Origin of the sequence: Rhizobium sp. ZK1, from assembly GCF_047782645.1 — a bacterium.
GTDB lineage: Bacteria > Pseudomonadota > Alphaproteobacteria > Rhizobiales > Rhizobiaceae > Rhizobium.
On record NZ_CP180586.1, the window covers coordinates 501,211 to 557,501 of the forward strand.

Consider the following 56,291-nt stretch of genomic DNA (forward strand, 5'->3'; position numbering starts at 1 on the left):
GGCTCTGCTGCCCAGTCTGATGTCGCAGCTGCCGTTGCAGCAGCCAAGAAGGAGGCTTGATCGATGGAATTTGCTTTTGATGCAACTTTCTTCGCCTTTGTTGGCCTTGTTCTCTTCCTGGCGCTGATCGTTTACCTGAAGGTTCCGGGCATGATGGCGAAGTCGCTTGACGACCGTGCCGACCAGATCCGCAACGAGCTGGCAGAAGCCAAGCGTCTGCGTGAAGAAGCCCAGCATCTGCTCGCTGAATACCAGCGCAAGCGCAAGGAGGCTGAAGCTGAAGCAGCGCATATCGTTGCGGCTGCAGAGCGCGAAGCCGAAATGCTGACCGCTGAAGCGAAGAAGAAGACGGAAGAGTTCGTCGCCAACCGCACGGCTCTTTCCGAGCAGAAGATCAAGCAGGCCGAAGCCGACGCAATGAAGGCTGTTCGCTCCGCCGCAGTCGATCTCGCCATTGCAGCCGCTGAAGCCGTGATCGGTAAGCAGGCTGATGGCAAGGTTCAGTCCGAGCTCTTCGGTCAGGCCGTCGGCGAAGTGAAGACCCGTCTGAACTGAGCTGCAGCGCTGCAGGATTGGAAAAGCCCCGCTTCGGTGGGGCTTTTTGTTTTTGGCAGATGCCGTGTGATTGGCGTGATGTGTGAGCTTTTGATGGCTGCGCGACGCACCTAAGAGCGGGCCCGTTGGAAACCCGGCTCAGAAGCGCGCTGTATGAGGCAAATGGCCTGCCTCCGGCGCTTCCCGCCCCCCGAGGCTCGCAAGGAAACGAGGCGGTGGCGCTGGAGTCTACTCCTCCAGCATCTCTCCATTCACCTCTCCCACGACGCCGTCCTGGCGCAGTGGCCGGAAGCTCATCCGGTGCAGCGGGCACGGCCCGTGCTTCTCTATGCCGGAGCGATGCTGCGCCGTGCCATATCCGACATGAGCGGCAAACCCATATTCGGGAAACACCAGATGCGCCCGCGCCATCATCCGGTCGCGCGTCACCTTGGCGACGATGGAAGCGGCGGCGATCGAGACGGACCGTGCGTCACCCTTCACCACGGCCTGCCCAGGGCAGTCGAGCCCTACAGGCACGTCCAGCCCATCCGTCAGTACATAACTTGCCGGTATGGAAAGACCGCGGATCGCACGGCGCATAGCGTCGAGGCTTGCCTTGCGGATATCGGTTTCGTCGATGCGTGTAGGGCTGGAGGAGGCGATGGAGACTGTTGCGGTCGCAAGAATTTGGACGAACAGTTCCTCGCGCCGCTGCGCTGAAAGCTGCTTGGAATCGTTGAGACCCTCGGGAATGCGCTTGGGATCGAGGATCACGGCTGCAGCAACGACAGGACCGGCAAGCGGTCCGCGTCCGGCCTCATCTGCGCCCGCAACAGGCCAGTGACCAGCCTTGCGGGCTTTCAGCTCCAGCCGGAAATCCGGCACGAGGGGAGCCTCTTCAAAGAGCAGAGGAGAATCGGGTGACGTGCGACGTTTCATGCGATTGAACCTCGCACGCCAACCCGATTTCCTGCAAGCCCCCGGATCAGGGCGGCGACGACCGGGGGCGGCCCAGCGGATGGTGCGGTCAGGGCCATCCGCGGGAATTGCGTAAGGCAGAAGACGCAGGGCAGGTCTTCTTTACGCCTCACGCAAGCTCGTTAATCACAGCAGCGAAAGCTGCACGCCGCTGCCATTGGGCGGCACAAACAAGTCGTCGCGCAGGGCAAGGCTTCGACGGGTCAGCTCAAGCCGCTTTGCCGCCATCTCGAAGCGGCGGGCGATCTGCCAGGCATAGGGTCCCGCACCCTTCATGCGCTTGCCGAACTCGGCATCATAATCCTTGCCGCCGCGCATCGAGCGCACCAGCGACATGACATGGCGATAACGATCAGGATAATTCTGCAACAGCCAATCGCGGAACAGCGGGCTCACTTCCAGCGGCAGCCGCAGAAGCACATAGCTCGCTTCTTCAGCACCCGCCGCCTTGGCGGCATCCAGGATGCGTTCCAGCTCGTGATCGTTGAGTGCGGGGATGACCGGCGCGGCCATCACTGACGTACGCACACCAGCCTCGGAAAGCCCACGGATCGCCTCCAGCCTGCGCGTCGGCGTCGATGCCCGCGGTTCCATGAGGCGGGCAAGTTTGCGGTCGAGCGTCGTCACTGAAATGCCGACACGCACGAGGTTCTTTGCCGCCATCTCCGTGAGGATATCGAGGTCGCGCAGGATCATCGCCGACTTGGTGACGATCGCCACGGGATGATTGGCCTTATTCAGCACTTCGAGGAGTTGCCGCATGACGCGCCATTCCTTCTCGATCGGCTGATAGGGGTCGGTATTGGTACCAATCGCGATGACGCGCACCTTATAGCCCGGCTTGGCGAGTTCGCGCTCCAGAAGCTTAGGCGCATCCGGCTTGGCGAAGAGCTTGCTTTCGAAATCCAGCCCCGCCGAAAGGCCCATATAGGCATGCGTCGGCCTGGCGAAACAGTAGATGCAGCCATGCTCGCAGCCGCGATAAGGGTTGATCGACCGGTCGAAGGAAAGATCGGGAGATTCGTTGCGGGTGATCGCCGTGCGCGGCTTTTCGACCTGCACATCCGTCTTGAAGGGCGGCAGTTCCTCAAGCGTCTGCCAGCCATCATCGAAGGTTTCGCGTTGTGTTGGCTCGAAGCGGCCGCTGGGGTTCAGCCCCGCACCGCGGCCGCGCCGCCGGTCAACTTCGATGCGCAGCCCCGAGGCCGCGATCATCGCATCGGCAATATCAGCCGTATTGGCAGGCGCAAATGCGGCCTGCCCTGCAAGGGACTGTGGTCTCATCGGATTCTCCAGCGGCGGAAAACGCTCGATCCCGCTCGTTTTGATGATTAAATTCCTATCGGCAAAAAGAGAACAATGCAAGAACAAAATGAGGAAAGTCCCGCTGGCAAAATTTTGTGCGGCGCTCTATAAACAGGCAATGTTGACTGTCGTTCTTGAATGCCAGGATCAGGAATCTGAGCTGGCCCAGACTCTATCGGTATTGGTGGCAGGCGCCGTGGAAGGCCTCGTCAGCGATGTGGTCGTGCTCGATCACGGCTCGCGCGACGGCACGGCGCGGGTGGCGGATGCCGCCGGCTGCCGTTTCCATTCACAATGGGATATCAAGGATATCATCCGATCCGCCCGCGGCGAATGGCTGCTCTTCGTCGAGCCGGGTGCAAGACCGCAGGCGGGCTGGATCGACGAAGTCTCGGAATATGTGGCCTTGAATAAGGTCTCTGCGCGCTTTACCGCCTCGCGTGTCTATCGACGCCCCTTTTTCCAGCGTGTCGGCCGTGCCAGACCACCGCTGGAACTCGGCCTGCTCATGCCGAAGAAACTTGCCGTATCCGCTGCAAAGAGCGGCATGCGCCTTACCGAATTCGTCAGGGCGCAGAAACCACGCCAACTCTCCAGCGAATTGATTCCCTCCTGGGTTGCTCGCGCCGCGCGATAGCTGCACTCCTCGATATTGCGAAAAGATGGCGCTCAATAGAATTTCGCGCTATAATTCCAGCATGGCGCCGCCGAAGCGCCTCGCTTCGTAACGGATGGCCATGGAATGCCGGTGAGCGGCAGAGCAGGTCAGCGAAAATCTCCTCTTCTGCCGGGTACCCGGCGAAAGGAGGTGCGTCATGCTGCGCAATATGGTCCACGGCCTGCTGGCCGTCATATTGACGACATTGGTGATCGCGCATCCGCTTCCGGCAGCATCGCAGATGATGCGCAGTTGCGCAGGCCGATCCGAGATCGTCAATTTCCTGGACAGCAGTTTTGCTGAAAAGCTCATGGCAGTCGGACTGATCAATCAGAACGCCATTCTTGAGGTTTATGCCGCTGAAAGCGGCAGCTGGACGCTCGTCGTCACGGATGTTCACGGCATAAGCTGCGTAGTGCTGTTTGGTGATAGCTGGGACACAATGCCCAAGCTGCCGGGCCTTGCGACATAGGGAAAGCTGCTGCTGTAGCAAGTCTACTTCGTCGCGCCGCGTTTCAGGTGCTCGTCCAGACGCGGCATGATCTCCACGAAATTGCAGGGCATATGGCGGTAGTCGAGCTGCGCCTCTAGGATGCCGTCCCACGCATCCTTGCAGGCGCCGGGAGAGCCTGGCAGCACGAAGATGAAGGTGGCGTTGGCGACACCCGCCGTGGCGCGCGACTGAATTGTCGAGGTGCCGATCTTGTCGTAGGAAATCCGGTGGAACACCGCCGAAAATCCATCCATCCGCTTTTCGAAGAGTGGTTCCAGGGCGTCGGGTGTCACGTCGCGGCCAGTAAAGCCGGTCCCGCCCGTGGTGATGATGACGTCGATTTCCTTGGCTTCCGTCCAGGCCCGCACGCGTGCGGTGATCCTCTCGCGGTCGTCAGGCACGATGTCGCGGTCGATCAACTGATGTCCGGCTTCCGCAATCCGTGCCGCGAGCGTATCGCCGGATTTGTCATCGGCCAGCGTGCGCGTATCCGAAACTGTCAGCACGGCGATACCGAGGGGAACAAAAGCGCGCGTTTCGTCTAAGCCTGCCATCATACACCTCCTGCAAAAGTCTCCGTTGCCTGGAAATACCAGTCCGGGCGGGCGGCGTGAAGACGCTCGGCTGCACGCAACGCAGCAACGGGTGTCTCGAAGATGCCGAAGCAGGTCGCGCCAGAGCCGGACATGCGGGTGAAAAGCGCGCCTTCCGCTGTGAGCATGTTCGAAATCTCGGCGATTTCAGGAACCAGCTCTCGCGCCGGCGGCTCGAGATCATTGCGTGTCGCCCGTATGGCGTCCATCCAGTGCGGCGTTTTGATCAGGACCAGCGGAGGATTGTTCTTGGTCGCAAGCCGCCGGAAAACCTCGGGCGTGGAAACACCTTTCAAAGGGTTGGCAAGCACCATGGCGAAGGAGGGTAGGGCATCGGCCGTCTCGATCTCTTCGCCGATACCGCGTGCGATCAACGGCGCGCTTTTGAGGCACATCGGCACGTCGGCTCCAAGTTTCAGTGCCAGTGCGGCAATGGTGTCAGCCGGAAGTGCAACATCCCACAGGCGCATCAGCCCGCGCAGCGTCGCTGCGGCATCGGCGGAACCGCCCCCGATGCCGGAAGCGACCGGCAGGTTCTTTTCCAGATGGATGCGAACAGGCGGAGCCCCGCCTGCCGCTTCCCGCAGCAGGTCACGCGCCTTCAGTACCAGATTGGTGCCGGGATCATCGGCAAGCACATCGGCGAACTGGCCGGAAAGCGTGAAATCATCGGCATCGGCAGCCGCAAAACCCAACCGGTCGCCGTGCCGTGCAAACGTCACCAGCATTTCGAGAAGATGATAGCCGTCAGGCCTCTGGCCCGTCACATGCAGGGCAAGATTGATTTTTGCGCAGGCGTCTTCAGCAATGGCGAAGTCGCCGAGCCCGGAAAGCAGCATGCCCGCTTCAGGCATGCGGCGTCAGGATTTCTTGTCGACCGGCGGCGGCGTCACCGGCTGCGGGTCCGGCTGCTTCTTGTCGACGGTCTTAGAGTCGTCATCCTGTGCAGGCAAACCGTTGGCGACCTTTTCCTTGATCTTCGGGATCTGAGCTTCCTCGGGTTGCGAGGCGAGCGCCCGGTTCCACTGATAGACGGCTTCCAGCTTGCGGCCCACACGCCAGTAGGCATCGCCGAGATGGTCGTTGATTGTCGCGTCGCCAGCCTTGATCTGCGCCGCACGTTCCAGCTCGTCGACAGCATCGTTGTAACGGTTGAGGCGGAAATAGGCCCAGCCGAGCGAATCGATGATGTAGCCGTCGTCAGGACGGAGCTCGACGGCTTTCTTGATCATCTCAAGGCCTTCGTCGAGGTTGCGGTTCATGTCGATCCAGGAATAGCCGAGATAGTTCAGAACCTGCGGCTGGTTCGGATTGAGGTCGAGCGCCTTGCGGAAGTTAGGTTCCGCCTGATCCCACTTCTTCAGCCGCTCATAGGCGATGCCACGCTGGAAGAAGACGCTCCAGTCAGCGCGGCCCGGCAGCGGCCCGATAACCTCGACAGCCTTGTCGTAATTGTCGGCCATCGCCTGATAGTCTTTGGCGTCGGAAAGTACGCTGCCATAGGCGAGATAGCTTCTGACATCCTGCGGGTCGGACGTGATCAACGCCTGCAGGTGCTTGCGGGCCTCGTCCACCTTGCCGCCCTGGGCGAGCGCCAGGCCGAGCTGCAGTTCGGAAATGCGGCGCATCGGTGAATTCGCCGGCACTTTCTGGTAAAGCGCGATCGCACGGTCCATCTGGTTCTGCTTCTCGGCAATGCCGCCGAGCAGCACCAGCGTATCGGCGCTGTTCGGATCAAGCGCGTTGGCCGTCTGCAGATAGAGCGAGACAATGTCTTCGGCGCCGTCACGGTTCAGCGCGCCGCCGACAGAGAAGAGCACGCCGGCAGCCCCTTCTTCGGCGCTCTTGACCTGCTGCTCCTGCTTCTCGCCTTTCTCTATGCTGTCGCGCAGCGCGTTCAGAGGTGCGTAGTTCGGCAGCAGGTTGTCACCGACCGAGACGGCGTCGAGCGCCTTCTGCTTGTTGCCCTGCGAGGCTTCGAGGCGGGCGAGCGCCATGATGGCGCGCAGGAAGGTGTCAGGGGCAGTCGCGCCGCCTTCCTTGTCCAGCACGGCATCGTTGAGATGCCGGCGGGCGGATTTGACGTCGCCGTTGACGATAGCGATCGCACCGGCATTGTAGTTCTGGAAGATGCGGACCCAATCAGGTCCCTTCATCTTCTCGACCATCGCGAGCCCTTCCTTGCCGCGGCCGGCGCCGACGCGCGCCCAGGCAAGCAAAAGGTCGTTCATCATGCGGTCGAGATCGTTCGGCCCGTCATATTTCAGGATCGATTCCGCCGTCTTGAACTCGCCGCGGCGCATCGCATCCATGCCGCGCACGATCGTGGTAATCCGCTCGACGGTCGGGTCGCCCTTCAGGTCGTTGGCATATTTCACGCCATCCTTGATGTCGCCGTTGAGCAGCAGCGAGATCATCAGGCGTTGGCGGATTTCCGGATTGCCCGGCTCGATTTGCAAGGCTTTCTTGTAGAGCTCGATCGCCGTCGGATAGTCATGGTCCACATCGGCCGTGCGGGCAGCGAGAAACGCGCCCGAGAAAGTGGTGACGCTGTCCGGATCGAAAGTTACGGTCTTGCCGGCATCATCCGCCTTGGCCGCGTCTTCGGCGTTCACGCCGCCGATCCCACCGAGCGAAAGGACCGCCGCCAGGGCTGCGCTCGAAAGGAGACGGGTGACAAATCTCTGCCGCATTAGAAAACCTTTCTTCAGGGACGGCCGGAGCAACGCGCCGACCGCAAAATCAGTTGCAAACACTGATTCACAACAGGATGGCTTTTTTGAAGCGGCCCTGCAAGAAATTCAGGCTACGTTCAAGGACGTTTGATTAGCGCACGCCGCCCAAAGCTGTGTAGGCGGTTTTGTGCCTAAGATCGCGACACGCCTTAGTTTACGCGCTCGATGCAGAAGTCGATGACTTCCATCAGGGCTGATTTCCAGGGGCTGTCCGGCAGCGGCGCGAGCGCGTCCCGCGCAATCGTTCCATAGTGGACTGCCCGCTGGATAGTGTCGTTCAGCGTGCCATATTTAGTGATCAGGCCAAGCGCCTTTTCCAGATTGGCATCGCTGCCGTTGCCGCCCTCGATCGTATCGCGCCAGAAAGCGCGTTCGTCCTGCGTGCCGCGGCGATAGGCGAGGATGATCGGCAGCGTAATCTTGCCCTCGCGGAAGTCGTCGCCGACATTCTTGCCGAGATCGGCAGCCTTGCCGCCGTAGTCGAGCGCGTCATCGACGAGTTGGAAGGCGAGGCCGAGATTCATGCCGTAGGATTTCAGCGCATTGCGGCCGGACTTGTTGGTCTCGGCAACGATCGGCCCGACTTCGGCGGCGGCGGCAAAGAGTGCCGCCGTTTTGGCGCGGATGACGGACAGGTAGTCGTCCTCGGTCGTTTCCATATTCTTTGCGACGGAGAGCTGCAGCACTTCACCTTCGGCGATGACGCAAGCTGCAGAGGAAAGCACGTCGAGTGCCTCCAGCGAGCCGACTTCCACCATCATGCGGAAGGCCTGACCGAGCAGGAAGTCGCCGACGAGAACGCTTGCCTGGTTGCCCCAGATCGTCCGCGCAGTCGACTTGCCGCGGCGCAGGTCGCTTTCGTCCACCACGTCGTCATGCAGCAGCGTTGCCGTATGCATGAACTCGACCGAGGTCGCGAGTTTGATGTGGTTCTCGCCCCGGTAGCCGAAGAGCGAGGCTGCGGCGAGCGTCAGCATCGGCCGCAGGCGCTTGCCGCCGGAGGAGATGAGATGGTTCGCCACCTCCGGGATCATCTGGACATCGGAGCCGGCCTTGGAAAGGATAAGCTGGTTCACTCGCTCCATATCGGCCTTGGTGAGGTCCACCAGCGGCTTTATGGAAGCCAGTTTGTTTTTGTTTTCTTCAAGCGGTATGACCACGCCCAACGACCCGGACTCCTGTTCATTCGTTGCCTTTGACAATAGAAAGGGGCGATGGAGGCGGCAAGGGGTGAATTGTCGCTGCCAGCAAATTCGGAAGGGAAAATGACGGCAAATGCATGAGCTTATCCGCGCAAACGACCCTGTCCTGCTCTCATTTGCCGAGAGCCTCATGAAGGATGCGGGCATTGCTTGCTTCATCGCCGATCAGGGCATGAGCGTGCTGGAGGGCTCGCTCGGCATGCTGTCGCGCCGCCTGCTGGTAGACGAGGCGATGGCCGATCAAGCCCGGCGCATCTTGACCGATGCCGGCCTCGGGGCTGAGCTTCGGGAGCGGAAGTGAAAAAATGACGCAGGCCGTGGCTGACACCATAGACGCCTTTCATCGCGGCCTCTTCTACATCGTCCAGCCGAAGGGTAGGGGGCATCGTGCCGGCATGGATGCCATGCTGCTAGCTGCCCTCGTCGCCGATGATCGCCCAATAAAAGTGGCCGATCTCGGTGCTGGTGCAGGTGCGGCGGGTCTTGCCGTTGCGTCCCGCCTTCCGAAGGCTGAGGTCGTGCTATTCGAGCGATCGGCAGAGATGGCCAACTACGCCCGCCGCAGCATCGACCTGCCTGACAACGCCCATATGGCGGGCCGCGTCTCGGTCATCGAGGCCGATGTCACGCTGACGGCCAAGGCACGCAATGATGCAGGCCTGCTCGACGAAAGCTTCGATCACGTTATTATGAACCCGCCGTTCAACGCTGCCGGCGATCGCAGGACGCCGGATGCGCTGAAGGCCGAGGCGCATGCCATGACGGATGACCTGTTCGAACGCTGGGTTCGCACGGCCGGCGCCATCATGATACCGGGCGGACAACTGTCGCTGATCGCGAGGCCGCAATCGATCGCCGAGATCATCGATGCCTGCGGCAAGCGCTTCGGCGGCATCGAGATCACCGCCATTCATCCGCGTGAAGGGGAAAACGCCGTCCGCATCCTCGTGACGGCGATCAAGGGCTCACGGGCACGGCTGTCGTTGCGTGCGCCCCTGATCATGCACGAAGAGGGGAGCCACAAGTTCTCCCCTCTCGTCGATGATTTCAACAATGGCCGTGCAGCCTATGCCAGGCTCTGAAGCCAATTCAGGAATTGCCCGAGAACAGGTTAGCCTCCGGTCACGAAGTCGAGGAGCAACTTGACGTTCAGACCGGCGATCACGACAGCGACCACATAGGCGACGGCGCTCAGCCACTTCGGGGCGACCAGTTCGCCCATTTTCGCCCTGCTCGCTGTGAACATTACGAGCGGGAAAACGGCGAAGGAAAGCTGCAGGCTGAGTACCACCTGTGTCAGGATCAGCAGTTCAGCCGTGCCTTGATCGCCGTACCAGATCGTCACGAAAGCCGCGGGAACGATGGCGATGGCGCGGGTGATCAGGCGGCGCACCCAGGGTTTCAGCCGGATTTTCAGGAAGCCTTCCATGACGATCTGCCCGGCAAGCGTGGCGGTGACCGTGGAATTCAGGCCGCAGCAGAGCAGCGCGATGCCGAAGAGCGTGGGTGCAATCGCAAGACCGAGCAGCGGCGACAGCAGCGAATGCGCCTCACCGAGTTCCACCACATCCGTCTTGCCATTGGCATTGAAGGCGGCTGCGGCAAGGATCAGGATCGAGGCGTTGATCAGCAGTGCGAAACAGAGCGCCACGGTGGAGTCGATTGTCGCAAAGGTCAGCGCTTCCTTCTTTTCCGGCACAGTATGGCCGTAGGAGCGCGTCTGCACGATACCGGAGTGAAGGTAGAGATTGTGCGGCATCACGGTCGCGCCCAGAATGCCGAGCGCCAGGTAGAGCATTTCCGGATTGGTGACGACCTCTGTTGTCGGTAGGAAGCCCCTGATGACGGCGCCCCAATGCGGGTCGGCAAGGAAGATCTGTACCGCAAAGCAGACCGCGATGACGCCGAGCAGCGTGATGATGAAGGCCTCGATCCAACGGAAGCCGAGCCTTTGCAGCAGAAGGATGACGAAGACGTCGAGCGCGGTGATCAGCACGCCGATTTCGAGTGGAATGCCAAAAAGCAGATTGAGGCCGATCGCCGTGCCGATCACCTCTGCAATATCGGTGGCGATGATGGCGATTTCCGCAAAGGCCCAGAGCGGCACGGCAACATAGCTCGGATAGGCATCGCGGCAGGCCTGCGCGAGGTCGCGGCCGGAACCGATCGCAAGGCGCGCGCAAAGTGACTGCAGCACGATCGCCATGATGTTCGAAAGCAGTGCGACGGTCAGCAGCGCATAGCCGAACTTCGACCCGCCGGCGAGCGAGGTTGCCCAGTTGCCGGGGTCCATGTAGCCGACCGCTACCATATAGCCGGGGCCGAGGAAGGCTGCCGCGCGCCGCCACGTGGAACGGTGCCGTCCCGTACCAACCGAACGGTAGACGTCGGAGAGTGAAGCCTCCCCGCGCTCGGTCCGCCAGCCGCCCTTTCCATTCGGATTTATAACGTCCATGCCATTCTTACCTGTTTGCCAAGCCGGCACTATGCCTGACTAGAATGATAATGCAAGTCATTCGCAATAAGAAAGTGGAGGGTCGACGTTTTGAGAACGTGGCCATTGCGTTTGTCGTTGCAGCGCATACATGCAATGCCCTTGTAATGTGCATATGCATGCTGGCGCTGCAGATCATAGTGAAGGAAGAGAAATGGCTGGATTTCTGAGAAAGCTGATGCCGAAGCGGTTTCGCGGGGACGGGATCATCATCCCCGTCGTCAGGCTGCAGGGAGCGATCATCAGTGGCGGCGGCCAGTTTCGCCCGACCCTCAATCTCGCCAATGTCGCGCCGGTTCTGGAGAAGGCCTTCTCCGCGAAGGACACGCCCGCCGTTGCCATCTCGATCAATTCGCCCGGCGGCTCGCCCGTCCAGTCCCGCCTCATCTTCACGCGCATCCGCGAACTTGCACGCGAAAAGCAGAAGAAGGTGCTGGTCTTCGTGGAAGATGTCGCGGCGTCCGGCGGCTACATGATCGCGCTGGCGGGCGATGAGATCATCGCCGACCCGACATCCATCGTAGGCTCGATCGGCGTCGTCTCGGGCGGTTTCGGTTTTCCGGAACTATTGAAGAAGATTGGCGTGGAACGTCGCGTCTATACGGCTGGTGAAAATAAGGTGATCCTCGACCCTTTCCAGCCCGAGAAGGAAAAGGACATCGAATATCTGAAGAGCCTGCAGCTCGAGATCCACCAGGTCTTCATCTCCATGGTGCGCGAGCGTCGCGCCGGCAAGCTGATGGACGATGCGACCGTTTTCTCCGGCCTCTTCTGGAGCGGCACGCGCGGCCTGGAACTCGGCCTCATCGATGGGCTCGGCGACATGCGCCAGGAACTGAAGAAACGCTACGGCCAGAAAACCAAGCTGCAGCTCATCACAGCCACCCGCGGCCTGCTCGGCCGCCGCATTCCCGGTGTCTCGCCGGTCTCGCTTGAAGGTGCGGCGTCCGGTCTCGCATCGGGGCTTGTCGAAGCGGCTGAGGAAAGGGCATTGTGGAGCCGCTACGGGCTTTGACGGGAGAAACGAGGGGGATATGGCACAGCTTATCACGTTATTGATCCTCGTCTGCGCGGCCTGGTGGCTCTACCGTCGCTTCGTCTCCGACGCGCGGAAGCTTGCTGAAAAATCCCGCCGCGCCGAGAAGGAGCGCCAGACGGGAGCCATCGGCACGCTGGTGAAGGATCCGGCAACGGGTGAATATCGTCTCAAGCGGGAAGACGAATAACGCTTGGCGAAGCAGCATCTAGCTTTCGGCGAACACAGTGCAAAAGCCTTGACCCCTGCGGCGCTGCGTGGCACCTGTCGCGCTCTTACTCCAAGCAATCGGTGCCCTTCCATGTCCGCGACAATTCCAGACCATATGAACCCGAAGCGCTCGTTCCAGGCGCTGATCCTTACCCTGCATCATTACTGGGCGGACAAGGGTTGTGCGGTTCTGCAGCCCTATGACATGGAAGTCGGCGCCGGCACTTTCCACCCGGCCACTACGTTGCGCGCTCTCGGCCCGAAGCCGTGGAAGGCAGCCTATGTTCAGCCCTCCCGCCGTCCCTCCGACGGCCGCTACGGTGAAAACCCGAACCGCCTGCAGCATTATTACCAGTATCAGGTCATCTTGAAGCCGAACCCGCCGAACCTGCAGGAGCTTTATCTCGGATCGCTCGCCGCCATCGGCCTCGATCCGCTGCTGCACGATATCCGCTTCGTCGAGGACGACTGGGAAAGCCCGACGCTCGGCGCCTGGGGCCTCGGCTGGGAATGCTGGTGCGACGGTATGGAAGTCTCGCAGTTCACCTATTTCCAGCAGATCTGCGGCATCGAATGCTCGCCGGTTGCGGGTGAACTGACCTACGGTCTCGAGCGCCTCGCCATGTATGTACAGGGCGTCGACAATGTCTACGATCTGAACTTCAATGGCCGCGAAGGCGACGAGAAGATCAGCTATGGCGATGTCTTCCTGCAGGCCGAGCAGGAATATTCCCGCCATAATTTCGAATTCGCCAATACCGAGATGCTGCATCGCCATTTCATCGATGCCGAGAAGGAATGCCAGGCGTTGCTCGCCGCCGGCGCTCCTGGTGACAACGCTAACCAGCGCCTGCACAAATGCGTCTTCCCGGCCTACGACCAGTGCATCAAGGCCAGCCACGTCTTCAACCTGCTCGATGCTCGCGGTGTTATCTCCGTGACCGAACGCCAGAGCTACATCCTGCGCGTGCGCACGCTCGCCAAAGCTTGCGGCGAAGCCTTCCTGCTGACTGACGCCGGCGGCGTCAACCTGAACAGCGAGGCGGCATGACGCAAAAGCCTGCCAGCCATAACGTCCATATCAACGGCTGGCAAGGCACCGGGAAGCTCACTGTCGGCCCCTTGCTGGCAAAAAGCCTGGGCGCGCGGCTCATCGACAATCACACCCTTAATCCAGCCGAAGTTCTTTTTGCCCGCGGCAACCCTCTGCATGCCTGACTGCGTGAGCAGATTCGGCGAGCGCTTTTCGACCACTCCGTGCGCGCAGATCCGGCTGAAAGCTTTGTCTTTACCGATACGCTTGCCGATGACGAGCATGATAGTGCGATGTTCTCCTGGTATCTCGATCTGGCTGCCGCCAGAGGCGCGGATCTTATCGCGGTTCTCCTCGATTGCGCCCTGGAGGAGAATGCCAGGCGCCTCATCTTCCCCGGCCGATCCGAGGCGCTCAAGCTGACGGATACGGCGAGGCTGCAGCAGTTCCGGGCAACCTATAAATTGCTCCGCGGTCTGGCTGAACACACAGTCGAAATCGATACGACGGACTTTTCGCCGGCGGACGGCGGCCCGAATTCGCGCGCATATCGGTGGTTGACGACAGCCGAGATCCTGCGTCGTTGCCCGAAGATTTCCGCGAAACCTTGCCGTGCTGGCGGCGTCAACTGACGAGCGAGGCGGCGTAAGCCGTCTCGAAAATTCCCGTCGCTTCAGGGCCAGCCTTCTTTTGTATTGCGTAAAATACCACTACGTTGTCAGCTGTTGTGACAACGTGAGCTTCGGTATCTCTTTTTGAAGAACGATATTCTTTACTTTAAATTTTCAGATGAGAATTTCGCCGCCAAGGTGTTGCATCTTTTAGCATGGCCCATCTTATGCGCCATGCTGGTCGTTCTGACGTCGTGCAGCGATTTTGACAAGGAGTTCACGGTCCAGTCGGCAAACAGTACGGTTGAAGTCTACACCGACGGCACTGGCTTCGTGTCGGAGTTCTTCGACATCGCAGTAAAAAAGGCAGAAAATTACGGCGGTGTCTACGTTGATATCCCTCAACGTTTCACGGATGCGTCAGGGGGTGTTCACTGGCGAGATTTACAATTGGCCGCAGCCCGGCGCGACGGACGCGACGAATACTATTCCTGGGAAAACAACGTACCGGGCTACTCGATCTACATCGGAGCGGAGCACTGCAAAGGCTGCTCTGCAGATCTGCCCACCGGTCTTACAAAGATCCAGATCGCTTATTGGCTCGGACGCCTGGTTCGTCAGGAAGGCGGCCGCGAGGTTCTCTTCCTGCCTGCTTATATGGGCCGCGTGCACGGCCAGGGTGCCAAAAAAACGCTGACCCTGAAGCTGCCGCCAGGGGGAACGTTGCGCCCTTCGCAACAGGATCGGACGGTGGCCTATGACGTGGTGAAGAGCGCACCGAGTGAGATCCAGGTGTCTATTCCAGCAGGTAAAGGGGACCGAGTCCTACCTGACATCGAGATCGAATATCCCGCTGGGACTTTTGTGACCGTAACGAGCGGCAAGCGGGCAGAGTGGTGGCTCTCCGATCACTTTCTCCCATTCATCAGCATTTCGGGATTGCTCGTCGCCGGTCTGTTTATCCTCAACAGGTGGCGGGGCTGGCGATTGCCTGCATGTTCGATTGCTGTCGATAGCAAGGAGACGGAGGGCATATCGCCTGCTCTAGCCGCCTATTTATTCTTGGACTGGAAGCCCGGTGCTGCAAAGGCGGCCTTCATGGCGTCTGCCTGCCATCTCGCAATGAAAAGAATGCTTCGCCTTTCTGGCCTCGGCGAGGATTGCGAAGCTTCGGATTTGTCTGCCAGACAGGTGCGGAAGAAGGGTAAGGTGGCGCGCGCCAGATGGTACGGTCTTCCAGCTGTGACGCGTTCGGTATTTGGCCGAATTGAAGGGGAACGGCCTGTCAATGACCAGCGGACAGTCGTAAATGCCCTGTACGGTTTCGAACGTGACTTGCATCAGATCGTCGCTGAGGAATATCGGAAAATCAGAGGCGGTGTTGATCGAACACCGCTGGCAACTGCGGCTATCATTCTGGCCCTTGGCGTTGCCGTCGCCTATTTTACCGGTCTTTTGCTCTATTCCGCCGCCATCTCAGGGTTATTGTTGATTGTTTTTGTGGTTGTAACCATGTTCCGCCATCCTGAGCGGTTTCCCGTGGCAACCGGCACCGCCGAGCAGTTCAAGCAGGCGCTTGGTTTGATGGTGGGTCTTCCGGTGATAGTGATTGTTGCACTTGTCTATATCGGCACGACTGAGGTGATCAGCGAACAGTGGCCGTATCTGATGGCGATCTTGCTGCACATTGCCGGCATTATTGCGGTTTTGGCGATGTTGCGCATGCCAACGTCGAAGCAGCGGCGGATCCGCAACAATATTCTAAATTTGAGTCGTTATTTCAACGGCGAGATGGATGGCCCGGCAATGTCGGTCGAATGCTACGAGCACTATCTCCCGTTTGCGGTTGCGCTTGATGTCGAGCAACGCTGGACCGAACGCTTCAATCTGTGGCGAGAGAGCCAAAAGATGGATGCCTATGCTCCTGATTGGCGGATCAGTTCTTAGAGACATTGTGAACTCGAAGTCTGCTTGAATTCCGCGAAGACGTCCGCGCCGAGATGACTTTCCCAACCCGAATCACTAACGTGCGATCATCAAATCGGAGAGCCCATCTGCATGTACGTGATACTCGCTATTCTCGTCGTCATCGCACTCTACGTCGTCTTCATCTACAACGGCCTGGTACGCTCCCGGCAGATGGCGGAGGAAGCCTGGTCGGGCATCGACGTCCAGCTCAAGCGCCGCGCCGACCTGATCCCGAACCTGATCGAGACAGTCAAGGGTTATGCCGCCCATGAGAAGTCGACGCTCGAGGAGGTGGTTGCGCTCCGCAACAAGGCGCAGGCCGTGCCGTCGGGTGACGTCGCCGGCAGGGCGCAGGCGGAAGGTCTGCTTGGCCAGGCGCTCGGCCGGGTGTTGGCGCTCGCCGAAGCCTATCCCGATCTCAAGGCCAACCAGAATTTCTCCGAGCTTCAGGCCTCGCTGGAAACGATGGAAAGCGAAATCCAGATGGCGCGGCGCTATTACAATGGCGCTGCCCGTGACCTGAACGTCAAGGTCGAGAGTTTCCCCTCGAACCTCGTCGCCGGCCAGTTCGGCTTCTCCAAGCGCGAATATTTCGAAATCGCCAACGAGGCGGACCGCGCCGTACCGACGGTCAAGTTCTGACCTTTGTCTTTGCGCAAAAACTGCTATGAGCAGTCCGATATGGCCGATCGCGGCCGCTGCAATCGACAGAAGAGACAAGCGCAATGAGTAAAGCCAAGCTCACCATCATCCCGCCGGGCAAGCCGCTGGCCGGTCGTGCCGTGCCGCCGGGCTCGAAGTCGATCACCAACCGTGCGCTGCTGTTGGCAGGCCTTGCCAAGGGCACGAGCCGGCTGACTGGGGCGCTAAAGAGCGACGACACGAAATATATGGCCGAGGCGCTCAGGGCCATGGGTGTGCAGATCGACGAGCCCGACGAGACGACCTTCGTCGTGACCGGCAGCGGTAAGCTTCATCAGCCGAAAGCGCCGCTCTTCCTCGGCAATGCCGGCACGGCGACGCGTTTCCTGACGGCTGCCGTTGCCTCCGTCGAAGGCACGGTGGTGATCGATGGCGACGAGCATATGCGCAAGCGGCCGATCGGCCCGCTGGTTGCAGCGCTGAAGTCACTTGGACTTGATGCAGAGGCGCCGACCGGCTGCCCGCCGGTAACCGTGCGCGGCAACGGACATTTCGCGTCCGGCCGCGTCGAGATCGATGCAGGGCTGTCGAGCCAGTATGTATCGGCTCTTCTGATGGCAGCACCGCTTGCCAAGCAGGGGGCCAACGCGCCTGTCACGATTGCGCTTGCCGGTACCGATATCGGCGCCCGCGGTTATGTCGATCTGACACTTGCCGCTATGGAGGCCTTCGGCGCCAAGGTGGAGCAGCTCGATGCGGCGACCTGGCGTGTCCAGCCGACCGGCTATACAGCAGCCGATTTCGTCATCGAGCCGGATGCATCCGCAGCGACCTATCTCTGGGCGGCCGAAGTTTTGAGCGGCGGCAAGATCGACCTTGGAGTGGCGAACGATGCCTTCACCCAGCCGGATGCCAAGGCTTATGAGACGATCGCCAAGTTCCCGCATCTGCCGGCCGAAATAGACGGTTCGCAGATGCAGGACGCTGTTCCGACAATCGCCGTCCTTGCCGCTTTCAACGAGACGCCGGTCCGCTTCGTCGGCATCGCCAACCTGCGCGTCAAGGAATGCGACCGTATTCGCGCCGTGTCGACGGGGCTCAACAATATCCGCGAAGGTCTGGCAGTCGAGGACGGTGACGATCTGATCGTCCATTCCGATCCCGATCTCGCGGGTCAGACGCTGCCGGCCGAGATCGACACCTTTGCCGATCATCGCATCGCCATGAGTTTTGCGCTTGCCGGCCTGAAGATCGATGGCATCACGATTCTCGACCCTGACTGCGTCGGCAAGACCTTCCCGGCTTACTGGCGCACGCTTGCGGGGCTGGGAGTAGCCTACAAAGACGAAGCCTGAGGAACGCGAGACGCCATAGGCTGAACCGCAATCGGGGGAGGGGACATGGTCCAGCGGTTTATCGGCATTTGCTTCGCGCTATTGCTGATGCTGACGGCACGGGCAGCCATAAGCGCAGAATTCATCGCCTCCTTCGATTCCGCCATCCAGTTGGAAAAGAGCGGAGCGATGACGGTGGCGGAAACGATCACCGTCAATGCCGAAGGCGATCGCATCCGGCGAGGCATCTTCCGCGATTTTCCGCTGACCTTCAGGGATGCGAGCGGCCGACGCCGCAGCGTCGATTTTAGCGTCGTCTCGGTCAAGCGCGACGGCAGGGACGAGCCCTGGCACACGGAGTCTGTCACCGGCGGCATCCGCATCTATGCCGGCTCCGAAGACGTGACGATCTCTCCCGGCCGCCACCAATATGTCTTCACCTATAAGACGAACCGTCAGATCCGTTACTTCGATGATCATGATGAGCTTTATTGGAACGTCACCGGCAACGGCTGGATTTTTCCGATCCGCTCGGCAGTAGTGACGGTCACCTTTCCGCAGGGCGTCGTGCCCGAAGATGTCACCGTCTTCACTGGCCCCATCGGTGCCACCGGCAAGAATGCTCGAGCGAACGTGGACGACGGCCGACTGGTCGTTGCAACCACGGCTCCCCTCGGCGAGGAGGAGGGGCTGACCTTTGCCGCGAAACTGCCGAAAGGTGCGATCGATCCACCGAGCGCCGATCAGGAGAGCAGTTGGTGGTTCAGCGATAACCGTGACTATTTTATCGGTTTCGGCGGTCTTATCCTCGTCTTCCTCTATTACACGCGCTCCTGGCTGAAGGTTGGCCGCGATCCGGCGCGTGAGATCGTCGTACCGCGCTGGGATCCGCCCTCCGGGATCTCTCCGGCGCTCGTCAATTACATCGATAACAGGGGCTTTTCCGGCCAGGGCTGGACGGCACTTTCGGCCACGGCGCTCGATCTTGCCGTGCGTGGTTATGTCAGGCTCGACGACCTCAAAGACTCCATTATCATCCGCCGCACCGACAAGCCGCCCGGCAAGGAGAAGCTCCAGGCTGGCGAGGCGGAACTCCTGAAGGCCGTGGGCGGCAGCGGCGATACGCTCACGATCGACAAGGCCAACGGCGAAAAGGTCAAATCCGTCGGGCAGAGCTTCCGGTCCTCGATCGAACGGGAGCATCGCGGCAAATATTACAATTCCAATGCCGGTTATATCACTGGCGGCGTGATCTTGAGCGCCGCGGCCCTGGTAGCGCTCTTCGTCTTCGGTTCGCTGGAACCGGATACGATCGTGCTGATGATCATCCCCATCGGCATTTCCGTTTTCCTGTCCGTCTTCGTGGCGGGTTTTGTGAAGGCGCTGCATCCCGGCCGCTCGCTTATGAGCAAGATTTTCGCGGTCATTGCCATTGCGATCGCCGTTTTTGTGGGCTTAAGCATTCTCTCGGCCGTCGTGCTGGCGCTCGGCTCTTCGCTGATGGAATTCCACGAAACGCCCATGCTCTTTGCGGTCGGCGGCATCGTGCTCTTCAATATCCTCTATTTCTTCATCATGGGGGCGCCGACGCCGCTTGGCGCCAAGATGATGGCCGGTGTCGATGGCCTCAGGCAATATCTGACGCTCGCCGAAAAAGACCGCATGAACATGGCGGGCGCACCGCAAATGTCGCCGCAGCATTTCGAAACCCTGTTGCCCTATGCCGTGGCGCTCGGTGTCGAAAAGCCCTGGTCGCGCACCTTCGAGACTTGGCTGGCTGCGGCTTCCGCAGGGGCCGCCGCGGCCGCCTATAGTCCTGGCTGGTATTCCGGCAATTTTAACAGCGGCAGTTTTTCCGATCGCATCGGCAGCTTCTCCTCGTCGATGGCCTCGACGATTGCCTCCACCATTCCGTCACCGCCGCCCTCCAGTTCGTCCTCGGGTTTTTCCGGCGGCGGCTCGTCCGGCGGAGGCGGCGGTGGTGGCGGAGGCGGGGGCTGGTGAGCTTTCCCGCTTGACCTTTCGGGCCTTCCAGCTTAACCGCCAGACCAACAGGCTAGGCCAATAGGCCAGACCAGAGCAATTCCAGGGAAAGTGGGAACCGGTTTTCCGTCCGGAATTACAAAAAAACAATAGGATAGAGCGCTTCCGCCGATTCCGCTTTAGCCGGAAGCGCTCCAGCAGCAAAAGGGATCAGGCATGAAGGTTCTGTTGATCGGATCGGGCGGACGCGAGCACGCACTCGCCTGGAAGCTGGCGCAATCGCCGCTGATGACGGAATTCTACGCCGCACCCGGCAACCCCGGCATCGCCGAACATGCGACACTGGTCTTGGTCGATATCGATGACCACGATGCGGTCGTCGCCTTCTGCCGGCAAAAGGCGATCGATTTCGTCGTCGTCGGACCGGAAGCCCCGCTGGTTGCCGGCATCGCCGACAGGCTGCGCGCCGCAGGCTTTGCAGTCTTCGGCCCTTCAGCGGCCGCTGCCCAGCTCGAAGGCTCCAAGGGCTTCACCAAGGACATTTGCTCCCGCTACGACATTCCGACCGGTGCCTATCAGCGTTTCAACAACGCGCCAAAGGCCAAGGCCTATATTCGTGAGCAGGGCGCCCCGATCGTCGTCAAGGCCGATGGCCTCGCCGCCGGCAAGGGCGTCACGGTCGCCATGACGCTGGACGAGGCGCTGGCCGCGGTGGACGATTGTTTCGAAGGCGCTTTCGGGGAGGCAGGAGCCGAAGTCGTCGTCGAAGCCTATCTCGATGGAGAGGAAGCGAGCTTCTTCTGCCTTTGCGATGGAAAGAGTGCTCTGCCGCTGGCAACCGCACAGGATCACAAGCGCGTTGGCGAGGGCGATACCGGCCCGAATACCGGCGGTATGGGCGCCTATTCGCCGGCACCCGTCATGACGGCCGAGATGACCGAGCGCACGATGAAGGAGATCATCGAACCGACCATTCGCGGCATGGCCGAAAGCGGCCATGCCTTCAGCGGAGTTTTCTTTGCGGGCCTGATGATCACCGCCAAGGGGCCGGAACTCATCGAATACAATGTCCGCTTCGGCGATCCGGAATGCCAGGTGCTGATGATGCGGCTGAAGAGCGATCTCCTGCCGCTGTTGCTCGCCTGTGCCAACGGCACGCTGGACCAGTTCAAGGCGGAATGGACCGACGATCCGGCGCTGACCGTCGTCATGGCCTCGAAAGGCTATCCGGGCGCCTATGAGAAGAACACCCCGATCCTCGCACTGCCGGAAGCCGGTGAGGGAGAGAAGGTGTTTCACGCCGGCACATCGCTGAAGGATGGCGCGCTTGTCGCCACCGGCGGCCGCGTCCTGAACGTGACGGCGACGGGCCGCACGGTCGGCGAGGCAAAGGACCGCGCCTATGCTCTGCTGGACGGGGTGAAATGGGAAAACGGCTTCTGCCGCCGCGATATCGGCTGGCGCGCGGTCGAACGCGAAAAGGCATAGAGAGCGGCCGGACGACGGCTCGTTTCGCTAAACTTTTACCCTTTCTTCTGACGGGATGGAAACAAAGCTGCGTTAATCTGGCTCCTAATGCATCGGACCGAAAAGCATGAAGCGGTTTTCGGACAACCCGATGCTTGAACAAAAATTGAGAGCTGCGGACCGTTTTCCGGTCGCGGCTCTCAAGCGAGACGGAGTAGCGTTGATGCGTCAGATTTTCCTCAGTGCAGTATTTCTGCTGGCGGCTGGTTCCGCCATGGCTGCCTCGATCGAAGTGATCGGGCCGAGCAGGCCGAAGGAAGCCGGCAGCATCATCACTGAAACTTGCGGCCACTGCCCACCGCTCCGGGCGGAAGCCTCCAAGAAGGAGTATTCGGTACCGGAGCTGCGTCCCGGCGCTTTCCAGCAAGCAGAGGTCCGTGACGTCGACGGCGAGAAGAAGATTTATCGCACCGAAAACTGGATGGGCGGCTCTCCCGTTCTCTTTGTGAGCAAGGCCACCCCCGAACAGATGCTGGCCCTTGCCCCGCCCGTGCCCGCCGAGGGTATCGATAATGAGGCGACGGCGGCCGTGGTCGGCGGCAATGCGAAACCCATAGCGGCCGGCATGGAACAGACCGCGCCTCTCGACGCTTCCGCCTTCGAGCTCCGTTTCTGACGCGGCCCCGCCCAACCCGATCAGAATTTCGATGCAGGGCTCTACTGCAGCCGACTGAACGCACTTCTGAAGAAAAGCAGGGGTGCGTTATCCTTTGTAAGTTAGTATATTCTAATATAATTGATTGAAATAATGAATTGCTGCAACTTATACAGGTCTGCAAGAAGATGCCCATCAATTTTACTGGGCATGTGGAGTAGAAATACCGCGTTCGTTAAAAGATAATTTAGTCATTCACCTTAATTTTACTTACCGAGGGACCGGGGGACGCATGATTGCGCTAGCTCAGCGCGCGATGTTTCGCGCGCAGGTCGGGAGTTGACCGATCCGGGATACTGCTTTTCACCTTTTCCGTGAGGCCAATCATGAAGAAACTGAAGATTGCTCATCAGCTTTTTGCGCTGGTCGGTGTTTTGATGGCTGCATTTGCAGTCGCAACCTATTTTGAAATCCGTACATCCGAACAGGCGATCTATGACGAGCGCTTCGACATGCTTCGCACGCAGGTTGAATCGGGCATCTCGGTTCTCAACACGTTCTACGAACGCGAGAAGGCCGGCCAGATGACGCATGAGGCTGCCCAGGCAGAAGCCTTTGACATCCTGAAGCGCGTGACTTTCCAGCCATCAGGCTATCTTTTCGGCTTCGACTACAACGTCATCCAGCTCTTCCATCCGAGCCCAGTGAATCTCGGCAAGGACATGAGCGGCCAGGTCGACAAGACGGGCGCGAAATTCAGCCAAGCCCTTGTCGACCACGGCAAAGCTGGCGGCGGCCGCACCTACTATTATTGGACCAAGCCCGGTCAGCCGGAAGATCAGGTCTTTCTGAAGGGCGGCTATTCCAAGGCTTTCGAACCCTGGAAGGTCGTCGTTGGTACCGGCGTTTATCTCGACGACCTGCAGCAGAAGGTCAATGCCACAATCTGGAAGGCGCTGACTGCCTCGCTGATCGTCTTCGTCGGCGGCATGGCGGTTGCGGCTTATTTTATCCGCGGCATATCGAACCCTCTGAAGGACGTGCACACCGCGCTGCAGGCTGTTGCAGACGAAGATGTGTCGCTGAAGATCCCGCATACGGGCATGAACAACGAAGTCGGCATGATGGCGAAGGCGACGCAGGCGCTGCAGGAAAAGATCAGGGAACGTCACGCGATGTCCGATCGCGAGGCTGCCCAGCAGTTGGCGCTCGAAAGCGAGCGCGAAAGCAACCTGCGCCATCAGCAGGATGAAGCCTCGCTGCAGGCCCGCGTCGTCAGCACCATCGGCCAGGCGCTGGAGCAGATCGCCCACGGCGACCTGACGGTGCGTTGCGCCGACATCGGCCAGAAATACGCGGCCCTGCGCGACAACTTCAACGATGCGCTTTCGCATCTGGAAGCCGCCATGGCCCAGGTTAGCGCCAAGGGCGGCGATATCGGCGTCGCCAAGGAAGAAATCCGCCGTGCCTCCAACGAACTGTCGCAGCGCACCGAGCGCCAGGCCGCAAGCCTGGAGGAAACCTCGGCGGCTCTCGACGAGTTGACCGTCGCCGTCCGCCAGACGGCTGATGGTGCCCATGAGGCGAGCAAGCGGGTTCACTCGGTCTCGACCGAAGCCACCCATAGCGATGCGATCGTCACCCAGGCGATTGAAGCCATGAGCGGCATCGAAAAGTCGTCGTCGGAAATCACCAAGATCATCGGCGTCATCGACGAGATCGCCTTCCAGACGAACCTGCTGGCTCTGAATGCCGGTGTCGAGGCAGCGCGTGCCGGCGAAAGCGGCAAGGGCTTTGCCGTCGTCGCCCAGGAAGTCCGCGAACTGGCCCAGCGCTCGGCGGCTGCCGCCAAGGAGATCAAGGATCAGATCGCCCGCTCGTCCAGCCAGGTCGATCATGGCGTCCGCCTCGTCGGCGAGGCAGGCGAAGCGCTGAAGCGCATCTCCGATCAGATCAAGGCCGCCAACGAGATTGTCGCCAAAATCGCCCACAGCGCCTCCGAACAGGATACGACACTGCGCTCGATCTCGTCGTCGATGAACCAACTCGACGCCGCCACCCAGCAGAACGCCGCCATGGCCGAAGAGACCACGGCATCGGCCGAAACGCTGGCTGCCGACACCGACGAACTGCTCGGCCTTATCAGAGGCTTCCGCGTCGGCAACGCTGCCGCAGCTCCCGCTATGCATCAGGGTCGCCGCGCCGCATAAACGGGGCGCAGACATCAGGCCTTTTCATCACCAAAGCATTAGCGGCCGTCGGATGTAAATCCGGCGGTTTTGCTTTTGACACCCCCGGATTTATAGGGAGATTTTGTCCAAAATCTAATAAAATTAAAGCTTTATTATAGGATGAATGCCAATCGTAGCTAACCGGTCGCAGCATGTTCCTTTAGCAGCGGTAGATGCGTCGCCTTCATCCGGCGCGCTCGCACAGGCGGTATAAAACCGCACCGGAATGCAGCCACTCATTCCCGTTGCGAGGCATCATGAAAAATTTGAAAATATCGAAGCAGCTTATCTTGCTGGTCATCGGCCTGATGGTGGCGTTTGCAATCGCAACCACCCTCCAGGTCCGCTCCTCGGTCGATGCGATCTACAAGGAACGCTATGACATGCTGCGTTCGGAGGTCCAGTCCGCGGTCTCCGTTCTTAAGTTCTATCAGGCGAAGGTGACTTCAGGCGAAATGAAGCTGGAAGACGCCCAGAAACAAGCCTACGCCACCGTCAATGCTATGAAATACGATCCGGATGGCTATTTCTTCGGCTATGACTACGACGTCAAGATGATATTCCACTATGACGCCTCGAAAGTCGGGCAGATCAACAAGGGGCAGCCGGACAGCAAGGGCAAGCTCTATCGCGAAGAGCTGGTCAAGCTCGGGCAGCAGGGCGGTGGTCTTGTCGAATATTATTCCACAGCCAAACCCGGCCAGCCTGTTGGCGATTATCGCAAGACGGCCTATGCAATGGCCTTCGATCCCTGGAAGGTTGTTGTTAGTAGCGGCGTCTACATGGACGATCTCGATGCCCAGGTGAACGACAAGATCCTGGCGGCGCTGTCTGGCAGTATTGTCCTGTTCTTCTTCGCCCTTGTCGCCGCCTATCTGGTCATCCGCGGCATATCGAACCCTCTGAAGGACGTGCACACCGCGCTGCAGGCTGTTGCAGACGAAGATGTGTCGCTGAAGATCCCGCATACGGGCATGAACAACGAAGTCGGCATGATGGCGAAGGCGACGCAGGCGCTGCAGGAAAAGATCAGGGAACGTCACGCGATGTCCGATCGCGAGGCTGCCCAGCAGTTGGCGCTCGAAAGCGAGCGCGAAAGCAACCTGCGCCATCAGCAGGATGAAGCCTCGCTGCAGGCCCGCGTCGTCAGCACCATCGGCCAGGCGCTGGAGCAGATCGCCCACGGCGACCTGACGGTGCGTTGCGCCGACATCGGCCAGAAATACGCGGCCCTGCGCGACAACTTCAACGATGCGCTTTCGCATCTGGAAGCCGCCATGGCCCAGGTTAGCGCCAAGGGCGGCGATATCGGCGTCGCCAAGGAAGAAATCCGCCGTGCCTCCAACGAACTGTCGCAGCGCACCGAGCGCCAGGCCGCAAGCCTGGAGGAAACCTCGGCGGCTCTCGACGAGTTGACCGTCGCCGTCCGCCAGACGGCTGATGGTGCCCATGAGGCGAGCAAGCGGGTTCACTCGGTCTCGACCGAAGCCACCCATAGCGATGCGATCGTCACCCAGGCGATTGAAGCCATGAGCGGCATCGAAAAGTCGTCGTCGGAAATCACCAAGATCATCGGCGTCATCGACGAGATCGCCTTCCAGACGAACCTGCTGGCTCTGAATGCCGGTGTCGAGGCAGCGCGTGCCGGCGAAAGCGGCAAGGGCTTTGCCGTCGTCGCCCAGGAAGTCCGCGAACTGGCCCAGCGCTCGGCGGCTGCCGCCAAGGAGATCAAGGATCAGATCGCCCGCTCGTCCAGCCAGGTCGATCATGGCGTCCGCCTCGTCGGCGAGGCAGGCGAAGCGCTGAAGCGCATCTCCGATCAGATCAAGGCCGCCAACGAGATTGTCGCCAAGATCGCCCACAGCGCCTCCGAACAGGATACGACGCTGCGCTCGATCTCGTCGTCGATGAACCAACTCGACGCCGCCACCCAGCAGAACGCCGCCATGGCCGAAGAGACCACGGCATCGGCCGAAACGCTGGCTGCCGACACCGACGAACTGCTCGGCCTTATCAGAGGCTTCCGCGTCGGCAACGCCGCAGCCGCTCCCGCTATGCATCAGGGTCGCCGCGCCGCATAAACGGGGCGCAGACATCAGGCCTTTTCATCACCAAAGCATTAGCGGCCGTCGGATGTAAATCCGGCGGTCGTGTTCTTTTCAGCGGAGACGCGGGAAAGCGCTACATATTGCGCGCTGCATCGGAAACGCATGCCCGGAACCAGCGCTGCGCTGGATGTGCATCATTGCGCCGATGCCATGACAGGACAAAAGGAATGCTGTCGAGCGAGATGGGCGGCTCCAGCAAGGCGAGTTCGTCCGAATGGCCAGAAGCCGCCACGACACCAGCCATCAAGGTGGCGATCATGTTGGAGCGGGCAATCAGCAGCGGTGCGGCATACATATTCGGAAGGGTCAGCGCGAGCCGTCGCTGAAGCCCTTTTTTCGCCAGCGCCGCATCGACATGGCCGAAGCGCTCGTTCTCTGGCGAGACGAGCAGGTGCGGAAGAGCCAGAAATGCATCGAGATTGAGCGCGCTCCTTGCAGCCGGATGATCCTTCCTGACGATACAGACGAAACGCTCCTCGAACAGAGGCTGGGTCAGGATGCGTCCTGTTTTCGTTGCGGGCACGCCGACCGTAGCATCGACTTCTCCCGAATCCAGCAGGTCGATGGCGTCGTCACGCGCACTGAAATTCCTGACTTGCAACGTCGCGTCCGGAGCCACTTTCGCCAGAAGCGTAACGAACTGCGGGAGAAGCGCGAAAGTCGGATGGTCGGAAAGGCCGATCGTGAAAGTCGCAGATGTGCTTGAGGGATCGAACGCCTGGGTAAAATCAAGCGTGCGCTGGATTTCGGCAAGGGCACGCGACAAGGGTTCGGCGAGATCAAGCGCCCGTGGTGTCGGCTGCAGCCCCTGCGGTCCGCGCACCAGCAACTCGTCCTTGAGAAGGCTGCGCAATCGCGCCAAAGCAGCGCTCATCGCCGGCTGCGTTCGGCCGATGCGAATGCCGGCCTTCGTCACGCTCCGTTCTTTCATGAGCGCGTCGAAGGCGACAAGCAGATTGAGATCGATACCATGCAAATCCATGGCCTGGATGAATGCATATACCTCATATCGATTTCAAGCATGTTTCTGATGTCGCTAGGCTTGCCTGGTCGCAACGCAAACCAGGCAGGAGTTCATCATGCCATTCGCAAACTACAAGTTTCCCGAGGGTACTCTGACCGCAGAGCAGAAGGAGGATATCATTCTACGAACGACGGCCATGTTCGTCGACTTTTTCGGGGAGGGCGTTCGCCCCTACACCATGGTCCTCGTCGATGAGGTCGTCGACGGCGGTTATGGCCGCGCAGGCGAAACGCTCACCATCGCCAAGATGCAAAAGGAACGATGAGGGCAAAAGCAAAATGGGGCCGTTCGGCCCCATTTTTGTCTGTCGGCCGTTTAGCCGGCAATCTTCGAGAAGTCCGCCACCGTACCGGTCGCCGCGCGGATCATCCGCAGCAGTGCGAGACGGTTGGCGCGGATGGCGGCATCCTCGTCATTGACGAGCACGTCGGTGAAGAAGCGGTCGACGGGTGCGCGAAGCTTCGAGAGCGCTTCCATGGCCGAACGGAAATCTTCGTGAGCAACCGCGCCGGCAGCGTCGGACGAAGCCTTGGTGATGGCAGCGAACAGTTCCTTTTCGGCATCGAGCTTCAGCAGCGCTTCGGAAACACCGTCTGCAACAACGGTGCCCTTCTTCTCCTCGGCGGCCAGAAGCTGCGTGGCTCGCTTGGTGCCGGCAAGCAGGTTGATTCCATCTTCCGAGGTGATGAAGGCCGTCAGCGCCTCGACACGGCGGGCGACCATCAGGAGATCGTCAGCTTCAGGCGTCAGCACGGCATCGATGAGGTCGTGGCGAGCGCCCTGATCGCGTAGATAGACCTTCAGGCGATCGTGGAAGAACGAGAGCAGGTCGAACTGACGCGACAGGTCGTCTCCGTCAACACTTGCGCCGATATCGGAATCTATCCGCTGCATATGAGAGACGATGCGCGGCAGCAGCGTCACCCGGACGCGCTGTTCGAGCAGGATGCGGATGATGCCGAGTGCGGCGCGGCGCAGCGCAAACGGGTCCTTCGAGCCTGTCGGCTTCTCGTCAATCGCCCAGAAGCCGATGAGCGTATCAAGCTTGTCGGCAAGCGCTACGGTGATCGCCGCCCTGTCCTCGGGCACGCGGTCCGACGGACCCTGGGGCTTATAGTGATCTTCGATGGCCGTCGAAACGGAGATGTTTTCGCCCTGCAGAACAGCATATTTACGGCCCATGACGCCCTGTAGTTCCGGGAACTCTCCAACGGCTTCGGTGCGCAGGTCTGCCTTGCAGAGAACGACGGCGCGGTCCACGACCTTGTAGTCGGCGCTGGCAGGCAGGGCGATTTTGGCGGCCAGCGCCCGGATGCGCTCGACGCGGTCACCTTGCGTGCCGAGCTTGGCATGGAAGGTGACATCAAGCGCATCGAGCTTTGCCATGCGCTGGTCGAGCGGCTTCGTCAGGTCGAGATCGAATTTCTTCGCGGATGCTTCCAGCGTTTCGAGGTCCGGCAGGTTGCCCTGGTCGCGCTTCCAGAAATGCAGCGCATCGGAGAGGCGGGCGCGCACGACCTTACCATTGCCGTGAATGATTTCCTTGCCGCCATCCGTCGCCTGGATGTTGGAGACGAGAACGAATTTGTTCGAAAGCGTCTCCTCGCCCTGTTTGCGGGTGACGAAGCACTTCTGGTTCGTCTTGATCGTCAGGCGGATGATCTCCGAGGGGATCGAGAGATAATCTTCCTCGAAAGAGCCCATCAGCACCTGCGGCCATTCGACGAGGCCGGACACCTCTTCCAGCAGCCCTTCGTCTTCCACCAGTTCCAGTCCGCTGGCGAAAGCGATGTCGCGTGCGTCATGCAGGATGATGTCCTTGCGGCGCTCCGCGTCGAGAATGACTTTCGCCTTTTCGAGGTTCGAGACGTAGTCGTCGAAGCGCTTGACGGTAATGGCATCGGGCGCATGGAAGCGATGGCCATAGGTCACGTTGGAAGCGATGATACCGTCGATCTCGAAGGGGATGACTACGGTTTCTTCATGCTCGCTGCCGAAGGTGCACACGATCGATTGCAGCGGGCGAACCCAACGCAGCGAGCCGGGCTGCGAAGAAGCCTTGCCCCAGCGCATCGATTTCGGCCACGGAAAATCCTTGATGATGCCGGGCATGACTTCGGCGATGATCTCTTCGGCGGCTCTGCCTGGCTTGGAGATGACGGCGACGTAGAAATCGCCCTTCTTCGGATCGCTGACGATCCGCGCTTCGGAAACCGAGGACAGGCCGGCGCCGCGCAGGAAGCCTTCGATCGCCTTCTCGTTGGCGTCGGTGCGCGGCCCCTTGCGTTCTTCGCGGATATCGGCGGAGCGGGCCGTCAGGCCGTGAATGTCGAGTGTCAGGCGGCGCGGCGTCCAGTATTCACGCGCCCCCTCATAGGTCAGTCCTGCTTCCACCAGGGCATCGGTGAGGAGCTTCTTGAGGTCACCGGCGGCCTTGCGCTGCATGCGGGCGGGGATCTCTTCGGAGCGAAGTTCGAGAAGCAGGTTCGGCATGGTACTCTTTTCCTGGCGCCTGCAGGGCAGGCAATCAAAAATGGTCGCCTCTGCTACCAAAGAATGCCGCATCTGCACAACCGCAAAAACAGGAAGAGAAACGCTCAATTGCGCCTCAATCATGCCGCTTGAATCGGCAAGAGCGCTGCCTTCGACTGTGGAAAGCGGCGGCAGGCATTGCCTTGCTGCTTTTCGCCGCTATGGTCCGCCAACCCTAATAAACTGCAGGAAATCCCATGGCCGCTGACCTTCGTTCGCTCGCAGCAAGTATCTCCGCCGAAATCAATGCCCGGCCCGATCAGGCCAAGGCGGCGATCGAGCTGCTGGACGAGGGGGCGACAGTGCCGTTCATCGCGCGCTACCGCAAGGAAGTCACGGGCGGGCTCGACGATACGCAGCTCCGCACGCTGGCTGAGCGTCTCGTCTATCTGCGCGAGCTGGAATCCCGCCGCGATACGATCATCGACTCCATCAACGGCCAGGGCAAGATGACCGACGAGCTCATGGCAAAGCTTGCAGGCGCCGCCACCAAGGCCGAACTGGAAGATCTCTACCTGCCCTACAAGCCGAAGCGCCGCACCCGCGCCGAAATTGCCCGCGAGCGTGGGCTTGGGCCACTCGCCGAAGCGATCCTCGCCGACCGAGCCAAGGAGCCGGCCGCACTTGCAGAAGCCTATATCACCGCCGACGTTGCCGATGTGAAGACCGCCCTTGAAGGCGCGCGCGACATCGTCGCCGAAGGTTTTGCCGAAAATGCCGATCTGCTCGGCAAGCTGCGCGCCCATATGCGCAATGCCGCTCTTCTGAAAGCGAAGGTCGTGGAAGGCAAGGAAGCGACCGGCGAAAAATTCTCCGATTATTTCGACCATTCCGAACGCTGGGCGACGGCCCCCGGCCACCGCGCGCTCGCCATGCTGCGCGGCTGGAACGAGGAAGTGCTGACGCTGACGATCGAGGCCGATGCCGAGATCGCCTCGCCGAACAAGCCGGTCGAGCGGATGATTGCCGCAGCCTACGAGGTTGGTTCGGCGCGCCCCGGCGACCGCTGGCTGATGGATGTCGCAAGCTGGACCTGGCGCGTGAAGCTCTCCATGTCGCTCTCACTCGACCTGATGCGGGAGTTGCGCGAAAGAGCGGAAGAAGAGGCGATCCACGTCTTTGCCCGCAATCTCAAGGATCTCCTGCTGGCAGCGCCCGCGGGCTCTCGCGCCACGATGGGCCTCGATCCGGGCATCCGCACCGGTGTCAAGGTCGCCGTGATCGATGGAACGGGCAAGCTGCTCGATACGACCACCGTCTATCCGTTCCCGCCGAAGAATGACGTGCGCGGCACGCAGGCCGAGCTTGCCTCGCTCATCCGCAAACATAATGTCGAACTGATCGCGATCGGCAACGGCACCGGCAGCCGCGAGACGGAAAAGCTGGTGGCCGATATGCTGGCTGCACTGCCGGCGCCCAAGCCCACCAAGGTCATCGTGTCGGAAGCCGGCGCCTCCGTCTACTCGGCGTCGGAAACCGCAGCGGCAGAATTCCCGCAGCTCGACGTTTCGCTGCGCGGCGCCGTCTCCATCGCCCGTCGCCTGCAGGATCCGCTCGCCGAGCTCGTCAAGATCGAGCCGAAGTCGATCGGCGTCGGTCAGTACCAGCATGATGTCGATCAGACCAAGCTCTCGCGTTCGCTCGACGCTGTCGTGGAAGATGCCGTGAATGCCGTCGGTGTCGATCTCAACACCGCGTCCGCCCCACTCCTGTCACGTGTTTCCGGCCTTGGCCGCTCGATTGCCGATGCCATCGTCCTGCATCGCGACCAGAATGGCGCTTTCGAAAGCCGCAAGGATCTCTTGAAAGTCGCGCGCCTTGGACAGCGCACCTTCGAGCAAGCGGCCGGCTTCCTGCGCATCCTGAATGGCAAGGAGCCGCTCGATGCGTCTTCCGTGCATCCGGAGGCCTATGGCGTGGCAAAGAAGATCGTCGCCGCCTGCGGCCGTGACCTGCGTTCGCTGATGGGCGACAGCGTCACCCTGAAGGCGCTCGACCCGCGTAAGTTTATCGACGAGAAGTTCGGCCTGCCGACGGTCAAGGATATCATTGCCGAGCTGGATAAGCCCGGCCGCGATCCGCGCCCGAGCTTCAAGACCGCGACCTTTGCGGAAGGCATCGATGAAATCGGCGACCTGAAGCCGGGCATGATGCTGGAAGGCACTGTCACCAATGTCGCCGCTTTCGGCGCTTTCGTCGATATCGGCGTGCATCAGGATGGTCTGGTTCATGTTTCGCAGCTCGCCGACCGCTTCATCAAGGATCCTCACGAAATCGTGAAAGCGGGCGACGTGGTCAAGGTGCGGGTGGTCGAAGTCGACGTGAAGCGCAAGCGCATCGGTCTCTCGATGCGCAAGGATGATGGCGCTCCAGCGGGTTCGCTACGCGGTGAGTCGCGAGGAAATGCAGGCTCGCGCCCGCAACAAGAGCGCCGCCCGGCGCCGGCAAAGCCGCAGAGCCAGGGCGCCTTTGGGGCTGCACTTGCCGAAGCGATGAAGCGAAAATAAGAGCTTAGGCCCCGAATTGGCAAAAATGTCACACTTTGGCAATTGAATCTGCGGAGTGCTAAATCCGGCGCTTGTCAGGCAGAAGAGAGCTATTAAGTTGATGTGACCATCCTGTCACATTTGCGAGGCGTCCATGGCGTCGGCATTCTTATCGATTGTCCAAAAAATTGTCCGAAAGGGTTCTTTGGCCCTTACTCTTGCCAACGGCGAGACCCACACGATTGGCGACGGCACCGGCGAACCGGTTGCCGTGCGTCTTGCCGATCAGGAAGCAGAGGATGCGATCCGTCGCGATCCGACGCTGAAGCTCGGCGAAATGTATATGGAAGGCCGGTTCATTCTCGAACAAGGCAACATTTACGACTTCCTCGAACTGGTGAAGCAGAACACCACCAACGAAATCTTCGATTTCAAGATGGCAGTCCTGCTGATGGGCCGCATCGCCATGCAGCAGCTGAAGAGCCGCATGCCGGTCAATCACAACAAGCGTAATGTCGCCCACCATTACGACCTGTCGGAAAAGCTCTTCGAACTCTTCCTCGATGAGGATTGGCAATATTCCTGCGCCTATTTCGATCCGCCTGGCATTGGCCTTGAGGAAGCGCAGGTCGCCAAGAAGCGCCACATCGCGGCTAAGCTGATGCCGCAGCCGAACCAGCGGGTGCTGGAAATCGGCTCCGGCTGGGGCGGCATGGCCATGTATCTGGCGGAATCCACCCCCGGCCTTGATGTCACCGGCATCACGCTCAGCGAAGAGCAATTGAAGATTTCCCGCGAACGGGCAGAGAAACGCGGTCTTTCCGATCGCGTCCGCTTCGAGCTGCAAGATTATCGGTATCTCACCGGCAAGAAATTCGACCGCATCGTCTCTGTCGGCATGTTTGAACATGTCGGCATCGGCAATTACGGCAACTTCTTCAAGAAGGTGCACGAGCTATTGGATGACAACGGCGTCATGCTGCTGCATTCGATCGCCCGTCCGAAGCCGAGTTTTGCGACCAACGCCTTCATCGAGAAGTATATTTTCCCGCAGGGCTACATTCCCTCGATCGCCGAAACGCTGGTCCCGCTCGAAAAGGCCGGCCTGCTGACCCGTGACGTCGAGGTGCTGCCGCTGCATTATGCCTACACGCTGCGCCACTGGCGTGAGCGCTTCGTGGCCCGCAAGGCAGAGGCCGTCGCACTGTACGACGAGAACTTCTTCCGCATGTGGGAATTCTATCTGGCCGGTTCCGAAATAGGCTTCCGCTGGGACGAACTTTTCATCGAGCAGATCCAGATCACCAAGAGCCAGTTCGCGACGCCTGACAACCGGAATTACATTCCGCAGAACGAGGCGAAGCTTAGGGAGTTCGAGGCGACGCGTCCGCCATTGGAAAAGTTCACCTTCTGATATCGAAGCGCGGCCCGGCCGCGCTTTTTCTTTTTGGAGAGACGGATATGAGCGCATTTCCCGAAATCACTCTCGTACGCCATGGCGAAACGGCATGGTCGCTGTCCGGCCAGCATACCGGCCGCAGCGATATTCCGCTCACCGCCAATGGCGAAGCTGCGGCCCGCGCGCTTGCTCCGCGGCTTGCGGGTCTTTCCGTCTCCGCGGTCTGGTCGAGCCCTTCGCAGCGAGCCCGTTACACCTGCGCGCTTTCGGGTTTCGGGGAAGGGGTGATCATCAAGCCCGATCTCGCCGAATGGGACTATGGCGCTTACGAAGGCATCACGACCAAGGAAATCCTCTCGAAGCGCCCCGGCTGGCAGCTTTTTCGCGATGGTTGCCCGGATGGCGAAGCAGCAGCCGATGTCGGCGCCCGTGCCGATCGCATCATCGCGGAGCTTCGGCAGATCAGTGCGCCGGTCCTGATCTTTTCGAGCTCGCATTTCCTGCGTGTGCTCGGCGCCCGCTGGCTCGGCCTGCCGCCGGAAGATGGCTCCCGTTTCATTCTGGATACGACGAGCATCAGTGTTCTCGGCTATGAGCACGATTTGACCGAACCGGTCATTCGCCGCTGGAACCAGAAGTAATTTCCGATCCCTTCGATCTCGCCGCCGTGGTTAAGATTGAGGTAAGACCCTCGCTATAAATGTACCGATCGCCGCCGTCCGCGGCCGTTCTTGTATTGCGTTTTCTGGAGTGCGGATGTGTTTAATCGATCTGTCGTATCGATCTCTTTAGCTATTGCCCTTGTTTCTTTCGGCACCGCGTCTGCTCAGGAAGGCGGCCACTGGTGGTCCGGTGACTGGTATCTGAAGGTCGGTGTATCAGGCTTTTCCGCTCCGAAGTTCGAGGGGGCGTCGAGCAACGAATTCAAGTTCAGCCCGCTGATCTCGATGGGCCGCCAGGGTCCCGGTCCGCGCTTTTCCTCGCGCAATGACAATCCTTCTTTCGCGCTCGTCGATAATAGCGGTTTTCGCGCCGGTATCGTTGGCCGCTACGTGCCGCAGCGTGACCAAGATGACGACAGCGATCTGCGCGGCCTGAAGAAGGTCAAATGGGGTGCCGAAATCGGTGGCTTCGCCGAAGTCTATCCGACCGACTGGCTGCGTGCCCGCGCCGAACTGCGCCAGGGTATCCGCTCCCATGACGGCCTCGTGGCCGACGTGGCGCTCGATGCCTTCACCGATATCGCGCCCGACCTGCAACTGTCAGGCGGCCCGCGTGCCACCTTTGCAACGAGCGGCTATTTTCATTCCTATTACGGCGTCAATGAAGCGCAGTCGGCTGCAAGCGGGCTGAAGCCTTATGATCCCTCGGGCGGCATCCAGTCCTACGGTGCCGGCACTGCGCTCACCTGGAACGCGACGGAGAATCTGTCGACGAGCGCCTTTGCGGAATACAAGCGCCTCGCCGGTCCGGCGGCTGACAGCAGCCTTGTGCGCGAGCGTGGTTCCAAGAACCAGTTCCTGATCGGCGTGTCCGCAAGCTACAAGTTCAATTTCACGCTGAACTGAGCCGGCTGCGTGGTCGTGCCTTGACCATGGAGCCCAGCCGCCGCTAGATGGTTCCATGCAACAGATTGACGGTCTTAACGGGCGCGTTGCCGATGCGCCCTCGGATAACTGGGTTTATCGGATCCTGCCGCCCTGGCTGTGGCCCTATGCGCAGCTTGCGCGCTGGGACCGGCCGATCGGCTGGCAGCTCCTCATGTGGCCGTGCTTCTGGTCGGCGACGCTCGCTGCCAATGCGGCAATCGAACCGCGCGTCTTCTCCGGCGCCCTGCTGCTCTATCATCTGTTTCTGTATTTCCTCGGAGCGGTCGCCATGCGCGGCGCCGGCTGCACTTATAATGACCTTGTCGACCACGAGATCGACATGCAGGTGGCGCGCACCCGCTCGCGTCCGCTGCCGTCCGGTCGCGTGAACCGCCGTCAGGCGAAGATTTTCATCGGCCTGCAGGCGCTGGTCGGCCTGTTCGTGTTACTGCAGTTCAACTGGTTTGCCGTCCTTCTGGGTGTGCTGTCGCTCGGTATTGTCGCGCTCTATCCGTTTGCCAAACGCTTTACCGACTGGCCGCAATTCTTCCTCGGTCTCGCCTTTTCCTGGGGTGCGCTCATGGGTTGGGCGGGGATTTTCGGCACTCTGGCCTTCCCGGCCATCCTCCTTTATGCCGCTTCCGTCGTCTGGACGATCGGTTACGACACGATCTACGCCCACCAGGACAAGGAGGATGACGAGCTGATAGGGGTTCGTTCCACCGCCCGGCTGTTCGGCGACCGCACGCACCTGGCGCTTATCGGCCTCTATGGCCTGACGCTCGTACTGATGTTCCTGTCCTTCGCACTTGCTGGCGTCGGACTTCTCGCCTTCATCGGTCTGCTGATCGCGGCCGGCATGTTTGCCTGGCAGATCAGGACGCTCGATATCAATGACGGCACCCAGTGCTTAGCGCTCTTCAAATCGAACACTCGCGTCGGGCTGATTATTTTCCTTGGCCTGTTCGTTTCGCTGCTGTTCGCCATTCCTTGACCGCAAAATGAAAAAACCGGCAAAGCACCGGCCCGAAAATCGAGATCGATTTTCGAAGAGCCTGATGCGCAGATCAAAAATAGAGCGCTGTGCGGGACGCACAGCGCTCTGGGGCCGGGTTCGTAATGAGGTTCTGAGTCTATCGCTCAGTTGCGGGCGATGATTTCCTTGCCCTCGATCTTCATGATGACGCCGAGCTTGCCGGTCGTGCGACGCACGAGGAAGCGCGGCCGACGGTTTGCGAAATAGGAATGGCGACGGCGCGGCTTCATTTCGCTGGTGCGCAGGCCGCCGAGATGCTCCTCGAGCGGGCGGGCGACGCCGTCGGCTTCCACCATCAGCATCGGAATGCCGAAGGCTTCCGACCAGCTGCGCCAGTCGGCGGCAATATCGCCGAGATCATGGGCGACGAGCAGCGGAATGCAGAGTTCCGGATCTTCATGATGCAATTCGAGCGTCACAGTGACTTCGCCGTTGCCGTGGTCGATCGCGCGGGCCGCAACGCCCTTGAAAACACGACGCGGCAGGGCGATGGAGAGCGGCAGGCCGCTGGAGGGGAGGATCTTGCGCAGGACAGCGCCGCGTTCGTCGATCGTTATGCTGACGTCACCGGCATCGTCGTGGATGGCATAGCTCACCTGCTGCGGAAAGCGAGACGGATCAAGACGCAATGTCGTGCCAGCCCAGACGGGCTTCAGAACGGTATTCTTCATTTCATTTCTACCCTTGTCTTACCTGAGAGCCGGTTTCCGGTCTTCTCCTTGGGACTTTTCGTCCTCTGTGGCTCGACAATAGGCGGCCCCCGTTCCGTACAGCTTAAAAATTGCGGTTAAAGAAATCCTGCCTCCGGGAATGGTTAGCAAAACTGAATATGGCAGGGTTTCCAGATGGTGAACGCCCCCGTGTCTTAAAGCGGGACAGCTTCAGGTAAGTCTCGGGTAAGTTTTGCGTGGCAAAATGCTCACACCAATGGTCCGTCATTCTTTAAAGACTTTGCTGAAAAGGGCGCATTTATGATCACGGCATCCCTGGCATACACCATTCTGTCTCGCGATATGCCGAAGAGCCTCGACCGCGTCGCCAATCAGGCCCAGGTCAAGAAAGACGCCCAATATTACGCCGACAACATCAACAAGGTGAAAGACGTCGACGACTTCCTTGGCGACTACAAGCTCTACAGCTACGCCATGAAAGCCTACGGTCTCGACGACATGATCTATGCGAAGGCCTTCATGAAGAAGGTCCTGCAAAGCGACCTCACGGACGCAAACAGCTTCGCCAACAAGCTCTCCGACACACGTTACAAGGAATTTGCCGCCGCCTTCAATTTCAACGCGCCGCCCAAGGATATTCAGACGGACGCGCAGGAAGACGATCTGATCGGCCTCTACAAGCAGTCCTTTGCCAATGCGGCACAACAGACTGCCACTGAGACGAAATATTACAGCGCGCAGATGGACGATGTGAAGACCGTCCAGGACTTCGTCGGCAATTCCCGTCTCCTGAATTACGCGTTGAAGAGCGTCGGCATCGACCCGACCTACATGTCGAAGGACTATATTGCTGGTGTCCTGACCACCGACATCAGCAAGCTTGGTGGCAATGCTCCTGATACGAGCGATCCGGCTTACGATCCGACCAAGACATATGTCGGTGACAAGCTCTATGCGCTCGCCCAGCAATTCAACTTCAAACCCGACAATGGCGACACACAGTATTTCCGCGACAATATCGGTTCGGTGCAGTCGGTCGACGACCTTCTAGCCGATCCGCGCCTGCGCACGGTGGCGCTGCAGTCCGTCGGCGTCGATCCGGCAACGGCCGATAACGCTTTCATCAGGATGGTGCTGACAAGCGATCCGGCCACACTCGGCGGCGATGCGCCCCTCAACAACCCCGATCCGTCGCTCAACTATGTCGGCGACAAATACAAGGAACTTCGTTCCTATTTCAACTTCAACGCCGATGGTTCGGTCAGTGGTTCGGCGCAGAATTCCGGCCAGACCGACTCGGTCGCGGAACTATACGCCTTCCGCGCTCCCGTAGTCGGCGCCGCCCAGACTGCGACGCAGAAGAACAACGTCATCGAACAGTATAATATCAAGACTGCAACGCAGATCGTCGACCGCGACGGCACGGCCAGCGATGTGTACTATACCAGCCCGGTGATGTCCGATCTCAACAAGAGCTACTATCTGTCCAAGATCGGCACGATCACCAATGTCGATCAATTGGTCAACGACAAGCGGCTTGCAGACTACGTTCGCTCCGCGTTCGGCATGGATCCGGGCTTTACGCAGCTGAAAAGCGTTCTGACCGATCCTGCCTATGCTCGTTCGGTCGATTTGGGAAGCGCCTACGAGGCCTTCAATTTCAAGTCAGACGGTACGGTCTCTCCGACGGAGCGTGCGCAGTCCTATGGCCAGTTGACAGGTATAGTGAATGGCGCGACGAACGTCTCGAGCTACTTCTCGAACATGATGATGCCGCCGGGTGGGGTCAGCCCGATCGACAATGTCGACGAACTGCTGTCCGACAAGATGCTGACCTCCTATATCAAGGATGCCTACGGCCTCGGTCAGGATTTCAGCAATGCCGAACTGAAGAACATCCTCACGGATTCCACCTATGCCGGCACCGCAGGCCATCAGAACATCCATGATGCCTTCAATTTCAATGCGGATGGCTCGGTCACCTTTCAGACGCAGCCGGATGGCAGTGTTGTCGGCGCCCAAAGTGCTCTCCAGCTTCAGGGCATCAATCAGCTGGCCGCGAACAACTCCTCGTATTATCAGGTCAAGCTCGGCGACCTTTCCAACAATGGTTCGACCTCGGCAGTCGACATGTTCCTGGCCGACAGCAAGCTGGTCAGCTTCCTGCGCACCAGCATGCAGATCGGCAACGACATCAGCGACACTACGCTTCGCGGCATTCTGACCGATCCGACGGTCGCGGCTGCCCAGGGCTATAGCGACGTCTATCAGCTCTTCAATTTCCACCAGGACGGCACGGTCGCCCAAAACACCCTGTCGCAGAGCGCCGGCCAGGTGGCCGAGATGACCAAGAAGGCAGACGACGCCGCCACCTATTACGGCAGCACGATGCCTTCGATCACAAGCGTCGATCAGTTGCTGGGCGACCAGAAGCTCAACAGTTACATCCGTTATGCCTTCAGTATTCCGACGAGCGTTTCGGATGCCGATTTGCGCAACATCCTCGTCGATCAGAGCGACACCGGACCCTATGCCAATGTGAAGGCGGCGTTCAATTTCGCGGCGGACGGCACTGTCACTCCCGGTTGGGCGCAGACCTCCGCACAGATGGCCTCTGTGAATTCGGCAGCTAACGCGCGGGAACAAGGCGTTCTGGACCGGATGGGCGACGTCAATGATGTCGATCAGCTCCTCGCTGACTCGTCCCTGACGGATTATCTGAAGATGGCCTATAATCTGGCCTACGACACGAGCGACGCCGAGTTGAGGAATATCCTCACCGACCCGACGCATGCCGCTTCCGTCGGCCAAAGCGATCTCAACGCTGCCTTCAATTTCGCGGCCGACGGTTCGCTGCCGACCTCGACGACCGCCCAGACCGGTGAGCAGACGATCAACACGTCAGATAATTACGGCGCTCGCGCCAACAATCAGGGCGACGATCTCATTGACCGTATCATCGCGAACTACAAGTCGCGAATGGACGACGCCAAGGGCGTAAAGAGCATCAATGATTTCATGAAAACCAATGCCACCGCCGATACGCTTCTCAGCAACAACTCCTATCCGGATCTTTATCAGATGGCGCTGCAGGCTTACGGCCTGACGACGAACGATGTCTCGCGCTCCACCATGCGCAAGCTGCTTGCGAGCGACCCCTATGATCCGAAGGGATATGTCGCATCCTTCAAGGACGACCGCATCACCAAGATGGTGCGCGCGTTCAACTTCGGTGCTGACGGTAAGGCTGCCGAGCCCCTGTCGGCTCTCTCCGCCGCCACGATGGCGAAATATGCGACCGATTATAAGTCGCATGCGACCATGCTGATGAAAGACGGTCCCGCAAAGGACCGCGCTTCCAAGGATGCCACCAAGGAAGTGGATTATTTCGGCAAGACCATACCAACCGTAACTTCGCTCGACGATTTCCTGGCCGACAAACGCCTGACGGATCTGGTCCTGAAAGCAAACGGTCTCGATCCGAAGAAGTACGACAAGGATACGCTGAAGAAGATCTTCACCTCCGATCCTGATGACAAGAAGAGCTATCTCAACACCACGGCTGACGCGCGCTTCAAGGAGATCGTCGCTTCCTTCAATTTCGACAAGGACGGCAACCTGACACGCGCCAAGATGGGTACGATCCAGGACAAGCAGGCCGAGGCGAATACGCAGCAGCAGTATGTGCAGATGACCCTGGAAACCCAAGAGGGCGAAAAGAATGATGGCGTTCGCCTGGCGCTCTATTTCAAGCGAAAGGCTGGTGACGTCACCTCACTCTACAACATTCTTGGCGACAAGGCACTCTATCAGGTCATCCAGACGACCTACAGCCTGCCGGCGCAGATTTCGTCGATGGACGTGGCCAAGCAGGTCGATCTTCTTGGCCGTTTCGTCAAGCTGGAGGACCTGCAGGATCCCAAGAAGGTCGACAAGCTCGTCAAGCGCTTCACAGCCATGTACGATATCCAGAACAATACGCAGCAATCGCCGGCGCTTCAGCTTCTGACCGGCGGCACCGGCTAGACCGCATCGCTGCTTTGATAATGGTGTGAGCCTCCCAGAGTCCAGGAACGGTTCTAGAGGCTCACTACCTTGTCCGGGTTCATGATGCCAGCCGGATCGAAGGCCCGCTTGATGCGGCGCATCAGCTCCATTTCGATATCAGGCCGGATCGATGCCAGCTCATCCCGCTTCAGTTGACCGATACCATGCTCGGCGGAGATCGAGCCGCCATGGGCGAGCACCAGCCCGTGCACGATATGGTTCATTTCGTGCCAGCGGGCGATGAAGGCATCCTTGTCGGCGCCAACAGGCTGCGAGATGTTGTAGTGGATATTGCCGTCGCCCATATGACCGAAGGCGCAGATGCGTGCGCCGGGCATTGCCGCCATCACCGCCTGGCCGGCCTCGTTTATGAAGTGTGGGATCTTCGAAACCGGCACGGAAACATCGTGCTTGATCGAGCCTCCTTCCGGCTTCTGGGCGTCCGACATGCTCTCGCGCATGTGCCACAGCGCCTTCTGCTGCGCAACGGAGGAGGCGATCGCCGCATCCTGGACGAGGCCTGCTTCGAAACCCTGCTCCAGCACGGCATTCATCATCCGCTCGGCAGTTTCGGCGGAATCCGAGGTGGAGATATCGATCAGCACATACCAGTCATGCGGCGTCTCCAGCGGATCGCGCACGCCGTCGATATTGCGCGCAGTGATCTCGACGCCGAAGCGTGGCATCAGCTCGAAGCCGGTGAGAGAAGCGCCGCAGAGGCTGGAGGCAAGATTGAAGAAGGCGAGCGCATCCTCGACAGACGAAAGCCCGGCAAAGGCCACCTGATGGCCGAGCGGCTGCGGGAAAAGCTTCAGCACCGCACCGGTTATGATACCGAGCGTGCCTTCCGCGCCGATAAAGAGATCGCGCAGATCATAGCCCGTGTTGTCCTTCTTCAGTCGGCGGAGCCCGTCCCAGATCTCGCCCGTCGGCAGCACGACTTCGAGACCGAGGCAGAGCTGGCGCATGTTGCCATAGGCGAGAACTGCTGTTCCGCCGGCATTGGTGGAAAGGTTGCCGCCGATGCGGCAGGACCCTTCCGAGCCGAGCGACAGCGGAAACAGGCGGCGGTGCGCCTCGGCTGCCTTCTGCACCTCGGCAAGGATCGCGCCGCCATCGGCGACCAGCACGTTGGCGACCGGATCGACATCGCGGATCTTGTTCATGCGTTCGAGCGACAGGATGACATCCGCCTTGCCTTCGCGCGGCGTTTGTCCGCCGACGAGGCCGGTATTGCCCGTCTGCGGTACGATCGCGGTACCGGTCTCGGTAGCGAGCTTCATGATCGCGGAGACTTCCTCGACCGAAGCGGGTTTTAAGAGGAGAGGGGAGGAGCCGTGAAAGAGGCCGCGGTTTTCGATGAGGTGCGGTGCGAGATCGGCCTCGCTGCGAAGCGCATATTTCTCGCCGACGATGGCCGTGAAACGCTCGATGATATCAGGCGAAATGCTTGTGCTGCTCATGGAGCCCGGTCCCTCTTCTTCACTCGCGCGGTGCTGCCGCGCGCCGCAATCGATCGTTGATCGCCTCTCCAAGCCCCTCGTCGGGGATCGGTGAAAAGGCGATCATGGCCGCGCCGCTGGCATCGGCCTTCTTCATGTAGTCGAAAAGATTGGCGGCCGCTTCCGAGAGATCGCCGCGCGGGCTGAGGTTCAGCGTGATCGCGGCATGCTCGGCGCCTGCCACCGTCTCCGGCCCGAAGGCGATCAGCGCTTCGCCTGGGTGGAGATCGGTAGCATCCAGCCGGACGGCCGCACCCGGCGCGTAATGCGAGGCGAGCATGCCTGGCGCTTCGATCGCCGCGGCAGCCTTCTTTGAACGCAGCAATCGCTTGCCGGTCACCCGCTCGATCTCCTTGGCCGGCAGACCGCCTGGCCGCAGCAAGCGAAGGTCGCCGTTCTCGACCTTCACGATCGTCGATTCCACTCCGACTGCACTCGCGCCCGCGTCAAGGATCAGCGGTATCTTTGCGCCGAGATCGGCTTCGACATGGGCAGCACTCGTGGCGCTCACCTTGCCTGATGTATTGGCGCTCGGAGCCGCGAGCGGTCGCCCGAAGGCGCGGATCAGTTCCCCTGTAAAGCCTTTCGGTATGCGGATGCCGACGCTGTCGAGGCCCGCGGTCGCCAGCGCATGGATCGTGGTGCCGGTCTTCAGCGGCAGCACCAGCGTCAACGGGCCTGGCCAAAACGCTTCTGCCAAAGCGCGCGAGATCGGATCGAATTCCGCATAAGCTTCTGCCATCGCAAGATCCGCCATGTGGCAGATCAGCGGATTGAAGCGCGGCCGGCCCTTGCTCTCGTAGATCCGGGTGATTGCCGCCGGATTGGTCGCGTCGGCGGCAAGTCCGTAGACGGTCTCGGTGGGAATGGCGATCGCAAAGCCTTCGGCAAGTGCCGCGCAGCCGGCTTCGAGCGCCGTCTTCCTGTCCGCCTTGATGTCGATAATGCGTGCCATGTCCTGCCCGGTTTTTACTGCGGCAGTCATTAGGCCTTCCTTGCGGCGCGATCAATCCCGCCCAGAACGAGCGGACCAACAGCCCGCGGACTACAGCTGGCGGATGATCTGACGAAGTTGCTCGTTGCGGGCGCCGAGCAGAAGGATGTTGCGGATGGCGATCTGCGGATCGTTGGTGCGGAAGAGCAGGCCGTTGCCGCGCACGGAGCGGTCGACCACCATCTTCTCCGGTGTGCTTTCACCCGGCTTGACCGCCACGGCGAAATACATGCGGGAATTCTGTACCGCGATATTGTCGAAGAAATTGTCGTTGTCGCCGATGTCGGAATAGAAGTTGGCGATGTAGAAGGCCCAGGCCACTTCGTCGTAGCGGGCAAATTTGGTGCGCGCTGCCGTGACGTGGCAGTAGCCGAGATGCGGGCTGTCGGCCAGCGTCCGGTGGAAGATCATCTTCGGAAACTGGATGGAGCGGTGGAAGCCGTTGATGTTCTGATGGGTTTTTTCGCCCGCGGCCTGCAGCTTTCGTGCGGTCTTTTCGGCCACTTCCTCATGGGTGAGATAGCGGCGCTCCTCCGGGAGCCAGTCTTCGCGACGGCGGCTGATACGGCCGGTGCGCAGGAATTCCGAGTGCTTGGCGAAAAGCCGCGGTTCCGTAGGCTTGATCTCTTCCCGCGTGTCGAAATATCGAAGTTTGGCCATGGCTTCCGCAGTCTTCGCTGTGTGGGTCACCGGCAAGGATAGGTTTTCGTGCTTAACGCCCTGTTAAAATAGCGCGAAGAAGGCGCGAGAGCCGGGTTTGAAGCCGACATGTCGTAAATACGACAGGATTTTATCTGCCGCATTGGATTCGCTTATGTCTGAAGGGCCACGAAATGTCGCAATTGACGATAATCAAAGGCGAATGAATGTTTCTGAGGACCGCTCGGCTCCCCTGTCGTCAATTTCGAAGCGGATGTCGCTTTACAACCAAGCGACCGGCATGCTCGGTGCTTAAATAACCCTATGACCAGTTCTCCGGAGGGAGAAGGAAGCGGGCGCGCTTCCGCTGCGGTGCTCGAAAAGGGTAGCAGCCACATGCACAAGGATAGGCAGATGGATATTCGCAGCAACGTTTTGCGCCAGCTCAAGAGCCGCCGCGAGGGTTTCAGTCTCGAACAGCCCTTCTATATTGACGAGGATTATTTCCGTCTGGACATGGAGATGATCTACTATCGCGACTGGCTGTTCATCGGCCATGATTGCGAATTGCCGAAGCCGGGCGCCTACTTCACCGTCCAGATCGGCGATTATCCCGTCGTCATCGTGCGCGGACGTGACAATGTCATTCGCGCCTTCCACAACAGCTGTCGCCACCGCGGCTCGCGTGTCTGCACCAAGGAGCACGGCTCGTCGGTACGCCTCGTCTGCCCCTATCACCAATGGACCTACGATCTCGACGGCAAACTCGCCTTCGCGCGCCATATGGGCGATGATTTCGACAAGAGCGGCTACGGGCTGAAACCAGTCCATTGCGAAATTGTCGCCGGTTACGTCTTCATCTGCCTCGCCAATGTCGCGCCCGACTTCCAGACCGTGCGCGACAAGGTCGAGCCCTATATGGCGCCCCACCATATCAGCGAGGCCAAGATCGCCTTCCAGAGCACCATCATTGAGAAGGGCAACTGGAAGCTTGTCTGGGAAAACAATCGCGAGTGCTATCACTGCGCCGCAAACCATCCCGAGCTCTGCCGCACCTATCCGGAAGCGCCGAGCGTGACCGGCACGGATGGCGGTGCCGACGATCCCGAGATTGCCGGCCATTGGGCGCGCTGTGAGGCAGCCGGTCTGCCGAGCAAGTTCCAGATCTCGCCCGATGGACAGTTCCGCACCGCCCGCATGCCGCTGATCGAGGACGCCGAAAGCTACACCATGTCCGGCAAGCCCGCCGTCAAGCGCCCACTCTCCGATGACGTGAAGATCAGCCACATCGGCACCATGCTGCTTTTCCACTATCCGACGACCTGGAACCATCTGCTCGGCGATCACGCGATCTCCTTCCGCGTGCTGCCGCTCAGCGCCAACGAGACGGCTGTGACGACCAAGTGGATCGTCCACAAGGATGCCGTCGAAGGCGTGGATTACAATCTCGAGGAACTGACCCACGTCTGGACCGAGACCAACGACCAGGACCGCCGCATCGTCGAAGAGAATGCCTTCGGCATCCGCTCGCCGGCCTATGAGCCCGGTCCTTATTCGGCGGCCCACGAAGGCGGCGTCATGCAGTTCCTCGAATGGTATTCGAATTTCATGATCAATCGCCTGCAGGGCGATCAGGCCAAGCTTTCGGTCGTCGCCTGAGGACGTTCATGACCGGTTAATGTCCGGTTCATTTCACCTCCGATAGAGATGGAGCGCAGAGGCTGCTTTCGGGTCATTCGGGAACAATTTTCCGTTTTATCCGTTGTGCAGCAGGCTTTTGTCGCTCTTAATCGGAGATACGCAATGTTTGGGCTGAGTAAGAAGGTCGCGACTGCGGTTATGGCCGCCGCCGTCGTTGTGACGAGCTTCGTGCCGTCGCAGGCAATTCAAATGCCGGCCGCCCCACAGGTGGAAAAGTCTTTGTCTGTCGAAAATGTCCAGTACCGCCGTTACTATCGTCCGGGTTATCGTCCCGGCTATTATCCGGGCTACCGTCCGGCCTATCGCCCAGGCTGGTACGGCGGCTACCGCGGCTATTCCTATTATCGTCCGGGTTACCGTCACTATAATGGCTACTGGTATCCGCTGGCAGCCTTCGGTGCCGGCGCGATCATCGGTGGCGCCATCGCCGCTCAGCCGCGCTACTATGCACCCGCACCGGCTCCCGCGGGCATCAATCCGAGTCATGTTGCCTGGTGCGAAAACCGCTACCGCTCCTACAGGGCCTACGACAATACGTTCCAGCCCTATAATGGTCCGCGCCAGCAGTGCTATTCACCCTATTATTGAGGTGAAGCCAGAGATGGAGATAGAGCGTCCGGCCATCCAGCCGGACGTTTTCATTTAGAGGATATCCACCCGCTTCAAGAGCCACCAAGCCAAAGCGATGGAGGCGATGATGAGCCCCACGGCATATTCCGTACCGTAGTCTCCGACGGCGAAGGGCAGGTTGGCCGTGTTCATGCCGAAAAAGCCGGTCACCAGCGTCGGCGGCAACAGGAAGGCCGTCATGATCGACAGGATATAAAGGTGGCGGTTCGTCTCGGAGGAGAGCTTGGAATCGATTTCTTCGTGCAGCAGCCTTGCCCGGTCTTGCAGCGCATAGACATCATGGTCGACCGTCTCCAGCCTGCTCGTCAGTCGCCCGGCAATATCGTCAAAGCCGAAGGGCATTTCATCTTCGTCGGAGGCTGCGGCTCGCCGCATCAGCGCGAGAACCGTGCGCAGGTGGCGATGCAGCCGGACGATCGTGCGGCGGACGGGAGCAAGCCTGCGGCGCTCGTCCCGCGAGGCGCTGTCGTAGACGAAGTCCTCGATCAGGTTGAGCTCTTCGGTGAGCTCCATGACGACGGATATCAGCGTACGCTGGAACTCGGTCACAAGCAGCTCGAAGAGGTCGACGGGGCGAGTGAACTTGCCGGGATTCTTCTCGATCATCACACGTGTCCGCTCCACGCTTCGCAACGGCTGCAGGCGCGTGGTGATGATGTACCGGTCGGAGATCGCGAAATGCAGCCAGCCGAGATCCGCTGTGTCCTGATCGAACTCACGCTGGCAGTCCACCAGCGTGCCGTAAAGCATCTGCTCGTCGACAGTCAGGACCGCGTGCGTGTCGCGCGTGGTCAGCGCCGACTTAGCGTCATCCATCACGCCGAGCGTGTCGAGCAGGGCGGGCACACGGGCGTCAGCAAGATTGAGATGCAGCCAATAGAAACCGTCGTCCGCAGTCAGCTCCGCGGCCGTCGCGCTGTTTTGCAGCCGCACGGCCTTCCTGCTTTCCGGCGAGAAACGATAGGCCCATACGAGGCCGGGTATGTTGACGGGCAAGGTATCCATTGCTGCCGATCCTCTCGCGAAGGCGATCAATCCTACTAAAGCATGTCGCGCAAAAGTGTGTAGCGGTTTTGCGATAACGACATGCGTCAAAACAAGACCTAAGCGTGGCAGCGGATCTGAAAGATCGCGACACGCTTAGAGATTCTCCATGACGTTTGTTTGTGCAAGTGCACAAGCGAAAAGGCGCTCCCGATCAAGGTTATCGACGGAAACCAAATTGACGTTTACGTAAAAATCAATTAGCTCTTCCGGTGGAGGCGCTTGTGCACCGGCTTGGCCGTGCGTAAGCCGAATGCGGAGGAAAATAAAATGTACAAGGCGCCCGTCGAGGAAATCGCGTTCACGCTGAAGCACGTCGCCGGCATGGCGGAAGCGATCGACGGCGGTCTTCTGGGCGATCTTGGTGAAGATCTAGTCGATGCCATCCTTGCCGAGGCGGGACGATTCGCCACGGAGGAAATCGCCCCTCTGGCCGACATCGGCGACCGTCAAGGCGCCCGCCTCTCCAACGGTGAGGTGAAGACGCCGGACGGCTGGCGTGATCTCTACCGCAATTGGGCCGCCGGCGGCTGGAACGGCCTGACCGCGCCGGAGGACTTCGGTGGCCAGGCTTTGCCGCACATGCTGAACGTTGCGGCACTCGAGATGTGGAACTCCGGCTCCATGGCTTTCGCGCTCTGCCCGACTCTGACCATGGGCGCGATCGAGGCGCTGAATGTACATGGCAGTGCTGCCCTCAAGGAAAAATATCTGGCGCGCATGGTGTCTGGTGAATGGACCGGCACGATGAACCTCACGGAACCGCATGCCGGCTCCGATCTCGGCGTGCTGAAGGCGCGCGCCGAACGCCGCGACGACGGCAGCTACCGCATCTTCGGCCAGAAGATTTTCATCACCTGGGGCGAACACGACGCGGCAGACAACATCATTCATCTCGTGCTCGCCCGCCTGCCGGACGCGCCTGCCGGCACGCGCGGCATCTCGCTGTTCCTCGTGCCGAAATTCCTCGTCAAAGATGACGGCTCGCTGGGTGCCCGCAACGATCTCTATTGCCATTCGCTGGAGCATAAGCTCGGCATCCACGGCTCGCCCACCTGCACGATGATCTACGGCGACGGCAAATTCGGGAATGAGAAGGGGGCGGTCGGCTGGCTGATCGGCGAGGAGAACAAGGGCCTCGCCTGCATGTTCACGATGATGAACAATGCGCGCCTCGCCGTTGGCATGCAGGGTGTGGCGATCTGCGAGGCGGCAACGCAGAAGGCGATCGCCTATGCAAAAGAGCGCACGCAGGGCAGGGCGCCGGGCTGGAACGGGTCCGGCATGAGCCCGATCATCGACCATCCCGATGTCATCAGGATGCTGCTGACCATGAAGGCGTTGACGCAGGGTTCACGCGCTATCGCCTATGCCTGCGCCCATGCGATCGACATGGCGCATCGCGCTACGGAACGCCGCGAGGACTGGCAGGAGCGTGCAGCACTGCTGACGCCGATCGCCAAATCCTTTGCGACCGATGCCGGCGTCGATGTCGCCTCTCTTGGCCTTCAGGTTCATGGCGGCATGGGCTTCATCGAGGAGACAGGTGCGGCCCGCTATCTGCGGGATGCCCGTATTGCCCCGATCTATGAAGGCACGAACGGCATTCAGGCAATCGATCTCGTCATCCGCAAGCTGCCTTTGTCCGGCGGCGAGCAGGTCAGGGGCTTCATCGCCGAGCTGAAGGCGATCGCTGAGGCTGTCTCCAGTTCGAACCTTGAGGGTTTCGGCGCGACGGCCGACAGGCTTGGAGCCGCGCTCGCCGATCTGGAGGCAGCGACAGACTGGTTGCTGGCCCGCCTCGCAAAGGGCAAATCGGCAGAGGCCTTGTCCGGCGCCACACCCTATCAGCGTCTCTTCGGGCTTGCTCTGACCGGCTGCTATCTCGCAAAAGGCGGCCTTGCCCGCGCGGCGGATGGGGCGGGTGAAAGCCGTATCGCGCTCTGCCGCTTCGCCGCCGAGAATCTGCTGTCCGAAACGGTGGCGCTGAAAGACCGTGTCGTCAACGGCGCAGAGAGCCTTGCCGCGGCTCGCGCCGTCCTTGCCTGAGGAGCTGAAAATGAGTGATCCCATCGTCATCGAGCGATCCGCGGAACATCCGGCCGTCCAGATTATCCGCTTCAACCGGCCGGAAAAGAAGAATGCCTTTACCCGCGACATGTATCGCACGATGACGGATGCCCTGAATACCGCAAACAGCGATGCCGGGATCAGGGTGACGGTCTTTTTCGGCACCGAAGGCAGCTTCTCGGCCGGCAACGACATCGGCGATTTCCTAGCCGCGGCCATGGGCGGCAGCGTGGGGCTGGAGTTGATCGATTTCCTCTATGCGCTCGCCAATGCCGAAAAGCCGCTCGTCTCAGGCATCGACGGTCTGGCAATCGGCATCGGCACGACGCTCAACCTGCATTGCGACCTGACGATCGCCTCCGACCGCAGCCAGTTCCGCACGCCCTTCGTCGATCTGGCACTGGTGCCGGAGGCGGGTTCCAGCCTGATCGCTCCGCGCATTATGGGGCACCAGCGCGCCTTCGCCATGCTCGTTGCCGGCGAGGCCTTTACGGCTGGGGATGCGAAGGAAGCCGGCTTGATCTGGAAGGTGACGACGCCGGAAGAGGTGGAAAGCCAAGCGATCGCTGCGGCCGCAAAGCTTGCCGCCAAACCGCCGGAAGCGTTGAAGATCGCCCGCGATCTCGTTCGCGGCCCGCGGGAGGAGATCATCGCGCGTATCGATGAAGAGGTTCGCCACTTCGCCGCCCGCATGAGAAGTGACGAGGCGCGCGCTGCCTTCGAGGCTTTCATGCGCCGCTGATACCCTGCGCTGCGAAGGCGTTTGAACGACCGCAGGTCGAAGTACGTCACCGAACAGATCACCATCCTCGACGGCGGCGACAAGGTGGAATACCGCCAGGCCGGTATCGCCGTACAGCTCGCTCAGCTCGGCGCCACCTCGTCGGCGAAAAAGTCGGCTGACGGCTGCTCATTTCTCCAGCGTGGCCACGATCTCGACATGCGAGGTCCAGAGGAACTGGTCGATGGGCGTCACCGAGGTAATCCGGTAGCCGCCCTCGACGAGGATAACGAGATCGCGGGCAAGCGTCAGCGGATTGCAGCTGACGGCGACAACCTTCTTGACGATCGAGCGTGCCAGCTCCTTGCACTGGAACTCCGCGCCCGCACGTGGCGGATCGAAGACGACGGCGTCGAAGACTTTGAGCTCCGAGGTCATCAGCGGGCGGCGGAACAGATCGCGCTTCTCGACGCTCACGGGTTTCAGGCCCTGCGTATTGCGCGCTGCGTGGTCGAGCGCCGCGACAGCCTTGGCATCGCCTTCGACGGCATGCACGCGGCCCATGCGGGCCAGCTGCAGTGAAAACGTGCCGGCGCCGGCGAAGAGATCGGCGATCCGCTTGGCCTTGCCGACATGGGCAAGCACGAGGTTTGCCATCGCCTCTTCGGCCGGCTTCGTCGCCTGCGTGAAACCGCCGGCGGGCGGGGAAACCTGCACGCCGCCGAACTCGATGATCGGCTTCACCGGCTCGACGAGGATTTCGCCGTCGAGCGAAACGCGCGCAATGCCGCGAAGGCCAAGCACGACCTCGATCGCCCTGCGCCGCTGCTGGTCGGAAAGCTTCTTCACGCCTTCGACAGCAAGATCGAGACCAGAGAGCGTTTCCAGAACCGCGATGCGGAAGGCCTCGGCATTGGTCGCCACGGCAGCACCGACAGCCTTGATCGCCGGCAGCCGGGAAACGATCCCCGCCGACGAGATGGGACATTCCTCAATGGCGACGATGTGGTGGCTTTCGGCTTGGTTGAAACCGATGAGCATGTCCTTCTCGGTCTTGCGCGCCGCAAAGACCACCCGCCGCCGCTCACCCGGATGGGCGGCCACGATCTCGCCGACCTCGGGCGTCAGTCCTTTGGACCTCAGCGCATCGATGACGAGCTGCCGCTTGAAGGCGCGGTAGGGAACATCCGCCATGTGCTGCAGGGTGCAGCCGCCGCAGGTGCCGTTGACGCCATCGGGACCGAAATGCCGGCAGGGCGGCTCCTGTCGGTCAGTGGAAGCCGAGGCGATCGACATCACGGTGCCCTGGTTCTTGACGCGGGCGATCGCGACCGTCTCACCGGGCAGCGTGAAGGGCACATAGACTGGCCCATCCTTGCCATTGGCAATGCCGTCGCCCTGTGCACCGAGCCTGTCGATGGTGATTGTTTCCGTGCTCACGCTTTCGTCCCTGCCAGTAGAAATTCCTGATTGCCGTCGCCGCCCGAAATGGGCGAGGGGATGAGTCCGAAACTCTTCCAGCCCATATCCTCTATAAACCAGTGTTCGAGTTCCGCCGCCACATCAGGCCCGGAAGCCGGATCCTTCAACAAACCACCCTTGCCGATTGCTTCGCGTCCCGCCTCGAACTGCGGCTTGACGAGAATTGCTGCGAGGGTGCCCGGCTCGGCGATATCGAGCGCCGGAGCGAGCGCCAGCTTCAGCGAAATGAAGGAGACGTCGGAGACGATGAAATCCACCGCGTGGCCGATATCCTCTGCCGTCAGACTGCGGGCGTTCAACCCCTCGATATTGGTCACGCGCGGATCGGCCGATATCCTCGGATGCATCTGCCCATGGCCGACATCGATTGCCGTCACATGCGCTGCACCCCTTTCCAGCAACACTTCCGTGAAACCGCCGGTCGATGCGCCGACATCGAGACAGTGCCGCCCGGCCGGGTCGAGCCCGAAATGGTCGAGCGCTGTCACAAGCTTCAAGGCCGCGCGCGAAACATAGTCCTGCGCCGGATCATCGATCTCGATTGCCGCATCGGGGCCGAAGATGGTGCCGGCCTTCGTCACCACCTTGCCGGCGACCTTCACCGTGCCGCGCGCGACGGCATCGCGCGCCCGTGAGCGGCTCGTAAAGAGGCCGAGGGTGACGAGAAGCTGGTCAAGGCGCTGGCTGTTCTGATCGTGCATGGGCTGTGAATGACCGGCAAAGCTGCCGGTTGCAAGCATTTTTGTTGGCATGACGGATATGCTGTCACGGCTCCACATCACCGGAACTGCAATAATCCGAACCAACTTGTGCTGCGACGCACAAATTTAAACAATTTTAAAGCCCGCTCGCATAGGTTCCGTTTGATTGCAGCGGTTCGCGTTTGAATCGCTTCGGGCCATGAAGGCTTGCGCGTCCTCCCCGCCGATCATGTTCCTCATCAAGAAGTCTTGTGGCTGCGCCCTCGCGTGGTCGCGCCTGATGTCGCCAGGAGAAATTGACCGATGTTCGCCCGAAACATATCCTTGAATGGTAAGCTTGCGGCCACGTTCGCAGCACTCATCCTTATTTTCGTATCCGTTTCCGCTTTCGTCTATTCCAAGGCAACCACGTCGGCGAGCGCTTCCGCCGAGCAGGAAAAGTCCGAGCTTCTGGTCAACCAGATCGACGACGCGTTGCAGGCCATGCTCGAGCAGGCTGTCAATCTGCGCGGCTTCATCCTCTTCCGCAGCGACAGCACTTATGGCGATATTTTCGCCAACCGCGAGCGCATGCTGAAGGCGATTGCCGCCGCCAAGCAGACTGCTGCTTCCCAGCCTGAGCTGGTCTCGATGATCGACGACATGCAGAAGGCCGCCGACCTGTATTTCCACGAGCTTGCCGAGCCGCAGGCCAAGGCTCGCAAGGAAACCGAGACGCCGATCGCAGACGTCGTCAAGATCGGTGTCAACGCCACCAAGGGCCAGCTCGACGGTTTCCGCGCCGCTTCCGCCAAGATCAAGTCTCTCGCCCGCGACAAGTCCATAGCACTCGCTGCGGCGCGGGCGGATGCCAACAGCGATCTCAAGACCACGCTTCTGGTCGGTGGCATTGCTGCTGCACTCGCCGCTGCCGCACTCGCCTGGGCTCTGTCGCGCACCATCGTTCGTCCGATCGTCGGCATGACGGCCGCCATGGATCGTCTTGCTGGCGGCGACCACAATATCGAAGTACCGGCAACTGGCCGTCAGGACGAAGTCGGCCGCATGGCCCAGTCCGTGCTGGTCTTCAAGGACGCGGCGATCGAAAAGCAGCAGCTTGCCGGCGAAACCGACCGCATGCGTGGCGAAGCCGAGCGTCAGCGCCAGATGAGCGACGAGCAGAAGGCCCGCGAAGAAGGCGAGATCCGCTTTGCCGTCGAAGCGCTGGCCGGCGGCCTTGCTGGCCTTGCCAATGGCGATGTCGCAGCCCGCATCCACGCGCCGTTCGCACCGCAATATGACAGCTTGCGCAATGACTTCAACAATGCCGTCGAAAAGCTGCAGGCTGCCCTGCAGTCCGTTGGTCGCAACGCGTCCGCCATCAATGCCGGCGCCGGCGAAATCCGCTCTGCGGCAGACGACCTCGCCCACCGCACCGAGCAGCAGGCCGCTGCCGTCGAAGAGACTGCAGCCGCTCTTGAGGAGGTCACGACCACGGTGCGCGACTCCGCCAAGCGCGCCGAAGATGTCGGCAACCTTGTCGAGCGTACTCGCCTCGGCGCCGAAAAGTCGGGCGAAGTGGTCCGCCGGGCAGTTTCGGCCATGCAGCAGATCGAAAAGTCCTCGGGCGAGATCTCCAACATCATCGGCGTGATCGACGACATCGCCTTCCAGACCAACCTGCTGGCGCTGAACGCCGGCGTCGAAGCGGCACGCGCCGGGGAAGCTGGCAAGGGCTTTGCCGTGGTCGCACAGGAAGTCCGTGAACTCGCCCAGCGCTCGGCAAATGCCGCCAAGGAAATCAAGGCGCTGATCAACACATCAAGCGAACAGGTCAATTCCGGCGTCGGCCTCGTCGGCGAAACCGGCAAGGCGCTGGAAGCGATCGTCGCCGAGGTTCAGGAGATCAACCACCACGTCGGCGCAATCGTCACGGCGACCCGCGAACAATCGATCGGCCTGCAGGAGATCAACACCGCCGTCAACAACATGGACCAGGGCACCCAGCAGAACGCCGCCATGGTCGAAGAGCAGACGGCTGCAAGCCATGCGCTCGCACAGGAAGCAGCCGCCCTCGACGACTTGCTGCGCCAGTTCAAGCTTGGCGCCCAGGCTGCCGCTCCGGTCCAGCGGACGGTGGCCGCAACCGCCGCGTCCCGCCCGGTCGCCTCTCCGGCCCGCGCGCTCGCCAGCAAGGTCACCAAGGCCTTCGGCGGCAGGCAGGCATCGGCAGCCGCCGTTACTGTCCAGGAAGATTGGACCGAGTTCTGAGAGCAATCGCCTCATCAATGAAAAGGGCAGGGCGGCATGTTGTGCCGCCCTTTCTTTTTGCGCTTACCCGGCGGAGGCGCGCAGCCGCTCGATATCCCGCCGCGGCGGAACATTATGCACGCGGACATAGTCGCGGCTGAACTGTGAAGGGCTATCATAGCCCACCCGGAAACCGGCCTCGGCAGCACTCAGCCCCTCGGTCACCATCAGCCTCCGTGCCTCCTGCAGGCGAAGCTGCGTGCGGAACTGCAGCGGGCTCATCGCCATCACGGTCTTGAAGTGTTCGTAGAAGGATGACGCGCTCATGCCTGCCACCGAAGCGAGATGCTCGATGGCGAAGGGCTCGCTGAAATTCTTTCGGACGAAGTCGATCGCCCGGCCGATCTGGCTGAGCCTGCTTTCACCATTGGCAATCTGCCGCAGCAGCGCGCCCTGCGGCCCGCGTATGAGGCGATAGAGGATTTCCCTCTCGACCAATGGCGCCAGAACCTCCGCATCGTCAGGCGTATCGAGCAGCCGCAGCATGCGCGCGGCGGCATCGATCAATTCAGGCGTCGTGGCGCTGACACCCGCCGCTGGGCTCTCCGGCAGCCGTCCGTGGACGGCAGGAAGCATCTCGGCGAGCAGGCTGCGGTCGAGCTGCAGCCTCAGACACAGATAGGGCCGGTTGGCGCTCGCTTCGACGACCGCGCCGATGACGGGCAGGTCGACGCCGACGACGAGATAGTGCGCGGCATCATAGACATGCACGCTGTCGCCAATCACAGCGCGTTTGCGCCCCTGCGCCACGATGCAGCAGGAAGGTTCGTAGAGCGTATGGATCGGTTCCGTCCTGGCGGAGGATCGTATGATGCCGACACGCGGCAGCGCCGTATCGAAGCTCCCGTCCGCGCCCGTATGGCGGTCGATCAATTCTGCAAGTTCGGCAATCTTTTCCATTCAAGCAGCATGGCCGACACCGCAGCAAATGCCAAGTGCTCTCGGTTGTTTTCGGAAGATCGTGCAAGAAATCCGGAGAAGCTTTCTATCTGCTTCCGCCCCTCAGACCCAATCTCATGCGCATGGATCGGCAGCATCCGGCTGCGGCCATCATCGAAACATGAGGAAAACATGACTGACATCAAAGGCAAGACAGTTCTGATCACCGGCGCCAGCAGCGGCATCGGTGCCGGCGTGGCGCGCGAACTCGGTGCGGCAGGCGCGAAGCTGATGATCGGTGCGCGCCGCACCGACCGGCTGGAAGAACTGGCAGGGGAAATCCGCAAGGGCGGCGGGACGGTGGAATTCCGCGCGCTCGACGTGACCGATCGGGCCGACGTCGAGATTTTCACCAAGGCGGCTGTCGATGCTTTCGGCGGCATCGACGTCCTCATCAACAATGCCGGCATCATGCCGCTGTCGCTCATGTCATCGCTCAAGGTCGAGGAATGGGATCAGATGATCAACGTCAACATCAAGGGCGTGCTCTACGGCATTGCTGCCGTGCTGCCGATCATGAAT

The 56,291-nt window shown here is 60.5% G+C and carries 49 protein-coding genes (2 of these 49 only partly in view); 32 read left to right on the forward strand and 17 right to left on the reverse strand.

Annotated features, from left to right (window positions below):
• Both ACK9YZ_RS02555 and ACK9YZ_RS02560 read left to right on the forward strand, forming a co-directional pair.
• A protein-coding gene (locus ACK9YZ_RS02555; protein WP_416065569.1) for a F0F1 ATP synthase subunit B crosses the window boundary here: on the forward strand, positions 1 to 60 show its 3' portion. The gene continues 561 nt to the left of window position 1, outside the view; only the last 60 of its 621 coding nucleotides appear in the window; the start codon falls outside the window, past its left edge; its stop codon occupies positions 58 to 60.
• Positions 61 to 63: 3 nt separating this feature from the next.
• Positions 64 to 555, forward strand: coding sequence for a F0F1 ATP synthase subunit B (locus tag ACK9YZ_RS02560; protein ID WP_416065570.1), 492 nt, complete (start codon positions 64 to 66; stop codon positions 553 to 555).
• 228 nt (positions 556 to 783) lie between these two features.
• Here the strand turns inward: ACK9YZ_RS02560 and ACK9YZ_RS02565 are convergent, their stop codons facing one another.
• Positions 784 to 1,476: a ribonuclease HII gene (locus tag ACK9YZ_RS02565; RefSeq protein WP_416065571.1), complete on the reverse strand. Its 693-nt coding sequence runs from the start codon at positions 1,474 to 1,476 to the stop codon at positions 784 to 786.
• A gap of 165 nt (positions 1,477 to 1,641) precedes the next feature.
• Positions 1,642 to 2,799 (reverse strand): PA0069 family radical SAM protein, encoded by a 1,158-nt coding sequence (locus tag ACK9YZ_RS02570; RefSeq protein ID WP_216757183.1) that lies wholly within the window; start codon positions 2,797 to 2,799, stop codon positions 1,642 to 1,644.
• A gap of 139 nt (positions 2,800 to 2,938) precedes the next feature.
• Between ACK9YZ_RS02570 and ACK9YZ_RS02575 the strand changes: the two genes are divergently transcribed.
• Positions 2,939 to 3,457 (forward strand): glycosyltransferase family 2 protein, encoded by a 519-nt coding sequence (locus ACK9YZ_RS02575; protein WP_416065572.1) that lies wholly within the window; start codon positions 2,939 to 2,941, stop codon positions 3,455 to 3,457.
• A gap of 178 nt (positions 3,458 to 3,635) precedes the next feature.
• Positions 3,636 to 3,950, forward strand: coding sequence for a hypothetical protein (locus tag ACK9YZ_RS02580; protein ID WP_416065573.1), 315 nt, complete (start codon positions 3,636 to 3,638; stop codon positions 3,948 to 3,950).
• Positions 3,951 to 3,973: 23 nt separating this feature from the next.
• Here the strand turns inward: ACK9YZ_RS02580 and moaB are convergent, their stop codons facing one another.
• The 4 genes from moaB to ACK9YZ_RS02600 form a co-directional block, all read right to left on the reverse strand.
• Positions 3,974 to 4,525: a molybdenum cofactor biosynthesis protein B gene (moaB, locus tag ACK9YZ_RS02585; protein WP_216757186.1), complete on the reverse strand. Its 552-nt coding sequence runs from the start codon at positions 4,523 to 4,525 to the stop codon at positions 3,974 to 3,976.
• The gene (locus tag ACK9YZ_RS02590; protein ID WP_216757187.1) at positions 4,525 to 5,418 is read right to left on the reverse strand and encodes a 4-(cytidine 5'-diphospho)-2-C-methyl-D-erythritol kinase; all 894 of its coding nucleotides are present in this window, start codon (positions 5,416 to 5,418) and stop codon (positions 4,525 to 4,527) included. Before ACK9YZ_RS02590 ends, moaB begins: the two co-directional genes overlap by 1 nt.
• A 6-nt stretch (positions 5,419 to 5,424) precedes the next feature.
• Positions 5,425 to 7,257: a tetratricopeptide repeat protein gene (locus ACK9YZ_RS02595; protein ID WP_216757188.1), complete on the reverse strand. Its 1,833-nt coding sequence runs from the start codon at positions 7,255 to 7,257 to the stop codon at positions 5,425 to 5,427.
• Positions 7,258 to 7,448: 191 nt separating this feature from the next.
• Positions 7,449 to 8,465, reverse strand: a complete 1,017-nt coding sequence (locus ACK9YZ_RS02600) for a polyprenyl synthetase family protein (RefSeq protein ID WP_216757189.1) — start codon at positions 8,463 to 8,465, stop codon at positions 7,449 to 7,451.
• Between the two features lie 109 nt (positions 8,466 to 8,574).
• Between ACK9YZ_RS02600 and ACK9YZ_RS02605 the strand changes: the two genes are divergently transcribed.
• Together ACK9YZ_RS02605 and ACK9YZ_RS02610 are read left to right on the forward strand one after the other, a co-directional pair.
• A complete protein-coding gene (locus tag ACK9YZ_RS02605) occupies positions 8,575 to 8,802 on the forward strand; it encodes a DUF2007 domain-containing protein (protein WP_216757190.1) in 228 nt (75 codons plus the stop codon).
• Positions 8,803 to 8,806: 4 nt separating this feature from the next.
• Positions 8,807 to 9,583 (forward strand): tRNA1(Val) (adenine(37)-N6)-methyltransferase, encoded by a 777-nt coding sequence (locus ACK9YZ_RS02610; protein ID WP_416065574.1) that lies wholly within the window; start codon positions 8,807 to 8,809, stop codon positions 9,581 to 9,583.
• Positions 9,584 to 9,612: 29 nt separating this feature from the next.
• Here the strand turns inward: ACK9YZ_RS02610 and ACK9YZ_RS02615 are convergent, their stop codons facing one another.
• Positions 9,613 to 10,956 carry an Nramp family divalent metal transporter gene (locus ACK9YZ_RS02615; RefSeq protein WP_416065575.1) on the reverse strand — a complete coding sequence of 448 codons (1,344 nt, stop codon included), beginning with the start codon at positions 10,954 to 10,956 and terminating at the stop codon, positions 9,613 to 9,615.
• Positions 10,957 to 11,149: 193 nt separating this feature from the next.
• Between ACK9YZ_RS02615 and ACK9YZ_RS02620 the strand changes: the two genes are divergently transcribed.
• The 13 genes from ACK9YZ_RS02620 to ACK9YZ_RS02680 all read left to right on the forward strand — a co-directional run bounded on the left by ACK9YZ_RS02620 (position 11,150) and on the right by ACK9YZ_RS02680 (position 26,246).
• Positions 11,150 to 12,010, forward strand: coding sequence for a S49 family peptidase (locus ACK9YZ_RS02620; protein ID WP_416065576.1), 861 nt, complete (start codon positions 11,150 to 11,152; stop codon positions 12,008 to 12,010).
• Positions 12,011 to 12,029: 19 nt separating this feature from the next.
• Positions 12,030 to 12,221: a hypothetical protein gene (locus tag ACK9YZ_RS02625; protein WP_216757194.1), complete on the forward strand. Its 192-nt coding sequence runs from the start codon at positions 12,030 to 12,032 to the stop codon at positions 12,219 to 12,221.
• A gap of 111 nt (positions 12,222 to 12,332) precedes the next feature.
• On the forward strand, positions 12,333 to 13,292 hold the full coding sequence (locus ACK9YZ_RS02630; RefSeq protein ID WP_416065577.1) for a glycine--tRNA ligase subunit alpha: 960 nt from the start codon (positions 12,333 to 12,335) through the stop codon (positions 13,290 to 13,292).
• Entirely contained in the window at positions 13,289 to 13,459 is a 171-nt protein-coding gene (locus ACK9YZ_RS02635; RefSeq protein ID WP_416065578.1) for a hypothetical protein, read from the forward strand. The genes ACK9YZ_RS02630 and ACK9YZ_RS02635 overlap by 4 nt, the downstream gene beginning before the upstream one ends.
• 39 nt (positions 13,460 to 13,498) lie before the next feature.
• Positions 13,499 to 13,906, forward strand: coding sequence for a hypothetical protein (locus ACK9YZ_RS02640; protein ID WP_416065579.1), 408 nt, complete (start codon positions 13,499 to 13,501; stop codon positions 13,904 to 13,906).
• Positions 13,907 to 14,083: 177 nt separating this feature from the next.
• On the forward strand, positions 14,084 to 15,832 hold the full coding sequence (locus tag ACK9YZ_RS02645; protein ID WP_416066801.1) for a DUF2207 family protein: 1,749 nt from the start codon (positions 14,084 to 14,086) through the stop codon (positions 15,830 to 15,832).
• A 111-nt stretch (positions 15,833 to 15,943) separates the two neighbouring features.
• Positions 15,944 to 16,495 carry a LemA family protein gene (locus ACK9YZ_RS02650; RefSeq protein ID WP_416065580.1) on the forward strand — a complete coding sequence of 184 codons (552 nt, stop codon included), beginning with the start codon at positions 15,944 to 15,946 and terminating at the stop codon, positions 16,493 to 16,495.
• A gap of 83 nt (positions 16,496 to 16,578) precedes the next feature.
• Positions 16,579 to 17,850 carry a 3-phosphoshikimate 1-carboxyvinyltransferase gene (gene aroA / locus ACK9YZ_RS02655; protein WP_216757197.1) on the forward strand — a complete coding sequence of 424 codons (1,272 nt, stop codon included), beginning with the start codon at positions 16,579 to 16,581 and terminating at the stop codon, positions 17,848 to 17,850.
• 45 nt (positions 17,851 to 17,895) lie between these two features.
• Complete coding sequence (locus tag ACK9YZ_RS02660; RefSeq protein ID WP_416065581.1) at positions 17,896 to 19,833, forward strand: DUF2207 domain-containing protein; 1,938 nt, start codon at positions 17,896 to 17,898, stop codon at positions 19,831 to 19,833.
• Between the two features lie 195 nt (positions 19,834 to 20,028).
• Positions 20,029 to 21,300 carry a phosphoribosylamine--glycine ligase gene (gene purD, locus ACK9YZ_RS02665; protein WP_416065582.1) on the forward strand — a complete coding sequence of 424 codons (1,272 nt, stop codon included), beginning with the start codon at positions 20,029 to 20,031 and terminating at the stop codon, positions 21,298 to 21,300.
• Positions 21,301 to 21,502: 202 nt separating this feature from the next.
• Positions 21,503 to 21,955, forward strand: a complete 453-nt coding sequence (locus ACK9YZ_RS02670) for a plant virulence effector HPE1-like domain-containing protein (RefSeq protein ID WP_416065583.1) — start codon at positions 21,503 to 21,505, stop codon at positions 21,953 to 21,955.
• Positions 21,956 to 22,320: 365 nt separating this feature from the next.
• Positions 22,321 to 24,144, forward strand: a complete 1,824-nt coding sequence (locus ACK9YZ_RS02675; protein WP_416065584.1) for a methyl-accepting chemotaxis protein — start codon at positions 22,321 to 22,323, stop codon at positions 24,142 to 24,144.
• 278 nt (positions 24,145 to 24,422) lie between these two features.
• Positions 24,423 to 26,246, forward strand: a complete 1,824-nt coding sequence (locus ACK9YZ_RS02680; RefSeq protein WP_416065585.1) for a methyl-accepting chemotaxis protein — start codon at positions 24,423 to 24,425, stop codon at positions 26,244 to 26,246.
• A 100-nt stretch (positions 26,247 to 26,346) separates the two neighbouring features.
• Here ACK9YZ_RS02680 and ACK9YZ_RS02685 read toward each other — a convergent pair whose 3' ends face one another.
• Entirely contained in the window at positions 26,347 to 27,255 is a 909-nt protein-coding gene (locus ACK9YZ_RS02685; protein ID WP_416065586.1) for a LysR family transcriptional regulator, read from the reverse strand.
• Between the two features lie 97 nt (positions 27,256 to 27,352).
• Here ACK9YZ_RS02685 and ACK9YZ_RS02690 point away from each other — a divergent pair, with 97 nt between their 5' ends.
• A complete protein-coding gene (locus ACK9YZ_RS02690) occupies positions 27,353 to 27,562 on the forward strand; it encodes a tautomerase family protein (RefSeq protein WP_132652410.1) in 210 nt (69 codons plus the stop codon).
• A 50-nt stretch (positions 27,563 to 27,612) separates the two neighbouring features.
• On the opposite strand, the gene glyS is transcribed toward ACK9YZ_RS02690, so the two are convergent.
• Positions 27,613 to 29,790 (reverse strand): glycine--tRNA ligase subunit beta, encoded by a 2,178-nt coding sequence (glyS, locus tag ACK9YZ_RS02695; protein WP_416065587.1) that lies wholly within the window; start codon positions 29,788 to 29,790, stop codon positions 27,613 to 27,615.
• A gap of 236 nt (positions 29,791 to 30,026) precedes the next feature.
• On the opposite strand from glyS, the gene ACK9YZ_RS02700 reads away from it, so the two are divergent.
• The 5 genes from ACK9YZ_RS02700 (at position 30,027) to ubiA (ending at position 36,297) form a co-directional block, all read left to right on the forward strand.
• Positions 30,027 to 32,336, forward strand: a complete 2,310-nt coding sequence (locus ACK9YZ_RS02700; RefSeq protein ID WP_416065588.1) for a Tex family protein — start codon at positions 30,027 to 30,029, stop codon at positions 32,334 to 32,336.
• Positions 32,337 to 32,469: 133 nt separating this feature from the next.
• The gene (locus ACK9YZ_RS02705; RefSeq protein ID WP_416065589.1) at positions 32,470 to 33,729 is read left to right on the forward strand and encodes a class I SAM-dependent methyltransferase; all 1,260 of its coding nucleotides are present in this window, start codon (positions 32,470 to 32,472) and stop codon (positions 33,727 to 33,729) included.
• Positions 33,730 to 33,776: 47 nt separating this feature from the next.
• Positions 33,777 to 34,355 (forward strand): histidine phosphatase family protein, encoded by a 579-nt coding sequence (locus tag ACK9YZ_RS02710; protein ID WP_216757207.1) that lies wholly within the window; start codon positions 33,777 to 33,779, stop codon positions 34,353 to 34,355.
• A 117-nt stretch (positions 34,356 to 34,472) separates the two neighbouring features.
• On the forward strand, positions 34,473 to 35,282 hold the full coding sequence (locus ACK9YZ_RS02715; protein ID WP_216757208.1) for a MipA/OmpV family protein: 810 nt from the start codon (positions 34,473 to 34,475) through the stop codon (positions 35,280 to 35,282).
• Between the two features lie 55 nt (positions 35,283 to 35,337).
• Positions 35,338 to 36,297 carry a 4-hydroxybenzoate octaprenyltransferase gene (gene ubiA / locus ACK9YZ_RS02720; protein WP_416065590.1) on the forward strand — a complete coding sequence of 320 codons (960 nt, stop codon included), beginning with the start codon at positions 35,338 to 35,340 and terminating at the stop codon, positions 36,295 to 36,297.
• A 146-nt stretch (positions 36,298 to 36,443) separates the two neighbouring features.
• On the opposite strand, the gene ACK9YZ_RS02725 is transcribed toward ubiA, so the two are convergent.
• A complete protein-coding gene (locus tag ACK9YZ_RS02725) occupies positions 36,444 to 37,010 on the reverse strand; it encodes a DUF6101 family protein (RefSeq protein ID WP_216757210.1) in 567 nt (188 codons plus the stop codon).
• A 300-nt stretch (positions 37,011 to 37,310) separates the two neighbouring features.
• Here ACK9YZ_RS02725 and ACK9YZ_RS02730 point away from each other — a divergent pair, with 300 nt between their 5' ends.
• Entirely contained in the window at positions 37,311 to 41,036 is a 3,726-nt protein-coding gene (locus tag ACK9YZ_RS02730) for a DUF1217 domain-containing protein (protein WP_416065591.1), read from the forward strand.
• Positions 41,037 to 41,089: 53 nt separating this feature from the next.
• On the opposite strand, the gene ACK9YZ_RS02735 is transcribed toward ACK9YZ_RS02730, so the two are convergent.
• From ACK9YZ_RS02735 to ACK9YZ_RS02745, 3 genes are all read right to left on the reverse strand, one after another.
• Positions 41,090 to 42,520, reverse strand: a complete 1,431-nt coding sequence (locus ACK9YZ_RS02735) for an FAD-binding oxidoreductase (RefSeq protein ID WP_416065592.1) — start codon at positions 42,518 to 42,520, stop codon at positions 41,090 to 41,092.
• A gap of 19 nt (positions 42,521 to 42,539) precedes the next feature.
• Complete coding sequence (locus tag ACK9YZ_RS02740) at positions 42,540 to 43,514, reverse strand: L-threonylcarbamoyladenylate synthase (RefSeq protein WP_416066802.1); 975 nt, start codon at positions 43,512 to 43,514, stop codon at positions 42,540 to 42,542.
• 90 nt (positions 43,515 to 43,604) lie between these two features.
• Positions 43,605 to 44,213: a DUF6656 family protein gene (locus tag ACK9YZ_RS02745; protein WP_216757213.1), complete on the reverse strand. Its 609-nt coding sequence runs from the start codon at positions 44,211 to 44,213 to the stop codon at positions 43,605 to 43,607.
• Between the two features lie 393 nt (positions 44,214 to 44,606).
• On the opposite strand from ACK9YZ_RS02745, the gene ACK9YZ_RS02750 reads away from it, so the two are divergent.
• Together ACK9YZ_RS02750 and ACK9YZ_RS02755 are read left to right on the forward strand one after the other, a co-directional pair.
• Positions 44,607 to 45,851, forward strand: a complete 1,245-nt coding sequence (locus tag ACK9YZ_RS02750; RefSeq protein WP_416065593.1) for an aromatic ring-hydroxylating oxygenase subunit alpha — start codon at positions 44,607 to 44,609, stop codon at positions 45,849 to 45,851.
• Positions 45,852 to 45,995: 144 nt separating this feature from the next.
• Positions 45,996 to 46,481 carry a BA14K family protein gene (locus tag ACK9YZ_RS02755; protein ID WP_416065594.1) on the forward strand — a complete coding sequence of 162 codons (486 nt, stop codon included), beginning with the start codon at positions 45,996 to 45,998 and terminating at the stop codon, positions 46,479 to 46,481.
• 54 nt (positions 46,482 to 46,535) lie between these two features.
• On the opposite strand, the gene ACK9YZ_RS02760 is transcribed toward ACK9YZ_RS02755, so the two are convergent.
• Positions 46,536 to 47,528 carry a transporter gene (locus tag ACK9YZ_RS02760; RefSeq protein ID WP_216757216.1) on the reverse strand — a complete coding sequence of 331 codons (993 nt, stop codon included), beginning with the start codon at positions 47,526 to 47,528 and terminating at the stop codon, positions 46,536 to 46,538.
• 309 nt (positions 47,529 to 47,837) lie between these two features.
• On the opposite strand from ACK9YZ_RS02760, the gene ACK9YZ_RS02765 reads away from it, so the two are divergent.
• On the forward strand, positions 47,838 to 49,616 hold the full coding sequence (locus ACK9YZ_RS02765) for an acyl-CoA dehydrogenase (protein WP_416065595.1): 1,779 nt from the start codon (positions 47,838 to 47,840) through the stop codon (positions 49,614 to 49,616).
• 10 nt (positions 49,617 to 49,626) lie between these two features.
• On the forward strand, positions 49,627 to 50,379 hold the full coding sequence (locus ACK9YZ_RS02770; protein ID WP_416065596.1) for a crotonase/enoyl-CoA hydratase family protein: 753 nt from the start codon (positions 49,627 to 49,629) through the stop codon (positions 50,377 to 50,379).
• A 168-nt stretch (positions 50,380 to 50,547) separates the two neighbouring features.
• On the opposite strand, the gene ACK9YZ_RS02775 is transcribed toward ACK9YZ_RS02770, so the two are convergent.
• Both ACK9YZ_RS02775 and ACK9YZ_RS02780 read right to left on the reverse strand, forming a co-directional pair.
• Positions 50,548 to 51,798: a class I SAM-dependent RNA methyltransferase gene (locus ACK9YZ_RS02775; protein ID WP_216757219.1), complete on the reverse strand. Its 1,251-nt coding sequence runs from the start codon at positions 51,796 to 51,798 to the stop codon at positions 50,548 to 50,550.
• Complete coding sequence (locus ACK9YZ_RS02780) at positions 51,795 to 52,580, reverse strand: TlyA family RNA methyltransferase (RefSeq protein ID WP_216758812.1); 786 nt, start codon at positions 52,578 to 52,580, stop codon at positions 51,795 to 51,797. The genes ACK9YZ_RS02775 and ACK9YZ_RS02780 overlap by 4 nt, the downstream gene beginning before the upstream one ends.
• A 264-nt stretch (positions 52,581 to 52,844) precedes the next feature.
• Here ACK9YZ_RS02780 and ACK9YZ_RS02785 point away from each other — a divergent pair, with 264 nt between their 5' ends.
• A complete protein-coding gene (locus ACK9YZ_RS02785) occupies positions 52,845 to 54,791 on the forward strand; it encodes a methyl-accepting chemotaxis protein (protein WP_416065597.1) in 1,947 nt (648 codons plus the stop codon).
• Positions 54,792 to 54,854: 63 nt separating this feature from the next.
• On the opposite strand, the gene ACK9YZ_RS02790 is transcribed toward ACK9YZ_RS02785, so the two are convergent.
• Positions 54,855 to 55,730, reverse strand: coding sequence for an AraC family transcriptional regulator N-terminal domain-containing protein (locus tag ACK9YZ_RS02790; RefSeq protein WP_416065598.1), 876 nt, complete (start codon positions 55,728 to 55,730; stop codon positions 54,855 to 54,857).
• Positions 55,731 to 55,901: 171 nt separating this feature from the next.
• Here ACK9YZ_RS02790 and ACK9YZ_RS02795 point away from each other — a divergent pair, with 171 nt between their 5' ends.
• Positions 55,902 to 56,291 carry the 5' portion of an SDR family oxidoreductase gene (locus ACK9YZ_RS02795; RefSeq protein ID WP_416065599.1) on the forward strand. 348 nt of this gene lie beyond the right edge of the window, so the window shows 390 of its 738 coding nt (coding positions 1-390); it begins with the start codon at positions 55,902 to 55,904; its stop codon lies beyond the right edge, outside the window.

What these genes read in the sequence shown, in the direction of transcription:
- ACK9YZ_RS02735 (WP_416065592.1), bottom strand. Translation starts at nt 42,520, where the DNA reads ATGAGCAGCACAAGCATTTCGCCTGATATCATCGAGCGTTTCACGGCC.
- ACK9YZ_RS02705 (WP_416065589.1), top strand. Translation starts at nt 32,470, where the DNA reads ATGGCGTCGGCATTCTTATCGATTGTCCAAAAAATTGTCCGAAAGGGT.
- ACK9YZ_RS02675 (WP_416065584.1), top strand. Translation starts at nt 22,321, where the DNA reads ATGAAGAAACTGAAGATTGCTCATCAGCTTTTTGCGCTGGTCGGTGTT.
- ubiA (WP_416065590.1), top strand. Translation starts at nt 35,338, where the DNA reads ATGCAACAGATTGACGGTCTTAACGGGCGCGTTGCCGATGCGCCCTCG.
- ACK9YZ_RS02740 (WP_416066802.1), bottom strand. Translation starts at nt 43,514, where the DNA reads ATGGCACGCATTATCGACATCAAGGCGGACAGGAAGACGGCGCTCGAA.
- ACK9YZ_RS02700 (WP_416065588.1), top strand. Translation starts at nt 30,027, where the DNA reads ATGGCCGCTGACCTTCGTTCGCTCGCAGCAAGTATCTCCGCCGAAATC.
- ACK9YZ_RS02590 (WP_216757187.1), bottom strand. Translation starts at nt 5,418, where the DNA reads ATGCCTGAAGCGGGCATGCTGCTTTCCGGGCTCGGCGACTTCGCCATT.
- ACK9YZ_RS02560 (WP_416065570.1), top strand. Translation starts at nt 64, where the DNA reads ATGGAATTTGCTTTTGATGCAACTTTCTTCGCCTTTGTTGGCCTTGTT.
- ACK9YZ_RS02650 (WP_416065580.1), top strand. Translation starts at nt 15,944, where the DNA reads ATGTACGTGATACTCGCTATTCTCGTCGTCATCGCACTCTACGTCGTC.
- ACK9YZ_RS02565 (WP_416065571.1), bottom strand. Translation starts at nt 1,476, where the DNA reads ATGAAACGTCGCACGTCACCCGATTCTCCTCTGCTCTTTGAAGAGGCT.
- ACK9YZ_RS02725 (WP_216757210.1), bottom strand. Translation starts at nt 37,010, where the DNA reads ATGAAGAATACCGTTCTGAAGCCCGTCTGGGCTGGCACGACATTGCGT.
- ACK9YZ_RS02580 (WP_416065573.1), top strand. Translation starts at nt 3,636, where the DNA reads ATGCTGCGCAATATGGTCCACGGCCTGCTGGCCGTCATATTGACGACA.
- ACK9YZ_RS02780 (WP_216758812.1), bottom strand. Translation starts at nt 52,580, where the DNA reads ATGCTTGCAACCGGCAGCTTTGCCGGTCATTCACAGCCCATGCACGAT.
- ACK9YZ_RS02610 (WP_416065574.1), top strand. Translation starts at nt 8,807, where the DNA reads ATGACGCAGGCCGTGGCTGACACCATAGACGCCTTTCATCGCGGCCTC.
- ACK9YZ_RS02745 (WP_216757213.1), bottom strand. Translation starts at nt 44,213, where the DNA reads ATGGCCAAACTTCGATATTTCGACACGCGGGAAGAGATCAAGCCTACG.
- aroA (WP_216757197.1), top strand. Translation starts at nt 16,579, where the DNA reads ATGAGTAAAGCCAAGCTCACCATCATCCCGCCGGGCAAGCCGCTGGCC.
- ACK9YZ_RS02625 (WP_216757194.1), top strand. Translation starts at nt 12,030, where the DNA reads ATGGCACAGCTTATCACGTTATTGATCCTCGTCTGCGCGGCCTGGTGG.
- ACK9YZ_RS02575 (WP_416065572.1), top strand. Translation starts at nt 2,939, where the DNA reads ATGTTGACTGTCGTTCTTGAATGCCAGGATCAGGAATCTGAGCTGGCC.
- ACK9YZ_RS02710 (WP_216757207.1), top strand. Translation starts at nt 33,777, where the DNA reads ATGAGCGCATTTCCCGAAATCACTCTCGTACGCCATGGCGAAACGGCA.
- ACK9YZ_RS02770 (WP_416065596.1), top strand. Translation starts at nt 49,627, where the DNA reads ATGAGTGATCCCATCGTCATCGAGCGATCCGCGGAACATCCGGCCGTC.
- ACK9YZ_RS02630 (WP_416065577.1), top strand. Translation starts at nt 12,333, where the DNA reads ATGTCCGCGACAATTCCAGACCATATGAACCCGAAGCGCTCGTTCCAG.
- ACK9YZ_RS02690 (WP_132652410.1), top strand. Translation starts at nt 27,353, where the DNA reads ATGCCATTCGCAAACTACAAGTTTCCCGAGGGTACTCTGACCGCAGAG.
- ACK9YZ_RS02670 (WP_416065583.1), top strand. Translation starts at nt 21,503, where the DNA reads ATGCGTCAGATTTTCCTCAGTGCAGTATTTCTGCTGGCGGCTGGTTCC.
- ACK9YZ_RS02595 (WP_216757188.1), bottom strand. Translation starts at nt 7,257, where the DNA reads ATGCGGCAGAGATTTGTCACCCGTCTCCTTTCGAGCGCAGCCCTGGCG.
- ACK9YZ_RS02620 (WP_416065576.1), top strand. Translation starts at nt 11,150, where the DNA reads ATGGCTGGATTTCTGAGAAAGCTGATGCCGAAGCGGTTTCGCGGGGAC.
- ACK9YZ_RS02765 (WP_416065595.1), top strand. Translation starts at nt 47,838, where the DNA reads ATGTACAAGGCGCCCGTCGAGGAAATCGCGTTCACGCTGAAGCACGTC.
- ACK9YZ_RS02570 (WP_216757183.1), bottom strand. Translation starts at nt 2,799, where the DNA reads ATGAGACCACAGTCCCTTGCAGGGCAGGCCGCATTTGCGCCTGCCAAT.
- purD (WP_416065582.1), top strand. Translation starts at nt 20,029, where the DNA reads ATGAAGGTTCTGTTGATCGGATCGGGCGGACGCGAGCACGCACTCGCC.
- ACK9YZ_RS02760 (WP_216757216.1), bottom strand. Translation starts at nt 47,528, where the DNA reads ATGGATACCTTGCCCGTCAACATACCCGGCCTCGTATGGGCCTATCGT.
- glyS (WP_416065587.1), bottom strand. Translation starts at nt 29,790, where the DNA reads ATGCCGAACCTGCTTCTCGAACTTCGCTCCGAAGAGATCCCCGCCCGC.
- ACK9YZ_RS02660 (WP_416065581.1), top strand. Translation starts at nt 17,896, where the DNA reads ATGGTCCAGCGGTTTATCGGCATTTGCTTCGCGCTATTGCTGATGCTG.
- ACK9YZ_RS02615 (WP_416065575.1), bottom strand. Translation starts at nt 10,956, where the DNA reads ATGGACGTTATAAATCCGAATGGAAAGGGCGGCTGGCGGACCGAGCGC.
- moaB (WP_216757186.1), bottom strand. Translation starts at nt 4,525, where the DNA reads ATGGCAGGCTTAGACGAAACGCGCGCTTTTGTTCCCCTCGGTATCGCC.
- ACK9YZ_RS02750 (WP_416065593.1), top strand. Translation starts at nt 44,607, where the DNA reads ATGGATATTCGCAGCAACGTTTTGCGCCAGCTCAAGAGCCGCCGCGAG.
- ACK9YZ_RS02680 (WP_416065585.1), top strand. Translation starts at nt 24,423, where the DNA reads ATGAAAAATTTGAAAATATCGAAGCAGCTTATCTTGCTGGTCATCGGC.
- ACK9YZ_RS02730 (WP_416065591.1), top strand. Translation starts at nt 37,311, where the DNA reads ATGATCACGGCATCCCTGGCATACACCATTCTGTCTCGCGATATGCCG.
- ACK9YZ_RS02785 (WP_416065597.1), top strand. Translation starts at nt 52,845, where the DNA reads ATGTTCGCCCGAAACATATCCTTGAATGGTAAGCTTGCGGCCACGTTC.
- ACK9YZ_RS02685 (WP_416065586.1), bottom strand. Translation starts at nt 27,255, where the DNA reads ATGGATTTGCATGGTATCGATCTCAATCTGCTTGTCGCCTTCGACGCG.
- ACK9YZ_RS02605 (WP_216757190.1), top strand. Translation starts at nt 8,575, where the DNA reads ATGCATGAGCTTATCCGCGCAAACGACCCTGTCCTGCTCTCATTTGCC.
- ACK9YZ_RS02755 (WP_416065594.1), top strand. Translation starts at nt 45,996, where the DNA reads ATGTTTGGGCTGAGTAAGAAGGTCGCGACTGCGGTTATGGCCGCCGCC.
- ACK9YZ_RS02790 (WP_416065598.1), bottom strand. Translation starts at nt 55,730, where the DNA reads ATGGAAAAGATTGCCGAACTTGCAGAATTGATCGACCGCCATACGGGC.
- ACK9YZ_RS02635 (WP_416065578.1), top strand. Translation starts at nt 13,289, where the DNA reads ATGACGCAAAAGCCTGCCAGCCATAACGTCCATATCAACGGCTGGCAA.